This is a genomic window from Pseudomonas koreensis (assembly GCF_036668835.1).
Classification (GTDB): domain Bacteria; phylum Pseudomonadota; class Gammaproteobacteria; order Pseudomonadales; family Pseudomonadaceae; genus Aquipseudomonas; species Aquipseudomonas koreensis_I.
The window spans coordinates 114,116-171,786 of the sequence record NZ_JAZEVW010000002.1; the positions used below are offsets into that span (position 1 = coordinate 114,116).

Here is a 57,671-nt window from a genome sequence, read left to right on the forward strand (position 1 = left end):
ATCGGTGCAGATTTGCGTGGGGTGCTGGAAATACTGATCTCGGTGCTGCAATTGCGTGGTGCCACCGTCGTGGTCGAATCGCCATGCGACTGGGTGATCCTGCGTCTGTTGCAAGCGGCTCAGGTGCACGTCATCGAGTTACCGTTGCTGGGCGGAGGGCAGGTAGACCCGCAACAGCTCGAGTCGCTGTTAACGCACGAATCGGTGCGCTTGATGCTTGTGTCGTCTGCATTGAACATGCCGCGCGGCAGCCTGCGTCCGTTGAGTAACCAGCAGGCGATTGCGCATTTACTGGCATTGCACGGCACCTGGGTGCTGGAAAACGACTGCTACAGCGAACTGCATGACGGTGAGGGCGCACAGCCCTTGCGTGACTGGCTGGATCCTGAACGATTGCTGGTGTTTTCTACGTTCGAGAAGTTCATCGGCGCTGAAGCACCGTTCGGTTTTCTGTTGTCGCGACATTGGCGTCATGAGCTGCAGCGGCACTTTCTGTTGCGCGCGTTCCGCTTGTCACCGATTCGCCAGAAAGCTATTGCCAGACTGCTGGGTGGCGGGCGACTGGACCAGCATCTGTCGGTCTTGCGAAGAATGCTCAAGGAGCGTCGCACGCCGCTGATTGCGTTGTTGCGCGATCGCTTGGGCGATGCGCTGGATGTCGTCGAGCCCGAGGGCGGCGCAACCGTCTGGGTGCGGTCGTTGCGGCCAGTCAATATGGTTCAGGTTTTCCAGCGCCTGCTCAGGCAGCAGATTGTGGTGGCGCCGGGCGAGTTGTTCAGCTTGCAGGGGCTGCACGGGCAAAACCTGCGTCTGAGTGCGCTGGGTCATGGTGAACGTGATCTGGCCGGTGTGGTCGGGTTGCTCGGTGACGCCTTGCGTCTGGCCCCCGCTGACTGACGTTAAAAAACATCGGAAGAGTCCCGGATAGATCCCGTCGCACTACGGTCAAACTGCCAGTAAACTGCGCTCTATTCCTGAATCACTCCATTTCAGAGGTTTTGCATGACACTCAGTCCTTTTGCGGGCAAACCGGCACCGGCAGAACTGTTGGTCGATATCCCGCGACTGGTGACGGCTTACTACACCGGACAGCCCGACGCGTCGATTTCCACTCAGCGTGTGGCGTTCGGTACTTCCGGACACCGGGGCAGCTCGTTCGACTTGAGTTTCAACGAGTGGCACGTCCTGGCAATCAGCCAGGCGATCTGCCTGTACCGCGAAGCGCAAGGTATTACCGGGCCATTGTTCGTCGGCATCGACACACATGCGCTGTCGACCCCGGCCGGGGCCAGCGCGCTGGAAGTTCTGGCCGCCAACGGTGTCACGGTGATGATCGCCGAAGGTGACGAGTACACACCGACACCGGCCATTTCCCACGCCATTCTTTGCTACAACCGCGGCCGCACCTCGGGTCTGGCCGACGGCATCGTCATCACGCCGTCACATAACCCGCCACAAAGCGGTGGTTACAAATACAACCCAACCAACGGCGGGCCAGCCGACACCCATATCACCAAGTGGATCGAAGCCAAGGCCAATGAACTGTTGGCCAACAAGCTAGCCGGCGTGAAACGCATCAGCTACGAGCAGGCGCTCAAGGCCAGCACCACCCATCGCCATGACTACGTCAATACCTACGTTGCCGACCTGATCAATGTGATCGACTTCGATGCCATTCGTGACGCCAAATTGCGTCTGGGCGTTGATCCGCTGGGCGGAGCAGGGGTGCGCTACTGGTCGGCGATCGCCGAGCACTACCGTCTGGATCTGCAAGTGGTCAACAAGGAAGTCGACGCGACGTTCCGCTTCATGACCGTTGACTGGGATGGCCAGATTCGCATGGACCCGTCATCGAGCCACGCGATGCAAGGCCTGATTGGCCTGAAAGAGCGTTTCGACGTAGCGTTTGCCTGCGACCCGGATCACGACCGCCATGGCATCGTCACGCCGTCCGGTGGTTTGCTGGCACCGAACAACTATCTGGCGGTGTCCATCGATTACCTGTTCCAGAACCGTCCGCAATGGCGCGCCGATGCCGCGGTGGGTAAAACCGTGGTCAGCAGCGGCTTGATCGACCGCGTCGCCAAGCGTCTGGGCCGCCGGCTGTACGAAGTGCCGGTCGGTTTCAAATGGTTTGCCGAAGGGCTGTTCGATGGTTCGCTGGGTTTCGGCGGCGAAGAAAGTGCCGGTGCGTCGTTCCTGCGCAAGGACGGTAGCGTCTGGAGTACTGACAAGGATGGCCTGATTCCGGCGTTGCTCGCCGCGGAAATGACCGCGCGCACCGGGCGCGATCCGAGCCAGGCGTACAAGGCGCTGACCGATGAACTGGGCGAACCGTTTTCGGTGCGCGTCGATGCCAAGGCCAATCCCGAGCAGAAAGCGTTGCTGAGCAAGCTGTCGCCAGCGCAGGTCACCTCGACCGAACTGGCCGGTGAGAAAATCCAGAGCATTCTCAGTCACGCACCGGGCAACGATCAGGCGATCGGCGGTCTGAAGGTGATGACCGAGAACGGCTGGTTCGCCGCGCGGCCGTCGGGCACTGAAGACATTTACAAGATTTACGCCGAGAGCTTTATCGGTGACGACCACCTCAAGCAATTGGTGGTTGAAGCGCAGGCATTGGTGGATGGGGCGATTTCCAGCCGTTGATGCTTTGAGTGATGACAAAAAGCCCTCGCCATCTCACGATGGCGGGGGCTTTTTACATTCCTGCTGCAACCAGCATTCCTTGTGGGAGCGAGCCTGCTCGCGAATGCGGTGGATCAGCAAACGACTTCATCGACTGACGCTACACCATCGCGAGCAGGCTCGCTCCCACAAGGGATCGCGGTGTAGACCTCAAGCCAGATCCACCAGAACGATTTCACTGTCTTCAATCGCCGTGACGGTTAGCACTTGCTCCTGCGCAACCGCAACGCCGTCTCGAGCTTGTGCACGCAAGCCATTGACCTCAATCACACCAGTGGCCGGAACGAGATACGCGCGGCGCCCTTCATCCAGACGGTATTCCGCGGTTTCGCCGGCTTTGAGATTCGCTGCAACCAGACGCGCATCGGCGCGGATTCGCAGGCTCTGATCGTCACCGTCCTTACCGCTGGCCAATGTCACGAACCCTTCGCGCTGGCCTTTGGGAAACGGTTTGGCGCCCCAAGAGGGTGGCGCACCGGTTTCAGTCGGCAGAATCCAGATCTGGAAGATCCGCGTGTCTTTGGCCTCCAGGTTGTATTCACTGTGAGCAATGCCGGTGCCAGCGCTCATCACCTGCACGTCACCCGCTTCGGTGCGGCCCTTGTTACCAAGGTTGTCCTGGTGGGTGATCGCACCTTCACGCACATAGGTGATGATTTCCATGTCGCGGTGCGGATGCTGCGGAAAACCGCTGCCGGCGGCGATCACGTCATCATTCCATACGCGCAGGTTGCCCCAGTTCATGCGTTGCGGGTCGTAATACTCGGCGAAGGAGAAATGGTGGTGGGCATCGAGCCAGCCGTGATGGGCTGCGCCCAGCGAATCGAAAGGTCTGAGTTCAAGCATTATCGTCTCCGCAATAGGTTCGGCACAGGGCGAAACCGGTGGTTTATGACGGCGATCATCCACTCGTTAAGTATCGATAAAAAGCGTAAAAAAATGCGGCATTACTATCGAATAGGTTGATGTAAAGAGCGGCAAAAACATCTCATCCGACTTTCATTTCATCGCCTAAACCGATGACCCATAAGCATTTCGCTAGAAACGTGCGGAGAATCCAGACACCATAGCCGCCTCAGCCTCACACACTGGAGCCGTCTGCGTGGCGCAACACACCCCCGATCTGCCTCCCGAACTTCGTCCATTGGCCGAGATGCCCTGGTTCAAGCGTCTGGCGGCGCGTTTTTTCGGCCATGGTTTGACCCGTTTGCGCGCGCAGCACCGTGCGTCATGGTTGCACGGGCAGGCGGATGGCTTTCGTAGCGGGCACACCGCCGGCGTCGACTTTGGCTTTAAACAAGGCAAGATCGAAGGGCTGGAGGAAGGCCGGCAGGTGCTGCTGATACGCGACAGCCGCAACACCGAGCACCGCCCGCCCAGCGTCGACAACCATTTGTTCGATGATTGGCGCCTGCCACTGACGGCCGAACTGAAAAAGCGCATGAAAGCCGATGTTGCACACCTGTTGCCTGCCCACGCGCAGCCGAGCGCCGCGCAATGGAAGATGATCTTCAGCGAAACGCCGTCGACCTCGGTGGTCGCCGGGGCCGGGGCGGGTAAGTCAACCACGCTGGTGCTGCGTATCCTGCTGCTCAAGCACTATCTGGGTTTCGAGCTGGACTCAATGACCGTGGTGACCTTTACCCGCGAGTCACGCAAGGATTTCATCAACAAGCTGATCGAAGTGTTCGCACTCTGGGATTTGGCAGTGAATCTGCGCCAGGCTCGCGAACTGGTCCGTACCTTCCATTCGCGCATTTTGCCGATGGTGCGCAGCCTGCCGGGTTTCGAGCGCTTGCAGGCTTTTGAGAATCTCAGTGAAAGAGCGCAGGGCGCTGCCGAAGAAGTCGACAGCAACCCGTTTGACCTGCGCATTAATGACGCGCAGCGCCAGCAGCTCAATGCCTGCTATCACCGCTTGTTTAACGAAGACGAGCGTTTTCGTCAGTTGATTCAGCCGTTGTCCCGCGCCGGTTTGCAGTTGAAGGAGCTGGAGCGCGATCACCCGGACGTACAGAAGCGTGTGGCGGTAACGGAGCTGGCCTCGCGGCGTGATGAAGAACTCTGCGATGTGATCGAGGACCTGTGGTTTCGCGCCGGTGCGTGGCCGATCAAAGGCATCGAGCCGAATCGGCAGACGTTCGAGATCAATGGTGCGAAATTCCACAGTCACGGCTACATCCCGAGCCTGGACGCGTGGGTAGTGCTCGGTTTCGATCCGCGCGAGAACCCGCAGCTTTCCCGGCCAAACGCCAAGCTCAGCGTGCGCGCCGAATGGGCAGTAAAGCGCACGCTGTTTCAAGCTTTCTGTTGTAAGCAATTGATCTGGCTTGATAATTACGATTCGTCCAAGCGCATTCTGGCAACCTTGGCCGGGGACGCCAGCGCCGGGCCGGGTTTTGAATACAAGGTCAAGGGCGAGCTGGCTTCGGCGCCGTTGCTCGATTGTTTCGTCGGCGCTGCCGGGTTTATCGAGAACCTGGGGCTGGATGTGCCTGACGCAGTCGGTCGCATGAGTTTCGCCAAAGACGACCCTGACCGGTTTTTCTTCGAGGCGCTGAGCCTGTTCTGGCGCGCCTTCGAAGATCATCTGCTCGACCAGAAGCCGCCGGTCATGACCTATAACAGGATGTTCGCCTTGTTCAGCGAGCATTCGCCGGAAAACCTCAAGCTGTTGAGCGATGAGCTGCTTCGGCCGCTTTCGCACCTGATGATTGACGAATTTCAGGACGTTTCGCCGCAGATCGTATCGTGGATACGTGCAAGCCTCGCTGAAATCCGCAGCCGAGGCCCGGCCATGCACGTCGGGCGCGGGGCGCAACGTTCGTCCTTGCTATGTGTTGGCGATGACTGGCAGTCGATCTATGGCTGGCGTGGCAGTTCGCCGAGTTACTTCATGGCGTTCGACAAGGAATTCCCGTCACCGAGCACCACGCGTGTGATGCTCAGCGACAATTACCGCAGCCACCAGCACATCATCGATGCCGCCGAGCATATCGTTCGCGCGGCACCGGCCATTCCGGGCAAGAAGGCCAAGGCCAGCGGTGCGCCCAAGCCGTTGCAAGCGGTCAACGTTCTCGAGCGTGACGATCAGGCACTGGCTGAACGCTTGTCCGAGCACTATCGCCAAGGTCATTCGATCTTAATGCTTTATCGAAAAGGCAGCGATAAGTCATTGATAGCAGGACATATTCAGCCTGTAGTTAATGTAGATTCGAGCTTGCCGTACGAGGCTCGGCGACTGAAACAACTGACCTTCCACAGCGCCAAAGGCCTGCAGGCCGATGCGGTGTTCTTGCTGGGCGATTGCCAGCACCTGACCAGTTCGCCCTACAAGAATCAGGTTTACCGCATGGCCGGGCTGGGCAAGTCAGGAGACAGCGAGCCGTACGACAGCGCGCAAAAAGACGAAATCCTGCGCCTGGCCTACGTCGGTATTACCCGTGCCGTCAGCCATTGCTACTGGTATGTTGAGCCCCAGGAAGGGCAAGCGGCAAACATGCCACGGGCGTCAGACAGGGTACCGAGCAACAAACCGTTCTTCGTCGATCATCGCAAAACGAGACAAACCACCTGAGCACAAAAAAGCCCGCACACTGCGGGCTTTTTTCTTTGTAGTTCAACAGGCTAGGCGTAACTTCTGAGAGACTCTGGAGGAATGAAAGCTTCCAGCTCATCCTCCACAGCCTCGATGATTCGTTCCACGTCTGCCGCATTCATGACCGTCGCGCAGGGAATACCGGCGATGGCAATCATGGTTTCGCCACTGGCGCGATCGAACAGACGGGCGACCATGCTGCCTGGCGCGTCCATCGTTGCTTCGAAACCCATGGGATGAAAATGCCAGCGCATCAGCTGGCATGCATTGGGGAACGTGACTTTGCTAAACCCTTTATTCATGTGTTGCCCGCCTTCTTCATCGAGCGCTTCCGTTTGCTCATGTTAGGTGGGAAGAGCCTTCATTGGCTCAACCGGTGACAGTTATTAAAAGTAGCATCCAGTTGTGAAATTCTCGTGAGAATTTTCAGTCCATTTGGCGATTGCCGCTATTTTTTTGATGTAGATCACGCCAATCCGAGAAGTCGCCAAATGGCCATCACTGATTTTGGGTTGCCGCCCATGCCGATCTTGGGCAAGCTCGATTCTTTTTTTCGAGCTTTCCATGCACGCCGACGATGACGGCCCCGAACAGACACAGGCCACGGCTGGCACGGTCATGCGCTATCACTTGAGCTGGAAACATCGCGACCTGGATAGCGTGATGGCGCTGTATCACCCGGACATCCAGTACAACGATTTCTTTCAGAATCGCGTGCTCGGCCTTGATGAGTTGCGCGAATACGTGCGCGTCAGCATGCCGCGAGAATCCGACGAACTGCTTGAGCATTGCGACCGCATTCGCGTCGATGGCAATACTGCGTTCATTCAATACGAAGTCACGTTGCGCGGTGGCGACGGCTTGGTGTCATTCCGGTCCAGCGAAGCGATCACGGTCAAGGACGGGCTGATCTGGCGGGTCAACGAATACGCCTCGTTGGTGCGCACGCAAACGGATGGCACTGCCTCAACAAGTCAGCGCCCGGCAGTAAGCAGGTTGGGTCTGTCGCCGCGGCAGTTAAGCTTCATGGCTGACGACCTGCAGCAGTATTTCGAAAAACAGCAGCCGTATCTCGATCCCGAACTCGATTTGCAGCGAGTGGCGAAGGAGTGCGGCTACAGCCGTAACCAGATTTCCTACCTGCTCAATCAAGTGCTCGGGCAAAGCTTCTACCGCTACGTCAATCAGGCGCGCCTGCAACATTTGCTGCGGTCGCTCGACAGCGCGGCGCAGCCGGTGCGCATCGATGAGCTGGCGTTTGCCGCCGGTTTCAATTCGTTGTCGGCGTTTTACAGCTGTTTCCGCCAGCACACCGGCCAGTCGCCCAAAGCCTACGCCAAACAAATTTCTTTGCGGGCACGCGCGCAAGACATGGGTTGAGCAGTGCCACTAGGATCGATGCCATCGAAAGTTTTCAATGGCGGAGTCTGGCATGCCGGCGTGGCGCACGATCAGTTTGTGGATGGACCAGCTCGACGAGCCGCTGGCTGCGCGGCCTGAGCTGGAGCGGGACATGGATGTCGATGTGGCGATTATCGGCGCCGGCTACACCGGGCTGTGGACGGCCTATTACCTGAAAAAACACGCGCCGGGCCTCGACATTGCGATTATCGAAGCGCAAACCGCCGGTTTCGGCGCGTCGGGGCGCAATGGCGGCTGGCTGATGGGCAACTTGCTTGGCGAGGATCGCTTGCTCGCCGGACTGTCGCCGCAGCAGCGCCGCGCGTCATTCGATTTGTTGCACAGTATTCCCGATGAGGTGGAGATCGTCCTCGAACAGGAAGGCATCGATTGTGATTATCGCAAGGGCGGGGTGCTTTATTGCGCGGCTCGTTATCCGGAGCAGGAGGCGAACCTGCGCGCCTATCTGGCGAAACTGCACGCCCAAGGCCTGACCGACGACGACTACCGCTGGCTCAGCCCGGAACAACTGGCGCAACAGATCCGCATCGCCAAACCTTACGGCGCTATTTACGCACCTCATGTAGCGACCATTCACCCGGCGAAACTGGTGCGGGGGCTGGCGCGTACCGTGCAAAACATGGGCGTGAAAATCTACGAAAACAGCCCGGTTACGCAATGGCAGTCCGGGAGTTTGCGCACGGCCAAGGCCAGTGTGCGCAGCCGCTGGATCGTGCCGGCCGTCGAGGGCTATTCGGTCACATTGCCACCGCTGGGCCGCTATCAGTTGCCGGTGCAAAGCCTGATCGTTGCCACCGAGCCGCTGTCGCAAGCGACCTGGGACGAGATCGGCCTCAATCGCGGTCAGGCCTTCAGCGAATTCAGCCGCCAGGTCACCTACGGCCAGCGCAGCGCCGACAACCGTTTGATCTTCGGCGCACGCGGCGGCTACCAGTTCGCCGGCAAGTTGCGCCACAACTTTGATCTGAGCCGTGACGAAGTCGAACTGCGGCGTTATCTGTTCGGTGAACTGTTCCCGCAACTGAAAAACGTGCAGATCAGCCACGCCTGGGGCGGCAATCTCGGTATGTCGCGGCATTTCAAGCCGCACATGCTGTGTGACCGCGCCAACGGTATTGCGCTGTCCGGCGGTTATGGCGGGGAGGGCGTCGGTGCCAGCAATCTCGGCGGCCGCACCTTGGCCGATCTGATTCTCGAACGCGACAGCGAGCTGGTCCATCAGCCCTGGGTGCTGGCGGACGGCGGCATTCACGCCTTGCGCGCATGGGAGCCGGAGCCGTGCCGCTGGCTCGGTTACAACGCGATCATCAGAAGCTTCGTCCACGAGGACCAGACCCTGGCGAATCCGGCGACCGCACCGTGGCGGCGCAAACTCGCCAGCCGGGTCGCCGGTTTCATGGAAGGGTTTATGCATTAACCGCGTCGTTCATTTCCAACAACAGGTAAGCCCATGAGCATCACCCAGTTCAAGAATACCGCCACGTTGCAGCTCGACGAATCCAGCCCGGTGGCCGTGCCCCTCGGCGAGCCGGTCGCCATCGCCTCGACCACCAGCGTTGAGCGTGACGATGGCGTCGAAACCGGGGTCTGGGAATGCACGCCCGGGCGCTGGCGCCGGCAGATCACCGCGCAGGAGTTCTGCCATTTCATTTCAGGACGCTGCACCTTCACCCCCGATGACGGTGGCGAAACCCTGCACATACAAGGTGGCGACGCACTGATGTTGCCGGCCAACACGCTCGGTATCTGGGATATCCAGGAAACCGTGCGCAAGAGCTACGTGCTGATTTTCTGATTATTTGATCCTTTGATTGCCTGCCAACAAGAAAGACAACCCACACAGGAATCGATCCATGATCCGCAAGACCCTCGCTCTGGCACCGCTGATGCTCGCCGTTTCCCTTGCTCAGGCCGCGGAAACGGTCAAGGTTTACAACTGGTCCGACTACATCGCGCCGGACACCACCAAGAGCTTCGAAAAAGCCACGGGCATCGGCGTGACGTACGACGTCTACGACAGCAACGAAACCCTCGACGGCAAGTTGATGACTGGGAAATCCGGTTACGACGTGGTGTTTCCGTCCAACCACTTCATGGCCCGGCAGATTCAGGGCGGGGCGCTGAAGAAGCTCGACAAGAGCCAGTTGCCGAACTGGAAGAACCTCAATCCGGTGCTGCTCAAGGCATTGCAGACGAATGACCCGGGCAACGAGCACGGTTTTCCGTATCTGTGGGGCAGCACGGGCATTGGCTACAACATCGCCAAGGTCAAAGCGGTGCTGGGCGACAACGCGCCGGTGGACTCCTGGGACTTGATCTTCAAACCCGAGAACATGGAAAAACTGCAGAAGTGCGGCGTGGCGATTCTCGACAACGGCCCGGAATTGCTGCCGGCGGCGCTCAATTATCTGGGCCTGCCGCACCACAGCAAGAATCCCGAGGACTATAAAAAAGCCGAAGCGCTGCTGATGAAAGTACGGCCGTATGTGAGTTATTTCCATTCGTCGAAATACACCAGTGATCTGGCCAATGGCGATATTTGCGTGGCGGTGGGGTTCTCCGGGGATATTTTGCAGGCCGAGAATCGGGCGAAAGAGGCGAAAAACGGCGTCGAGATTGGTTATGCGATCCCCAAGGAGGGCGCGGCGATCTGGTTTGACATGGTCGCCATGCCGGCTGATGCGCCGGATGAGAAGGCCGGGTATGCGTTCATGAATTATCTGTTGCGGCCTGAGGTGATGGCCGGGATCAGCAATTATGTGCATTACGCCAATGGCAATGCGCAGGCGGATGGGTTGATTGATCCGGCGATCAGGAACGATACCAAGGTTTATCCGAGTCCGGAGATGATGGGCAAGCTGTTTGCGTTGGAGGCGATGCCGTTGAATATTGACCGGGTGCGGACGCGCGTTTGGAACAAGATTCGTACGGGGAGTTGATTGTTTTTGGGGACTTGGCGGCCTCTGGGCCGACCAGGTTCCTGGGGTTTTGGGTGTATATCCGTTTCTTTGGGTGTTGCGGCTGGCGGTTCCGCTCTTACAGCGGGTCACTTTTTCAAACGCCAAAAAGTAACCAAAACGCTGGGCCCCTGCGTTCGGCCCTCGCAGGCTCGGGTTCCTTCGCTCCGGGACCGATCCGGGCGCAGCGGCTACGGTTTGCTTCGCTGCACCTACTTCCGCTGTGTACGACTTCGTCGTACGGTCGCTGCGCTCCCACGCCCGGATCGGTCCCTCCACTCAGCCTGCCGATGGGGCCGGTTAGGCAAGATCAAGGGCACTCGAGCTGTGCTCATTGTAAGGAGTGGTTAGAAGCGGGGCGTTTGGCTTTGGATTTGTGGTGTGGCTGCCCCTCACCCCAGCCCTCTCCCCTTGGAGAGGGAGCCGATTTTGGTTGGTTTTAATATCTGCATTCGACTCGATATCGCATGTTGGCGCGCTTGGTCCAAACAACTCGATCGGTTCCCTCTCCCTCTGGGAGAGGGCTAGGGTGAGGGGGCTTTGGGGACGACGCCGCTTTGAAGGTATGCACCGCAAATATCACTTGATATCAATCCAATATCGCCGCACCACCAAAGTGCGACGCACCTAACAAAATACAACTTACCGATATTTAATATTTAAATAGAAAATCGTCAGACAATTTCGCACTTCCTGCGCGACTTCAAATAATCTTCAACCCTTGCGCGCAATGTTTTCGGCTGTTTTTCTGAAGCGTTCTAAACCCAACTAAAAAAATCCTTTACGCAACATTTCGAATTGTGTCAGGTTTCTTACGCCTTCATTGGGCGAGTGATAGGACGATCTCGCCGGGATCGTCGCTATCGGACAAAAACTGTTCCATTGCTTAACAAGGAAGTGTGTTTATGTCGAAAGTCAAAACCAATGCTATTGATTCCGCCGAGCAGGCTTTGTTGCTGTCTGCGGCGCCGCAGTCGCTGGCCGCTGCCAGTTCGGCGTATAACCAGATCAATAGCTTCAGCCATCAATATGACCGTGGCGGTAATCTCACGGTCAATGGCAAACCTTCGTACACCGTCGATCAGGCAGCGACCCAGTTGCTGCGCGATGGCGCTGCCTATCAGGACAAGGACGGTAGCGGCAAGATCGAGCTGACCTATACGTTCCTGACCTCGGCGTCGTTCAGTACGATGAACAAACACGGGATCAGCGGGTTCAGCCAGTTCAGTGCGCAACAGCAGGCTCAGGCCAAGCTGGCCATGCAGTCCTGGGCCGATGTCGCCAACGTTACCTTCACCGAGAAAGCCTCGGGCGGTGACGGGCACATGACCTTCGGTAACTACAGTGGTGGTCAGGATGGCGCTGCGGCGTTCGCCTATTTGCCGGGGACCGGTGCCGGTTATGACGGTACTTCGTGGTACTTGATCAACAGCGGTTATACGCAGAACAAGAACCCGGATCTGAACAACTATGGCCGTCAGACCCTGACCCACGAGATTGGTCACACCCTCGGTCTTGCGCACCCCGGTGACTACAACGCCGGCAATGGCAACCCGACCTACAACGATGCGACCTACGGGCAAGACACCCGCGGTTACAGCGTCATGAGTTACTGGAGCGAAAGCAACACCAACCAGAACTTCAGCAAGGGCGGGGTGGAAGCGTATGCCTCTGGGCCGCTGATGGACGATATCGCAGCTATCCAGAAGCTCTACGGCGCCAACATGAGCACCCGTACCGGTGACAGCACTTACGGTTTCAACTCCAACACCGGGCGCGATTTCCTCAGTGCTTCGTCGTCCAGCGACAAAGTGGTGTTCTCGGTCTGGGATGCGGGCGGCAGGGACACCCTGGATTTTTCCGGTTTCACCCAGAACCAGAAAATCAACCTCAATGACGCCTCGTTCTCCGACGTCGGTGGCATGGTCGGCAACGTGTCGATTGCCAAAGGCGCGATCATCGAAAACGCCATTGGTGGTTCCGGCAGTGATCTGCTGATCGGCAACAGCGTGGCCAACGAGCTGAAGGGCGGTGCCGGTAACGACATCCTCTTCGGCGCGGGCGGTGCCGACAAGCTGTGGGGCGGTTCCGGTTCGGACACGTTTGTGTTCGCGGCCAGCTCCGATTCCAAGCCGGGAACGATCGATCAGATCCTTGATTTCGTCAGCGGTCTGGACAAGATCGACCTGACCGGCATCACCAACGGTGCAGGCCTGCACTTCGTCAACAGCTTCACGGGGGCGGCCGGCGATGCGGTGCTGACCTCGTCGGGTGGCAGCAGCCTGTTGTCGGTGGACTTCTCCGGGCACGGCGTGGCTGACTTCATCGTCAGCACCGTTGGCCAGGCGGCCACCAGCGACATCGTGGCGTGATGTAAAAGGACAAAGCGGCGCTTGATGCGCCGCTTTCTCCGCTTGCATCGTGCTGAACTGTAAGCAAGGCTACACGCCGGAGCGATTATTCCCATGATCGGTAAAGCTTTTACCTACAAGGCAGGGGCGTGGCTCACGGCGGCGTTCATCATGGTTTCAGGAGAAACGAGCATGGCAAGTAGCCTTAGACTGGAAGATCCGGCGGTCTTCGCCGGGCACTGGCAAGCGACATTGTCTGCGACAAGCGACGACTCGAAGGCACAAAAGCTTCAGGACAAGCCTTCGAACACCTGTGCTGTCGAATTGCGCGCGAACCAGACTTTGGGTGACGGCGCCGACTGTCTCGGCGCGTGGCTTGAACAACTGCCGATCGGCTGGTTTGCCGACCCTGACGGCCTGTCGATCACGGGCAACGAAGGCTCAAGAATCCAGTTCTTCAGCCGACAACGTGATGGGCTTTATCTGAGTACTTTGAAGTCGGGCCTGATCATTACCCTTGAGCGCACAGTGCGTTGACCGGCAACGATCAAGTCAGAGACGTAGTTTGAATATAAAGCGCTGCCTCGGCGTTATAAACCACCTTCAATCGGCAACTGCACCGTAGTTCAAGGCGCTAGTTGTTATGAAAGTGTAAACGCCAGGTAAGAAGGCAAGTTCCGCCGCGTGCGGATTATCAACTCGAATTTCGCCAATGAATGGCGAGAGATAGTTTTCAGGAATATTCAATGAAGATGGCGAAGGCCCCAGCCACCGCTCCCTTGTTCAAGGCTTTGGCTGACTATAAGAGCATTCTGATCAGCGTCGGTTGCTTTACGGCGCTCATTAACGTGCTGATGCTGGTGCCGTCCATCTACATGCTGCAGGTCTATGACCGGGTGCTGTCGTCGCAGAACGAAACGACCCTGGCGATGCTGACGCTGATGGTGGTGGGTTTCTTCGCTTTTATCGGCCTGCTGGAAGTGGTGCGCAGCTTTATCGTCATCCGTATCGGCAGTCAGCTGGAACGCCGTTTCAACCTGCGGGTGTATCAAGCCGCGTTCGAACGCAACCTGTTCAAGGGCGAGGGCAATGCCGGGCAATCGCTGGGCGACTTGACCCATATTCGCCAATTCGTCACCGGCCCGGCGCTGTTCGCGTTTTTCGATGCGCCGTGGTTTCCGGTCTATCTGTTCGTGATTTACCTGTTCAATGTCTGGCTTGGCGTGCTCGCCACGGCCGGCGCGCTGTTGCTGATCGCGTTGGCGTGCCTCAACGAGTACATGACTAAAAAGCCGCTGGGCGAGGCCGCCGGTTTTTCGCAGAAATCCAGCCAGTTGGCCACCAGCCATTTGCACAACGCCGAAACCATTCAGGCGATGGGCATGCTCGGTTCGCTGCGCAAGCGCTGGTTCCAGGTGCACTCGCGCTTCCTCGGCTTGCAGAATCAGGCCAGTGACACCGGTGCAGTGATCAGTTCGCTGAGCAAAACCTTACGCCTGTGCCTGCAATCGCTGGTGCTGGGCCTCGGCGCCTTGCTAGTGATCAAGGGCGACATGACCGCCGGCATGATGATCGCAGGTTCCATTCTGATGGGCCGCGTGCTCAGCCCGATCGACCAGTTGATCGCGGTGTGGAAACAGTGGAGCGGGGCGAAGCTGGCTTACCGCCGTCTCGACGCGCTGCTGCAAGCGTTCCCGCCCAGTGACGACGCCATGGCATTGCCGGCGCCGAAAGGCCAGATCACCTTCGAACAGGTCAGCGCCGGCCCGCCGGGGCAGCGTGCCGCGACCTTGCACATGGTCAATTTCAATCTCGCCGCCGGCGAAGTGCTCGGCGTGCTCGGGGCGTCCGGCTCGGGTAAGTCGACCTTGGCGCGGGTACTGGTTGGCGTGTGGCCGACACTGGGCGGCACCGTGCGCCTGGATGGCGCGGATATTCATCGCTGGAACCGCGATCAGCTCGGCCCGTACATCGGCTATTTGCCGCAGGACATCGAACTGTTCAGCGGCAGCATCGCCGAGAACATCGCGCGTTTCAGCGTGGCCGATCCGCAGCAAGTGGTGGCGGCCGCGCAGCAGGCCGGCGTCCACGAGATGATCCTGCGGTTGCCGCAAGGCTACGACACGCAATTGGGCGAGGACGGCAGTGGCTTGTCCGGCGGCCAGAAACAGCGCGTTGCCCTGGCCCGTGCAATGTATGGCACGCCGACCCTGGTGGTGCTCGATGAACCCAATTCCAACCTCGATACCGTCGGCGAAGCGGCGCTGGCCAGCGCGATTGCCGCGCTCAAGGCGCAGGGCACCACGGTGGTGCTGGTGACGCATCGTTCTTCGGTGTTGGCTCAGGCTGACAAGCTGCTGGTGCTCAACGATGGCCGCCTGCAAGCCTTCGGCCCAAGCCAGGACGTGCTCAAGGCACTCTCCGGCAACCCTGAACAACAACGCGAAAAAGCCGCGCAGGCACCGGGCGGGCTCAGCATGAGCCGACAGTATCAGCCCTCGACGAGGAATTCGGGTGTATGAGCAGCGCAAGCATGAACACTGAAAACGAAGCGAATATGGAACACGCCTACCTGAGCGAACGCCCGGAACGCGACGCGAAATTCTTCGCGCGTATGGGCTGGATTCTGGCGATTGTCGGCGCTGGCAGTTTCTTCACCTGGGCGGCCCTGGCGCCGCTCGATCAAGGCATTCCGGTACAGGGCACCGTTGTGGTCTCGGGCAAGCGCAAAGCCGTGCAGTCGATGAGCAGCGGCGTGGTCAGCCGGATTCTGGTGCGCGAAGGCGAAATCGTGAAACAAGGCCAGCCGCTGTTCCGTCTCGACCAGACCCAGGTCGCCGCCGACGTGCAGTCGCTGCAAGCGCAATACCGCATGGCCTGGGCCAGCCTCGCGCGCTGGCAGGCCGAGCGTGACAACCTCAAGCAAGTGACTTTTCCTGCAGAACTGAGCAGCGACCCAGACCCGCGCCTGGCGTTGGTGCTGGAAGGACAGCGGCAATTGTTCAGCAGTCGCCGCGAGGCGTTTTACCGCGAGCAGGCCGGGCTGCGTGCAAGCATCGAAGGCGCCACCGCGCAACTGGCGGGCATGCGCCGCGCACGCACCGACCTGAACGCGCAGGCCAATTCGCTGCAACAGCAGTTGAGCAATTTGCAGCCACTGGCTGACAACGGCTACATCCCGCGCAACCGCTTGATGGAATATCAGCGGCAACTGTCGCAAGTGCAGCAGCAACTGGCCGAGAACACCGGCGAGAGCGGCCGGGTCGAGCAGGGCATCCTCGAAACGCGCCTGAAGCTGCAACAGCACAGCGAGGAATACCAGAAGGAAGTGCGCACGCAACTGGCCGACGCGCAATTGAAAAGCGTGACGCTGTCGGAGCAACTGACCTCGGCCGGTTTCGACCTGCAGCACAGCGAGATTGTCGCCACTGCCGACGGTGTGGCGGTCAACCTCGGCGTGCACACCGAAGGCGCCGTGGTGCGCCAGGGCGAAACCTTGCTGGAGATCGTGCCGCAGGGCACTTCGCTGGAAGTCGAAGGCCACTTGCCGATCAGCCTGATCGACAAGGTCGGCACGCATTTGCCCGTGGACATTCTGTTTACTGCGTTCAACCAGAGCAAAACTCCGCGCGTACCGGGCGAAGTCAGCCTGATTTCCGCCGACCAGATGGTCGACGAAAAAACCGGTGTGCCGTACTACGTGCTGCGCAGCAGCGTCAGCGATCAGGCCATGGAGAAGCTCAACGGTCTGGTGATCAAACCCGGCATGCCGGCAGAAATGTTCGTGCGTACCGGTGAACGTTCACTCCTCAATTACCTGTTCAAACCGCTGCTCGACCGGGCCGGTTCCGCGTTGACCGAGGAATAAGGATGTTCGGCTGTATGACCAAGTTTTCAATGCTGGCGGCGCTGACATTGCTCGCGAGCCAATCGGCAGGAGCGGCCATGGGGCCGTTCGAGATCTACGAACAGGCGTTGCGCAATGACCCGGTGTTCCTCGGGGCGATCAAGGAACGCGATGCGGGCCTGGAAAACCGCGCCATCGGCCGCGCCGGGCTGCTGCCGCGCATCGGTTACACCTATAACAAGGGCCGCAACTCGTCGAAAGCCACGTCTCTGGACGAGCGCGCCCGCAATAACACCGACGAGCGCAACTACAGCAGTTACGGCTCGGCACTGACCCTGCAACAGCCGCTGCTCGATTACGAGGCGTATGCGGCGTACCGCAAAGGTGTGGCGCAGTCGTTGTTTGCCGATGAAGCTTTCCGTGGCAAGAGCCAGGAACTGCTGGTGCGTGTACTCGACAACTACACCAAGGCGCTGTTTGCCCAGGACCAGATCGACATCGCACTGGCGAAGAAGAAGGCCTACGAACAGCAGTTCCAGCAGAACGAACACATGTTCAAGCAAGGTGAGGGCACCCGCACCGACATCCTCGAAGCCGAGTCGCGCTACGAACTGGCGACGGCCGAGGAAATCGAGGCGCGCAACGAGCAGGACGCCGCGCTGCGTGAACTGGGCGCACTGGTCGGCACGCCGGCGGTGGATATCGGTGATCTGGCGCCGCTCAACCAGAACTTTCAGACCTTCGCTCTGCAACCTGCCAACTACGACACCTGGCACGAACTGGCGGTGAGCAACAACCCCAACCTCGCGTCGCAGCGCCAGGCCGTGGAAGTCGCGCGTTACGAGGTGGAGCGCAACCGCGCCGGGCACCTGCCGAAAGTCAGCGCCTACGCCTCGATGCGCCAGAACGAATCGGAAAGCGGCAACACCTACAACCAGCGCTACGAAACCAACACGATCGGCTTTGAAGTCAGCGTGCCGCTGTATGCAGGTGGCGGCGTATCCGCCTCGACCCGCCAGGCCAGCCGCACGATGGAGCAGGCCGAATACGAACTCGACGGCAAGACCCGCGAGACGCTGATCGAACTGCGTCGTCAGTTCAGCGCTTGCCTGTCCGGGGTGAGCAAATTGCGCGCCTACCAGAAAGCCCTGAGTTCGGCGGAAGCGCTGGTGGTCTCGACCAAACAAAGCATCCTCGGCGGTGAGCGGACCAACCTCGACGCGTTGAACGCCGAGCAACAACTGTTCACCACCCGCCGCGATCTGGCGCAGGCGCGGTATGACTACTTGATGGCCTGGACCAAGTTGCATTTTTACGCCGGGACCTTGAGCGAGCAGGATCTGGCGCGGGTGGACGAGGCATTTGTGGTCGCTGGGCAGCCCTCACCCTAACCCTCTCCCAGAGGGAGAGGGGACTGAATGGGGGATGCTGAAGAAATCCGCCGACCTGACGGTTCGATAGTGAATTCACTAAAGAAGCTGAGTTGGACTCGGTTCGAAACTCAACACAAAACGGCTCCCTCTCCTGGGGGAGAGGGCTGGACGGGCGGCGTTCCGATGAGGGGAAGCAGGCAACACCGTAAAAAAGCCCTGCACAAAAACAATAAAAGCGAGAACAAAACATGGACGTACGCATCAAGCCGATTTCGGTCGGCACCCTGCTGTTTGCAATCTCGACAACAGCGGCCCACGCCGCCTACCTCGAAGCCGGCCAACCCGGCGATCCAGCCAGTTGGCGCAGCGCCGAATTCGTCCGCGATTGGGGCCTGAGTCGCATGCAAGCCGAGTACGCCTATGCCGCCGGCATCACCGGCCAAGGCGTTAAAATCGGCGCCCTCGATTCCGGCTTCGACGCCGTCCACCCTGAGTTCACCCGAGATCGCTACCATCCGCTGCTGGCCAGCGGTACTTACCTTGACGGCTCAGCGTTCAACGTCGACGGCACGCTCAACCCGAACAACGATTCCCATGGCACCCACGTGGTCGGCACCATGGGCGCCGCGCGCGATGGCAGCGGCATGCACGGCGTGGCGTACAACGCGCAGATCTACGTCGGCAACACCAACAAGAACGACAGTTTTCTGTTCGGCCCGAGCCCCGACCCGCGCTATTTCAAAGCGGTGTATGACGCGTTGGCCGATGCCGGCGTGCGCGCGATCAACAACAGTTGGGGCAGTCAGCCGCCGGATGTCAGCTATCGCACACTGGCCGACCTGCACGCCGCTTATGCCCAGCACTGGAATAAAGGCACTTGGCTCGATGCGGCGGCGGATGTGTCTCGCCGTGGTGTGATCAACGTGTTCAGCGCTGGCAACAGCGGCTACCCGAATGCCAGCGTGCGCTCGGCGCTGCCGTACTTTCAGCCGGAACTGGAAGGCCACTGGCTGGCGGTCTCGGGGCTGGATCAGGGCAATCAGCAAAAGTACAACCAGTGCGGCATCGCCAAATACTGGTGCATCACCACCCCCGGCGCGAAGATCGACAGCACCATTCCTGGCGGCGGATACGCAATCAAATCCGGCACTTCGATGGCCGCGCCGCATGCCACCGCCGCGCTGGCGCTGGTGATGGAACGCTATCCGTACATGAACAACCAGCAGGCGCTGCAAGTGCTGCTGACCACCGCGACGCAACTGGATGGTTCGGTCACCGATGCGCCAAGCGAACGCGTCGGCTGGGGTGTGGCCAATCTGAACCGGGCGATGCACGGGCCGGGGCAGTTGCTCGGCGAGTTCGACGCCAACCTCGGCGCAGGGCAGAGCGATGTCTGGAGCAATGACATCTCCGACAAAGCGCTGCTCCAGCGCCAGAGCGAAGACCTTGCCGAATACAGCGCCTGGCAACAGACCCTGCAAGACAAGGGCTGGCAGAATGGCGTTGCGCTCGGGGCCAGCCAGCAGGATCAAACCGATTACGCAGTCGGCACGGCGCGGGCTGCGGCGGCAGCGGGGCGGGTGTACGAGGGCAGCCTGATCAAATCGGGCGCCGGGCATCTGCTGCTCAGTGGCGACAACACCTATCGCGGGCCGACCACGGTCAACGGCGGGCTGCTGACGGTCAATGGTTCGCTGACATCAGCGGTCACGGTGAACGACAGCGGCACCCTCGGCGGCTCCGGACGCATCGCTGCGCTGTCGGTGAAAAACGGCGGAAGGGTGGCGCCGGGCAACTCCATCGGCACCCTGAACGTCGCCGGTGATGTGACGCTGGCCCCAGGCTCGACTTACGCCGTGGAGCTGTCGCCGACCGGCAGCGACCGCATCGTCGCCGGCGGCACGGCGACTGTCAGTGGTGCGACCGTCAGCCTTTCGTTGGAAAACAGCCCGACGCTGCTCAGCACTGCCGAGGCGCAAAGCCTGCTCGGTCGTCAGTACAACATTCTGCAAGCAGCCGGCGGCATTCAGGGCCAGTTCGGCGCAGTGCTGCCTAATTACCTGTTTATCGGCGGCAGCCTTGATTACGCGGCCAGTGGCATTCAATTGAACATCGAGCGCAACGCAACGTCGTTCGCCAGCGTCGGCCAGACCCCGAACCAACGTTCGGTGGCCGCTGCCGTGGAAGGTCTCGGCGCCGGCAACGCAGTGTTTGAAAGCCTGCTGCGTGCGCCAGACGCGCCAACCGCGCAACAAGCGTTCCAGCAGTTGAGCGGCGAAATCTACCCGGCGCTCGGCACGATGCTGATCAACGACAGCCGCCAGGTTCGTGACGCGGTGGGCGAGCGCCTGCGCGACAGCAACGCCGGGCAAAGCAACGGCTGGATCAAAGCCCTCGGCGCGTGGGGCAAAACCGATTCGAGCCACGACACGGCCGGCTACAACACCTCGATCGGTGGCCTGCTGGCCGGTGTCGATGGCGCACTGGATGAGCAGACTCGCATCGGTCTCGTTACCGGTTACAGCGACAGTTCGCTGAGCATGGGGTCGGGCACGCATTCTTCAGCCAAGGTCGACAGCTATCACCTCGGCGCCTATGCCGGGCACGAAATCGGCGCCTGGCGCTTGAGCACTGGCGCGGCTTACAGCTGGCATCGCGCCGATGTGCAGCGTGATCTGCACTACGGCGTAGTCAGCGGCAAGCAGAAAGCCAAGGTCGACGCGGCGACCACACAAGTGTTCGGCGAGGCGGCTTATCGAGTCGACCTGCAACCACTGGCGCTGGAGCCGTTCGCCAATGTGACCTACGTGCATCTGGACACTGAAGGTTTCACAGAGAAGGGCGATGCGGCAGCGTTGAAAAGCTCGGGCGATCAGCGCGACGCGGTGCTCAGTACCCTCGGCGTGCGGGCGCGCAAGACTTTCAATATTTCGGCAGGGCAAGCGCTGGACGTCAGCGGCAGCCTCGGCTGGCAGCACAGCCTCAGCGACATCGATTCAGAACAACACCTGCGCTTTGCCAGCGGCGGCACGCCGTACGCGGTGGAAGGTTCAGCGCTGGTGCGCGACGCCGCGCTGGTCGGCGTGCAAGCCAGCCTGGCGTTGAGCAAGGACGTACGGGTCAACCTCGATTACCACGGACAACTGGCCAGTCACGAAAAACTGCACGGCGTCGGCCTGAGCCTGAACTGGCAGTTCTAATCGCTACGCATCGCCACAGGCGTTGATCGTTCCCACGCTCCTGCGTGGGAAGGATCAGCGTGCGGATTGAGACGGATTTTTCGCAACAACACTAAGGAAGGTCGCTGGATGAACAACAACAATACCCCCGCGCAAACGGGTGGCCGCTTTGCCCTGAAAACCCTGACGCTCGCCGTGCTCTGCGCCCTCGGCACCGCCCACGCTGCGCCTTACGTGGAGAACGGCCGCACGGGCGATCCGTCGAGCTGGCGCAGTAGCGAATTCCAGGCCGATTGGGGCCTGGGCGCGATCGGTGCCGATTACGCTTATGCCGCCGGCTACACCGGCAAAGGCGTGAAGCTGGGGATCTTCGACCAGCCGGTGTACGCCGCACACCCGGAGTTTTCCGGCAGCAACAAAGTCGTCACCCTGGTCACCCGCGGCATTCGCGAATACACCGACCCTTACATCCCGGTCAAAGCCGGGGACGCGTTCCTTTATGACGGCTCGCCCACAGTCGGTTCCAACGGCAAACTCGGCGCTCACGGCACCCACGTCGGCGGTATCGCCGCCGGCAGCCGCGACGGTGGCGTCATGCATGGCGTGGCGTTCGGCGCACAGATCATCAGCGCCGACAACGGCGACCCGGGCCCGGAAGACGGCATCGTGCGCGGCAACGACGGCGCGGTGTACAAGGCCGGTTGGGATGCGCTGATCGCCAGCGGCGCCCGGATCATCAACAACAGCTGGGGCATCGGCATCACCGACCGCTTCGATCTGGGTGGCCGCGATCCGGCGTATCCGCACTTCACCGTCAACGACGCGCAGTTGCAGTTCAACGAGATCCGCACGCTGCTCGGCACCAAACCCGGCGGCGCCTATGACGGCGCCATCGCTGCCGCGCGCAGCGGCATCGTCACGATTTTTGCCGCAGGCAACGACTACAACCTCAACAACCCCGATGCGATCGCCGGCCTCGGCTATTTCGTCCCGGACATCGCGCCGAACTGGATCACCGTCGCCGCCCTGCAAAAGAACCCGGATCTGGCCAGCAGCACCCCGTACATCATGAGTACGTTTTCCTCGCGCTGCGGCTACACCGCAAGCTTCTGCGTGGCCGCGCCGGGCACGAAAATCTACAGCTCGATCATCGAAGGCACCAGCCTCGACAACCTGACCACCAGTTATGCCAACTACAACGGCACCTCGATGGCTGCACCGCATGTGGCCGGTTCGGTGGCGGTGCTGATGGAGCGCTTTCCATACATGACTGGCGATCAGGTCGCCACGGTCCTGCGCACCACCGCGACCGACCTTGGCGCACCGGGCATCGACGCCTTGTACGGCTGGGGCATGATCAACCTGCGCAAAGGCATCGACGGCCCATCGATGTTCGTTACCGAGCAGGACATCCCGGCCGAATTCCGCATCGACGGCGCCTACGGTTCCGGCCAGTTTGTCGCCGATCTGCCGGGTGTCGGCGCCATTATCGACAAAGGCAAGCCGACCGAGCGCGTGTGCACGGACATTACCTGCGGCCTCGATACCTGGCGTAACGATATTTCCGGTCACGGCGGTTTGACCAAGCAAGGCATCGGTACCCTGGTGCTGACCGGCAACAACACCTACAGCGGCCCGACACTGGTCAATCAGGGACGGCTGGCCATCAACGGTTCGCTGCAATCGGCCGTCACCGTGAATGACGGCGGCGTCCTCGGCGGCAATGGCCGTATCGGCGCGCTGGCGGTCAACAGCGGCGGCACGGTGGCGCCGGGCAACTCGATCGGCACGCTGAATGTTGCCGGCGACGTGACCTTCGCGCCGGGCTCGACCTACGCCGTCGAGCTGTCGCCGACCAGCAGCGACCAGATCGTTGCCGGCGGCAAAGCCGTCATCGAAGGCGCCACCGTGAGCATGTCGCTGGAAAACAGCCCGACCTTGCTGTCCACCAACGAAGTGCAAAGCCTGCTCGGTACGCGCTACAACATCCTGCAAGCGGCCGGTGGCATTGAAGGGCGCTTCGGCCAGGTGTTGCCGGATTACGCCTTTCTCGGCGGCACGCTGGCGTACTCGGCGGATGGCATTCAACTGGCGGTGGGGCGCAACGACGCCTCGTTTGCCAGTGTCGGCCTGACGCCGAATCAGCGTGCGGTCGGTGCAGCGGCTGAGCGCTTGGGCGCTGGCAACGCGCTGTTCGAAACTCTGCTGCTGTCGCCGAACGCGGCGTCGGCGCAGCAAGCGTTCCAGCAACTCTCCGGCGAGATCCATCCGGCCATCGGCACCTTGCTGATCAACGACAGCCGCTACCTGCGCGAAGCCGTGGGCGAGCGTCTGCGTGAGCGCGATCTGTTCAACGCTGATGCGCCGACTGACGATCGCAGCAATGCCTGGGTCAAGGTGCTGGGGTCGTGGGGCAAGAGCGATGGCGGCCACGAAAATGCCGATTCCACCAGCTCCATCGGTGGCTTGCTGGCCGGTGTCGACGGCTTGATCGCTGAAGATACGCGCCTGGGTTTCGTTACCGGTTATAGCGACAGCTCGTTGAGCATGGGCAGCGGCACGCATTCCTCGGCGTCGGTCGACAGCTACCACTTGGGTGCGTATTTGGGACATGAAATCGACGCGCTGCGCCTGACCGTCGGCGGAGCCTACAGCTGGCACCGCATCGACGCCAAACGTGATCTGCAGTTTGCCGGTGTCAGCGGCCAGCAGAAAACCAAGCGCGATGCGACCACGGCGCAGTTGTTCACCGAGGCTGCGTACGATCTGCGCCTGCAACCGATGAATCTGGAGCCGTTCGCCAATCTGTCCTACGTCCACCTCAACACCGACAGCTTCACCGAAAAGGGTGACGCGGCGGCGCTGAAGGGCGGTGAAGACAACCGCGACGTGGTGCTGTCGACCCTCGGCGTGCGCGCCAAGCGCAGCTTCGCCTTGTCGGATCAGCATCAGCTGGAGCTGGGCGCGAGCCTCGGCTGGCAGCACAACCTGAGCAGTGTCGACGCCGACAGCCACCTGGCGTTCGCCAACGGCAACAGCGCCTTCACCGTGCAGAGCGTGTCGATGGATCGCGACGCAGCGGTGGTCGGCGTGCGTGCCGGCCTGGCACTCAACCGTGACGTGCGGGTCAATCTGGATTACAACGGTCTGGTCGGCTCGAACGAAAAAGACCACGGTGTGGGGCTGACGCTGGATTGGCAGTTCTAACGACAGTTCCTGGTGTACCGGCAGTGCTCAAGGGCGCTGCCGTTTTGAAGGAAGAGAGGACACGACATGGGATTGTTCGATTACAGAAATGCCGATGGCAAAGCGTTGTACAGCGACGCCATCGCACTGACGCTGTATGCCTACTCGCCGACCGGCAAACCGTTACCGGCCACAGCTTGGAATCCTATCGCGGCGACCGCTCTGGGTTATCAAGGCAAGGTCGGTGCGCAGGGCACGTTCTTCGGTGAGCAGGACGGCTACACCAGCGCCGAGGCCGAAGTGCTCGGCAAGTACGATGCCGCCGGCAAGCTGATCGGTATCGGCATCGCCTTTCGTGGCACCGGCGGGCTCGGTTACAGCGACACCTACGGCGACATGAAAAACAACCTGCTGGCCGCCGTTGGCCCGTCGGATTATGCGAGCAACTACGCGAAAAATGCTTTCCACAATCTGCTCAAGGCTGTCGCCGCGTTTGCCATGGCCAACGGCATCGCCGCCCAGGACGTCTTGATCAGCGGTCACAGCCTCGGCGGGCTCGGGGTCAACAGCGTGGCCGAACTGAGCGCCAGCCATTGGGGCGGGTTCTTCAAGGATGCCAACTACATCGCCTTCGCCTCGCCGACCCAGAGCAGCACCGGCAGCAACGTGCTGAACATCGGTTACGAAAATGACCCGGTGTTCCGCGCACTTGACGGCACGACCTTCAGCAGCGGTTCGCTCGGCAAACACGACGGCGCGCACGATTCGACCACTGACAACATCGTCAGCTTCACCGACAACTACGCGTCCACCGCGCAGAACCTGGTGCCGTTCAGCATCGTCAATCCGCTGAACTGGTCGGCCCACAGTTCGCTGGGCTATGCCGACGGCTTGAACCGGGTGATCGACTCGCAGTTCTACCCGCTGACCCATAAGGACTCAACGATCATCGTTTCCAATCTGGAAGAGGCGTCGCGGGGCAAGACCTGGGTTGAAGACCTCGGCCGCAGCGGCGAGCCGCATGTGGGCAGCACGTTCATCATCGGCACGCACAGCAGCGACTGGCTCAAGGGCGGCAGCGGTAACGACTTTCTTGAAGGCCTGGGCGGTGACGACCGTTTCCGCGATGACGGCGGCTTCAATATTCTGCTCGGCGGTCAGGGGCACAACACCTTCGAGCTGCAAAAGCCGCTGCAGAACTTCAGCTTCGCCAACGACGGCGACGGCACTCTCTATGTGCGCGACGCCTACGGCGGCATCAGCCTGACCCGCGACATCGGCGCGCTGGTCAGTAAAGAGGCGGGTTCGTGGTGGGGCAGCAAGGAGATCACCTGGGGCGTCACGGCCAAGGGCCTGAGCAATGGCAGCGAGCTGACTCAGTACAACCACTCCCTCAGCGGCGATGGCTACGGCAATGCGCTGCACGCCAGCGCTGACGGTGACTGGCTGTTCGGCCTCGGTGGCAATGACAGCCTGATCAGCGACAAGGGCCATGTGACCTTCGTCGGCGGCGCCGGTAATGACGTGATGACAGCGCTGGGCGGTAACAACACTTTCCTGTTCAGCGGCGCCTTCGGCTTCGATGCCATCAATGGTTATCAAGGCAACGACAAACTGCTGTTCATGGGCGTCGAAGGCGCGGGGCAGGGCTACGACTACAAACAGCACGCCTCGCAGTCCGGTGACGATACCGTGCTGAAGATTGGCGACTATGCCGTGACCCTGATCGGGGTGGGAGTGGCTAACCTGTCGGACTCGGCGTTTGTCTTCGCCTGATTCCGAATCTGTAGAAGAACCAATGTGGGAGCGAGCTTGCTCGCGAAGGCGCAGTGCCAGTCAATATTTGTATACCTGACACACCGCTTTCGCGAGCAAGCTCGCTCCCACAATGAACATTACAAGCAGTAGTACTGAAATGCTCCGGTGCGCTCACCAAGGGGCGCTCTGGCTGTGAGCTATCTCTGGACAATTCCAACAACAAGAGAGGCAATGGCAATGGGTGTGTATGACTACAAAAACCTCGGTACGGCCGATTCCAAGGCTTTGTTCAGCGACGCCATGGCGATCACGCTGTATTCCTACCACAACCTCGATAACGGCTTCGCCAGTGGTTATCAGCACAACGGTTTCGGCCTCGGCCTGCCGGCCACGCTGGTCACCGCGCTGATTGGCGGGACCGATTCGCAAGGGGTTATTCCCGGCATCCCGTGGAACCCCGACTCGGAAAAACTCGCCCTTGAAGCGGTGCAAAAGGCCGGGTGGACACCGATCAGCGCCACGCAACTGGGCTACGACGGCAAGACCGATGCTCGCGGGACGTTCTTCGGCGAGAAACCCGGCTACACCAGCGCGCAAGTGGAAATCCTCGGCAAGTACGATGCTCAAGGGCATCTCACCGAGCTTGGCATTGCCTTTCGCGGCACCAGCGGCCCGCGGGAAATCCTCATCGGCGATTCGATTGGCGACGTGATCAACGATCTGCTCGCCGCGTTCGGCCCTGCCGATTATGCGAAAAACTACGTCGGCGAAGCGTTCGGCAACCTGCTCAACGATGTCATGGCGTTCGCCAGGGCCAACGGCCTCACCGGCAAGGACATTCTGGTCAGCGGCCACAGCCTCGGCGGGCTGGCGGTCAACAGCATGGCGGACTTGAGCGGCGGCAAGTGGGGCGGGTTCTTTGCCGACTCCAACTACATCGCCTACGCCTCGCCGACCCAGAGCAGCACCGACAAGGTGCTCAATATCGGCTATGAAAACGACCCGGTGTTCCGCGCTCTCGACGGCTCGACCTTCAGCGGCGCTTCGGTCGGCGTGCACGATGCGCCGCACACCTCGACCACCGACAACATCGTCAGCTTCAACGACCATTACGCCTCCAGCGCCTGGAACGTGCTGCCGTTCTCGATCCTCAACATCCCCACCTGGATTTCGCACTTGCCGACCGGTTACGGCGACGGCATGACGCGGGTGCTGGACTCGAAGTTCTACGACCTGACCAGCCGCGACTCGACGATCATCGTCGCCAACCTGTCGGACCCGGCACGGGCCAACACCTGGGTGCAAGACCTTAACCGCAACGCCGAAACCCACAAGGGCAGCACGTTCATCATCGGCAGCGATGGCAACGACCTGATCCAGGGCGGCAGCGGCAATGATTATCTGGAGGGCCGCGCCGGCAACGACAGTTTCCGCGACAGCGGCGGCTACAACATCATCCTCGGCGGGCAGGGCAGCAACAGCCTCGACCTGCAAGGCTCGGTGAAGAACTTCGATTTCGCCAGCGACGGCACCGGCAACCTGTACGTGCGCGATGCCAACGGCGGGATCAGCATCACCCGCGACATCGGCAGCATCGTCAGCAAAGAGCCGGGCTTTCTCTGGGGGCTGTTCAAAGACGACGTGGTGCACAGCGTCACGGCCAGCGGTTTGAAGGTGGGCAGCAACGTCACCACTTACGAATCCAGCGTGAAAGGCAGCAGCGGCGCCGACACGCTCAAGGCCCATGCCGGCGGCGACTGGTTGTTCGGGCTCGACGGCAACGACCACCTGATTGGCGGCAGCGGCAACGATGTGTTTGTCGGCGGTAGCGGCAATGATCTGCTGGAGTCGGGCGGCGGCGCCGATACCTTTCTGTTCAGCGGTGCATTCGGACACGATCGGGTGTCCGGTTACACGGCCAACGACAAACTGGTGTTTCTCGGCGTGCAGGGCGTTTCGCCGGCAGACGATTTTCGTGCGCATGCCAGCAGCGTCGGGCAGGACACGCTGCTGACGTTCGGCAATGATTCGGTGACGCTGGTCGGGGTGTCGCTCAATAGCCTGAGCGGCGAGGGGATTGTTATCGCCTGATGGGGTGGCGCTTATTGCGACGGATTGCCGGTGACCCGGCAATCCGCTGTCGCCAGCAGGCTGGCTCCTACATTAAAACTTTTGCAGTCACAAACCGAGATCGGACAGCCCCGGGTGATCATCCGGGCGCCGGCCCAGCGGCCAGTGAAACTTGCGCTCGCTTTCCTTGATCGGCATGTCGTTGATGCAGGCGTAACGCTGGAACATCAGGCCGTTGTCATCGAATTCCCAGTTTTCGTTGCCGTACGAACGGAACCAGTTGCCTGAATCGTCGTGCCATTCATAGGCATAACGCACTGCGATACGGGTATCCGAGTAGGCCCAGAGTTCCTTGATCAAACGGTAATCCAGCTCTTTCGCCCACTTGCGGGTGAGAAAGGCCTTGGCTTCTTCGCGGTTGGTGGCGAACTCGGCGCGGTTGCGCCATTTCGTATCGAGGGTATAGGCCAGCGAGACCCTTTCTGGATCGCGGCTATTCCAGCCGTCCTCGGCCAGACGCACTTTCTCGATAGCCGATTCGCGGTTGAACGGTGGCAATGGCGGACGTACCTGAGCTGCAGTCGACATATCAATCTCCCGAATAAATGAATGATTAAACAACGTGTCCGGCTTATTAAAACGTTACAGGTTCAATAACTTGCGCGCCATGCATTGCGCATTATCGGCAGCACTGTGATCACCCATCACCAGCGCTACGGTAATGGCACCGTCAATCAGGATCAGCAATTGCCTGGCCAGCAACAACGGGTCTTCGGCGCCATGTTCGGTACACAGCTCGCACAGGTAGCCGAGCAGCTTCTGTTTGTGTTCTCTGGCGACCAGCCGCACCGGATCCTGCGCATCGCCGGTCTCGCCGCTGGTATTGATGAATGCACAGCCGCGAAAGCCTTCGGAGGCGAACCAGCCTTTGAGCACGCTGAACAGGTTGAGCAGGCGATCGGCTGGGGTTTGGGCCTGATCGACAGCGTTTCTGTACCAGTCCATCCAGCGGATATCACGGCGTCGCAACGCGGCGACCACCAGCGCGTCCTTGTCGGCAAAGTAACGGTAAATACTCTTTCTGGAGACACCGGCAGTCTTCACCAGAAGATCCATGCTGGTGGCGGCGATGCCACTTTTATAGATCAGCTTTTCGGTGACATCGAGAATAATTTCGCGGGTTTCGTTGCTAGTGAGTTCGTTCATGTGGCGGACAGTAGAATGAATGTTCTTCTTGGTCAAGCGACTTTCTTGCTGGCCTTCAAATCGCTTTCGCGAGCAGGCTCGCTCCCACATTTGAAATGCATTCCCAGCTGGGAGCGAGCCTGCTCGCGAAGGGGCCATGACAGTCACCCACGAGACCCGAGGGGAACGATGGTGTAAGCTCTCAACCTCTTCGGATTCGACCCATTGCGAGCCCTATGCCGTTGCTTTTCAAACGTTCCCTGCTGCCTAAACTGCGCAGCTTTCCGCTGACTGCCGAGGCCCTGACCATTCTGTCCGGCGCCGCCGAGTTCCGTCGTTGCCTGCTGGAGAAAATCGCCAGCGCGACGCAGCGCATCTACATCGTCGCGCTGTATCTGCAGCAGGACGAAGCCGGTCAGGAGATTCTCGATGCCCTGCACGCCGCCAAGCTCAAGCGCCCCGAGCTGGAAATCGCGGTGGTGGTCGACTGGTTGCGTGCGCAGCGCGGGTTGATCGGCGCCGGCAAGCAGCCGGGCAATTCGGCGTGGTATCAGGAAATGACCCGCACCCACCAGAGCGAAGTGCCGGTCTATGGCGTGCCGGTGCAGACCCGCGAATTGTTTGGCGTGCTGCACCTGAAGGGCTTCGTCATCGACGACTGCGTGGTCTACAGCGGCGCGAGCCTGAACAACGTTTATCTGCACAAGTTCGACAAGTACCGCTTCGACCGTTATCACGTCCTGCACAGCCACGACCTGGCGGACTCGATGCATCACCTGGTCAAGCATGGCCTGATCGAATCGAAAGCGGTGCATCGCCTCGACCTGCCCAACCTGCCGACCACGCGCAGCCTGCGCAACGACATCGGCGATCTGCGCAGCCGTCTCAAATACGCGACGTACGACACGGCCAAAGGCAGCAGCGGCAGGGAAGGGCTGTCGGTCAGCCCGCTACTGGGTGTAGGCAAGAACAACCCATTAAACCGGGCGATTCTCGAGCTGATCGCCAGCGCGCAGACCCAACTGACCATCTGCACGCCGTACTTCAACCTGCCGCTGGGGGTGATCCGCGAGATCAATCGGGCGCTGGCGCGCGGGGTGAAGATCGATATCGTGGTCGGCGACAAGACCGCCAACGACTTTTACATCCCGCCGAGCGAGCCGTTCAAGGTGATCGCCGCGCTGCCGTATCTCTACGAGATCAGCCTGCGCCGCTTTGCCAAACGCCATCAGCGCAACATCGACAGCGGTCAGTTGAACCTGCACCTGTGGCGCGACGGCGACAACACCTACCACCTCAAAGGCATGTGGATCGATCAGCGTTACACGCTGCTGACCGGCAACAACCTCAATCCACGGGCGTTCCGGCTCGACCTGGAAAACGCACTGCTGATCGATGACCCGAAAGGCGAGTGGCTGGCACCGCGAGCGCAGGAGCTGGAAGAGATCTTCCGCCACACCACGCGCATCGACAGTTTTCAGAATCTGGAAACGCTGCCGGATTACCCGGCCGGGGTGGCCAAGTTTCTCAAGCGCGTGAGTCGGGTGCGGATTGAGCGGTTGCTCTACCGAATCCTCTAATCGTTCGGATTTTGTGTTGCGGCTACGACCGCCATCGCGAGCAGGCTCACTCCTACTTTGGAATGCGTTCCCCTGTAGGAGTGAGCCTGCTCGCGATAGGGCACTGACAGGCGCTACAAAACCTCAGTTAAGTCCCAATTTACCGCGCAACGTCGACAAATCCTCAGCCAGCGTATTCACCGGTCCGACCAGCGCCTTGCGGTCGTTGTCCTTGACCTTGTCATAGGTCTCGAACCCGCCATCGGCGGTTTTGTATTTGGCGAGGATCTTGTCCACGCTGGCGAAGTTCTTGTCGACCTTCGCGGCGAACGCCTTGTCCTGCTGCTCGATCTGCGGGCGGAACAGGTCGACGATTTTCTTCGCGCCGTCGATGTTGCCCTGGAAGTCATACAGGTCGGTGTGGCTGTAGCGATCCTCTTCACCGGAGATCTTCGTCGCGGCGACCTCTTCGAGCAACGCCGCCGCGCCACCGACGACTTTTTCCGGCGGGAAGGTCAGGCCGGCGACGCGGGTCTGCAGGTCCTGGACGTCCTTGTTCAAACCGTCCGCCAGGGCATCGAGCCCTTGGGTCGACTTCTCCGCAAACAGCGAATATTCGAGGCGGTGGAAACCGGTGAAATCCTCGGCCTTGACGCCTTTTTCGTGATCGTCGACGCGAGAATCGATGGACGCGTCGAGGTCGCTGAACAGTTCGGCAATCGGCTCGATCGACTCGTAGTACACGCGGGTCGGTGCGTAGAGTTTTTGTGCGGTAGCCAGGTCGCCTTTCTTCACGGCGTCAGTGAATTGCTGAGTGTGGCTGGCCAGTTCATCGAGCTTTTCGGTGACGTAGATCTTGTAGTCCGACACCGGCCCCACCAGGTCCAGCGGTGCTGTGACGGCGAAGGCCGACAGCGGGGTGTTGAGCAAACCAAGGGTCAGCAGTAACGCGAGTGGCGTCTTTTTCATCGGGGCGGCTCCAGTGTGGTTTCAGGCGGCGGTTTTTGGTTGTGTGGCGTTGAGCAGCGAGCGACCGATGAAGTCCTTGTCGCTGGTGACACCGGGCAGGGTGAAGAAGTAGCCGCCGCCGACCGGTTTGAGGTATTCCTCGAGCGGTTCGCCGTTGAGCCGGGTTTGCACGGTGATAAAGCCTTTTTCCAGATCGGCCTGGTAGCAGATGAACAGCAGGCCCATGTCGAGCTGGCCGTTCTTGTTCACGCCGTTGGAGTAGTTGAACGGCCGACGCAGGATCAGGTTGGCCTGGCTCGCGGCGGTGCGCGGGTTAGCCAGGCGAATGTGCGCGTCGAGTTTGGTCAGCTTGCCGGCCGGGTCCTTGCTGTAATCCGGGACCTGGTTTTCATGCTCGGCGCCCATCGGTGCGCCGGTGGTTTTGACCCGGCCGATAATGCTTTCCTGTTCCTGCAACGGTGTGCGGTCCCAGCGCTCGACGAAGTTGCGGATGATCCGCACCACCTGATAACTGCCTTGGGCCGCCCAGGCCGGTTCGTCGCTGCCGGGCTGCACCCAGACCAGCCGGTCCATGGCCTTGCCGTCGTTGGAATCGGGGTTGGCCGAGCCGTCGCGGAAACCCAGAAAATTGCGCGCCGACTGTGCTGGCACACCCGGTTTCGCAGGGGCCTGCGGCGGTACGCTGCCTTCCTGTTTCCAGCGCACCAGCAGCAGGTCCGGAAGGTTTTTGACGATATCGCGCAACGCATGAATGTTGGTGTCGGCGGTGTTCGAACAGAACTGCAGGCTCAGGTCGCCGTGGCAGCAATCGGCGTCCAGCGCGTCGTTGGGGAAGCCAACCATGCGTTGCAGCCGTTTAGGCTTGGCGGCGGCCAGACCAAAGCGCTCGTCGAACAGCGAATCACCGACAGACACGGTAATGGTCAGATTGTCTGGGGTGACATTGGGGCCAAGGATGCCCGAATCCACCGGCGGCAGTTTCGGATCGATCTGCGCCACCGGGCCGCCCTTCATCAGAAACGCGATGCGCTCGTTGAGGGTGCGAAACAGCCGCTCGAGATCGTCACGATCACTGGCCAGCACATCGAAAGCCACCAGCATGCCCGAGGCCGGGCGCGGTGTGACGATACCGCTCTGGTGTACACCGTGGAAATCGTGGCGATTTTCTGTCTTGTCGCTACTTGGCGCTTCGGTGACTTGCGCGGGCGTGGCGGCCATGGCCGGGCAGCTCAGCGCCGAGCCGGCGAGGGCGACACCGGCGGCGCCCATGCCCATGAGGACGCGGCGACGTTGCAGGTTGAGGGTTTCGAGTTCTTTCATCGGGTCAGGTCTTCTGCTTACAGGCCGGAAAGGCCAAGGGCGGGATCGATGCCATCCAGCGCGTCGGCCAGGGCCTGGGCTTTATGGGCGAGCTGCTGGCGTTGTTCGCCGCTGACGCTGTCGTAACTGGCGTAGCCTTGAGCAACTGTGTGGTTGCTTAGCGCGGTATCGAAGTCCGCCAGTGCGGCGTCGATTTTCGGCAACAGGTCAGCGGCGGATTTGCTCAGCATCGGCCGCAGCAGATCAACGACTTTATGCGCGGTCTGCGCATTGGCGGCGAAACCGTTGAGGTCAGTGTGGCTGTAGCGCTCTTCTTCGCCGTTGGCCGCGCGCACCTCGGCGAGGGTGTTGAGGTTGCGCACAACGATGCTCACCAGTTGTTCCGGCGGCAGTGATTGGGCGAGCAGTTGCTGTTTCAACTCAGTGACATCGCTGAGCAGTTGGTGCGCAACCGGCGCCAGTCCGTCGAGTTTGCGTTGCTGGAACAGCGCGTATTCGAGGCGATGGAAGCCGACGAAGCCCGGGTCCTCTTCGCGTTTTTCGAAATAATCGGCACGGGCATTGATGCGGTTATCCAGTTCGGCGAGGCGTTGCGCTGCCGGGGCCAGCCGTTGATACGCAGCACGCGCCGGCAGATACAGCGCCTGCGCCTGACTCAGATCACCGATGGCGATGGCTTGATTCAGTGCGCTCACGGCTTTGATCAGTGCGCTGCTCTGGCTGGCGAGGTATACGCGAAACTCCGATAGCGGCCCGACGAAAGCCACCATCGACGGCTTGGCTTTGGCCGCAGCCTCGGACGCCGCGGTCGGGGTCACGTGCAAGGTGCCGCGCGGGTTGCTCAGCAAGCCGCAGGTGATTGCATAATCGCCCGGCTGCAGGTTGGCGTTGATCACCTGGCTCAGGCCCGGCGCAATGTTTTCGCGTTCTTCGACCACCAGCACACCGTCGAGGATTTCCCATTCGACGGCGCGGTCCGAGCGGTTGACGATGCGGAAACTGGCGCGCCCGGCCGGCACGCTCAGCGCATTCGGCTCGCACTTGCCCGGATGAATGTTGACCACCACTTCATCGCGGTTGTGCTGACGCTTGGCGGCGGCCAGTTGCGCGGCGTAATAGAACAGCCCGCCGGCGGCGATCATCACCACCACCGAGCCGGCCACCGCCCAGCGCAAGGCGCGGGGAGGCGAGGCCTGAGGAGTTTTAGGCTTGGACATGAAGGTCCTTATTGGCTGGAAACGGAAGTCGATGACACCGATGGCGCGGGCGCGGGCAGGAAGAACAGCACCAGCGCCACCAGCAGGTAGATCACATAGGCACCGAGCGTGCTGATGGTCGGCGCGTCCTGATAACCGAACATGCCGGCCAGCACCGAGCCCAGCGGGCCATCCATCGGCAGGGTTGCGCTGAAGTCGAACAGCACGGTCTGCCAGTGATTCCACAGCCCGGCCTCATGCAGCGCCTGCACCGAGTTGGCGAGAATCCCGGCGGCCACCACCAGAATGAACAGCCCGGTCCACTTGAAGAACGCCGAGAGGTTGAGACGCATGCTGCCGCTGTAGATCAGAAAGCCGACGATGACTGCCAGTACCAGCCCCAACAGTGCGCCGATCGGCGCGCCCGGGCCTTCGCTCTGCTGGAACACCGCGAGCAGGAAGAACACCGTTTCCAGGCCTTCACGGGCGACAGCAAAAAACACCATGGCGATCAACGCGATCACCTGATGCCTGGACGCGGTCAGCGCCTGATCCAGCGAGGCTTGCAGCGAATGCTTGATCGAACGGGCGACCTTGCGCATCCAGAACACCATCGAACTGAGAATACCCACAGCGACCAGCCCGACGATGCCTTCGAACAGCTCTTGCTGCTTCTGCGGGAATTCAGCACTGACCAGTTCCAGGCCACCGCCCACCAGCAGGGCGAGAGCGGCGGCGAGGAAAACTCCGATCCAGACGGCGGGCATCCACTGGCCTCGGCCGGTTTGCTGGAGGTAACTGGCGATGATGCCAACGATCAGCGCGGCTTCGATGCCTTCGCGCAGCATGATCAGAAAGGGAACGAGCATTCGGCACAACCAACGGTGATTTAGATAGGTAGCTAAGTTGTAACATAATGACACTCATTCCCAAATGGCATTGATTGACATTTAGCTGAACCTAACCTGAACAAAACCGATCTTTGCCTCACCCATATCCTTTGTAGGAAGGGTGTCGTGGACAGCCCACGATTCTGAATACGCCACCAATCCTGTGGGAGCGAGCTTGCTCGCGAAGACGGCGGCACTTTCAACATCGCATTCGCCTGACCCAACGCCTTCGCGAGCAGGCTCGCTCCCACAGGGGTAAGATGCCGGGCATCGAAATAACAACAAGGCTCGCCGCGTTCCATGTCGGAAAAAGACACCATCGCCGTTCAACTGGTGCGCGAAGCGCTGTTGCAGAGTTGTGCGCCCGGCGCGGCCACGCAGGAGGTTCTGCACAAGGTCGGGATCGATCCGGCATTGCTTGAGGCCGATCACGCACGGGTGCCCGCGTCGCAATACGCGAAGCTCTGGCGCCTGCTGGCCCGGCGCGCCGACGATGAGTTTTTCGGCATGGACCCGCGCAAGCTCAAGTCCGGCAGCCTGGCGTTCATGTGTCGCGCTGCGATAGCGCAAACGACATTAGCGGCGGGGCTGAGCACAGGCTTGTGTTTTCTCTCGCTGATGCTCGAGCGGCTGCCGGCGCAATTGGTGCACCAGCAAAGCCTGGCGGAAATCGTCCTGCTCGAAGACGACCCCGAACCGCGCCGCGCTTTTACCTATTTCACCTACTGGATGATCGTCCACGGTGTCGCCTGCTGGCTTGCCGGACGGCGCATTCCGATTCTGGCCATCGAACTGCGCTGCGCCGCGCCGGACTTCACCGATGACTATCAAGTGATGTTTTCGCAAAACCTGCGCTTCGGACGCCCGCGCACGCGGATGATTTTTTCCGCCGACTGCCTCGACCTGCCGATCAAGCGCAGCCCCGAAGAGCTGCAGCGCTTCCTGGCTCATGCACCGGCGAACATTCTGGTGAAATACCGCGACCCGGAGAGTCTCGCCAGCCGGATCAAGCATGACCTGCGAAAATTGCCCGCCGAGCAATGGCCGGAAACCGAAGCGCTGGCCCAGCAATTGTGCATGTCCGCCTCGACGTTGCGCCGTCGCCTGGCGTTAGAAGGGCAGACCTGGCAGGGCCTCAAGGACAGCGTGCGCAAGGAGCTGGCGATTTCCTGGCTGGCGGAGCCTTCAATCAGCTTCGCCGAGATCGCCGCGCGCCTGGGGTTTGCCGATGTCAGCTCGTTCTACAAGGCGTTTCGCAAGTGGTCGGGGTCTAATCCGGGGCACTATCGCACGTTGATCTTGAATGAGGCTGGCTGAGCTGACGCCATCGATAGCAGGCTAGCTCCACAGTTTGAAATGCGTTCCAACCTGTGGGAGCTAGCGCTGCTATCGATACCGCCATGACAGGCGCCGCATGACTGATCGTTCCCATGCTCCGCGTGGGAATGCCACAAGGGACGCTCCGCGTCCCAACTCGGGAAAGGACGCAGAGCGTCCGGGCTGCATTCCCACGCAGAGCGGGGGAAAGAGCATCATGGCCGGGGTTTTGGCCAAACCAGTCAACCAGCTTGATGGCTTTGACCATTGCCCCAGGCCCCGCTCAGCGCGACTATCGCTCTGTTGTTTACGGTTCCCAGCCTAATAAAAACACCGAGGGATTCTGGCAATGCGCGATTACTTGTCTGCTACCGAACAGTTCAACTATCAGCACACCGTCGAGGCCGCGCTCAGCGGTTCGCTGCAAGCGCTCAACGCCTGTGTCGAATGCTGCGATCGCCACGCCTTGCCGGGGCGCATTGCGTTGTTCTGGGAGGGCCGCGACGGCAGCAGTGCGACGTACACCTTCACTGACCTGCACGACAAGGCCGCGCGTTTCGCCAATTTCCTTCTCGCACAAGGCGTGCAAAAGGGTGACAAGGTCGCCGGACTGCTGCCGCGCAATGTCGAGTTGCTGATCACCGTACTCGCCACCTGGCGCATTGGCGCGGTGTATCAGCCGCTGTTCACCGCCTTCGGCCCGAAAGCCCTTGAACATCGTCTGAACAGTTCCGGGGCCAAAGTCGTGGTGACCGATGCGGTCAACCGGCCGAAACTCGCTGAAGTCGCAGATTGCCCGACGCTGGTCACGGTGGGCGGCGCCAAAGGTCAGGGCATCGTGCGTGGCGATTACAGCTTCTGGGCCGAACTGGCTAACTATTCCAGCGTTTGCGAGCCGGTGCTGCTGACCGGTGAAGATCCGTTTCTGCTGATGTTCACCTCCGGCACCACCGGCCCGGCGAAAGCGCTGTCGGTGCCGCTCAAGGCCATCGTCGCCTTCAAGAGTTACACCCGCGATGCCGTGGATCTACGCCCGGAAGATGCGTTCTGGAACGTCGCCGATCCGGGCTGGGCCTACGGCATCTATTTTGGTGTCACCGGGCCGTTGGCGCTGGGCCATCCGATTACTTTCTATGACGGGCCGTTCACCCTCGAAAGCACTTGCCGGGTGATCAACAAATACGGCATCAGCAACCTCACCGGGTCGCCGACGGCCTATCGTCTGCTGATTGCCGGCGGTGATGAATTCGCCAAGTCGATCAAGGGCAAACTGCGCATCGTCAGCAGCGCCGGCGAGCCGTTGAACCCGGAAGTGATTCGCTGGTTTGCCGACCATCTCAACGTGGTCATCCATGATCATTACGGCCAGACCGAACTGGGCATGGTCCTGTGCAACCATCACGGCCTCGACCATCCGGTACACGTCGGCGCCGCCGGGTTTGCCTCGCCGGGCCATCGCATCGTGGTGCTCGACGAACAGTACAACGAGCTCGGCGTCGGCCAGCCCGGCATTCTCGCCATCGACCGCCCGCGATCGCCGATGTGCTGGTTTGGCGGCTACGAAGGTGCGCCGACCAAGGCGTTTGTCGGCAACTATTACCTCAGCGGCGACACCGTGGAGTGGAACCCGGACGGCAGCATCAGCTTCGTCGGCCGTAGCGACGATGTGATCACCACCTCCGGCTACCGCGTCGGCCCCTTCGATGTTGAAAGCGCTCTGATCGAGCACCCGGCGGTGGTCGAAGCGGCGGTGGTCGGCAAACCCGACCCGGAACGCACCGAACTGGTCAAAGCCTTCGTCGTGCTCAGTGCGCAATACCGCGCAGCCCCCGAGCTGGCTGAGGAACTGCGCCAACACGTGCGCAAGCGTCTGGCCGCGCATTCATACCCGCGAGAAATCGAATTTGTCAGCGAATTGCCCAAGACCCCGAGTGGCAAATTGCAGCGCTTTATCTTGCGCAACCAGGAAATCGCCAAGGCTCAAGAGGCGGCGGCGAACAACGTTTCAGCTTGAATCGAAGGAAACAGTCATGCAGATCGAGAACAAGGTTTTTATCGTCACCGGCGGCGCGTCCGGCCTCGGTGCGGCCAGCGCTGAGCTGCTGGTCAGCGCCGGCGCGAAAGTGATGCTGGTGGACATGAACGCCGAGGCCGTGGCCGCTCAGGCGCAGCGCCTCGGCGCGCAAAGCGTGGTCGCGGACATCAGCAACGAAGCCGCCGCCGAAGCCGCGGTACAGGCGACCCTCGATGCGTTTGGCAGCCTCAACGGCCTGGTCAACTGCGCCGGCATCGTCCGTGGCGAGAAAATCCTCGGCAAGACCGGCCCGCATGCACTGAGCAGTTTCGCCCGGGTGATCAACGTCAACCTGATCGGCAGCTTCAACATGCTGCGTCTGGCCGCTGCGGCGATTGCCGAGTCTGAAGCCAACGCCGATGGCGAGCGCGGGGTGATCATCAACACCGCCTCGGTGGCGGCGTTCGACGGCCAGATCGGCCAGGCCGCGTACTCGGCCTCCAAGGGCGCGATCGCCAGCCTGACCCTGCCGGCCGCCCGCGAACTGGCGCGCTTCGGCATCCGCGTGATGACCATCGCCCCGGGCATTTTCGAAACGCCGATGATGGCCGGCATGAGCCCGGAAGTGCGTGATTCGCTGGCCGCCGGCGTACCGTTCCCGCCACGTCTGGGCAAGCCGGCCGAATACGCCGCGCTGGTGCGCCACATCATCGTAAACAGCATGCTCAACGGCGAGGTGATCCGTCTCGACGGCGCCTTGCGCATGGCCGCCAAGTAAGGAGGATTTGTCATGACTATTTCCAATGATCCAATTGTCATCGTCAGCGCGGTGCGCACGCCGATGGGCGGTTTCCAGGGCGAATTGAAAAGCCTCACCGCGCCGCAACTGGGCGCCGCCGCGATCAAAGCCGCCGTCGAACGCGCCGGGGTTGCCAGCGATGCGGTGGATGAAGTGTTGTTCGGTTGCGTACTGCCCGCCGGCCTCGGTCAGGCGCCGGCACGTCAGGCTGCGCTGGGTGCCGGGCTGGATAAATCGACGCGCTGCACCACAGTCAACAAGATGTGCGGTTCGGGCATGGAAACCACGATTCTGGCCCACGACATGCTGATCGCCGGCAGCGCCGATGTGGTGATCGCCGGGGGCATGGAAAGCATGTCCAACTCACCGTATCTGCTGGATCGCGCCCGCGCCGGTTACCGTATGGGCCATGGCCGCGTGCTCGATTCGATGTTCCTCGACGGCCTCGAAGACGCCTACGACAAGGGACGTCTGATGGGCACCTTCGCCGAGGACTGCGCCGAAACCAACGGCTTCAGCCGCGAGGCCCAGGACGCTTTCGCCATCGCTTCGACCACTCGCGCGCAGCAGGCGATCAAGGACGGCAGCTTTCAGGACGAAATCGTCCCGCTGACCGTGACCGTGGGCAAAGAGCAGGTGGTCATCAGCCACGATGAGCAACCGCCGAAAGCCAAACTGGACAAGGTTGCCTCGCTGAAACCGGCGTTCCGCGAGGGCGGTACGGTGACGGCGGCAAACTCCAGCTCGATCTCCGATGGTGCCGCGGCGCTGGTGCTGATGCGTCAGTCGCAGGCGCAAACCCTGGGCTTGAAACCGCTGGCGGTGATCCACGGCCACGCGGCATTCGCCGACACGCCGGGGCTGTTCCCGACCGCGCCGATCGGGGCGATCAAGAAGCTGATCAAGAGAACGGGCTGGGCGCTGGATCAGGTTGACCTGTTCGAGGTCAACGAGGCCTTCGCCGTGGTTGGCATGGCGGCGATGACCCACCTGGAAATCCCCCACGACAAGCTCAATGTGCACGGCGGCGCCTGTGCGCTGGGCCATCCGATCGGTGCATCGGGCGCGCGGATTCTGGTGACGTTGTTGGCGGCGCTGCGGCAGAAGCAGCTCAAGCGCGGAATCGCGGCGATCTGCATTGGCGGCGGTGAAGCCACGGCGATGGCGGTGGAATGCATTTACTGACGCGCCGCGAAGCTCCATTGTGGGAGCGAGCCTGCTCGCGAAAGCGGTGTATCAGCTAAGTGAATGCTGAATATACCGACGCCTTCGCGAGCAGGCTCGCTCCCACAGGGTTCTGTGTTGTTACAAGGATTAAGGATTCACCATGATTCCCAACGAAGACCAAACCCAGATCCGCGACATGGCCCGGCAGTTCGCCGAGGAACGGCTCAAACCGTTCGCCGCCGAGTGGGATCGCGAGCACCGTTTCCCCAGAGAGGCCATCGCCGAGATGGCCGAGCTGGGCTTTTTCGGCATGCTGGTGCCGGAGCAGTGGGGCGGTTGCGAGACCGGTTACCTGGCCTACGCCATGGCGCTGGAGGAAATCGCCGCCGGTGATGGCGCCTGCTCGACGATCATGAGCGTGCACAACTCGGTGGGTTGCGTGCCGATCCTCAAGTTCGGCGATGACGACCAGCGCGAGCGCTTCCTCAAACCGCTGGCCAGCGGCGCGATGCTTGGCGCCTTCGCCCTGACCGAACCGCAGGCCGGCTCCGATGCCAGCAGCCTGAAGACCCGCGCCCGGCGCGAGGGCGATCATTACGTGCTCAATGGCTGCAAACAGTTCATCACTTCCGGGCAGAACGCCGGGGTGGTGATCGTGTTTGCGGTGACCGATCCGAGCGCCGGCAAGCGTGGCATCAGCGCCTTTATCGTCCCGACCGATTCGCCGGGCTACCGCGTGGCGCGGGTCGAAGACAAACTCGGGCAGCACGCGTCGGACACCTGTCAGATTCTTTTTGAAGACGTCAACGTGCCGCTGGCCAATCGCTTGGGCGAGGAGGGCGAAGGCTACAAAATCGCCCTCGCCAATCTTGAGGGCGGCCGCGTCGGCATCGCCGCGCAGTCGGTGGGCATGGCCCGCGCGGCCTTCGAAGCGGCGCGCGACTACGCCCGTGAGCGCGACACGTTCGGCAAGCCGATCATCGAACACCAGGCGGTCGCGTTCCGTCTGGCCGACATGGCCACGCAGATCGCCGTCGCCCGGCAAATGGTGCATTACGCCGCAGCCCTGCGTGACAGCGGCCAACCGGCACTGGTCGAGGCATCGATGGCCAAGCTGTTCGCCTCGGAGATGGCCGAGAAGGTCTGCTCGATGGCCTTGCAAACCCTAGGCGGTTACGGTTACCTCAACGACTTTCCGCTGGAACGCATCTACCGCGACGTGCGGGTCTGCCAGATCTACGAAGGCACCAGCGACATTCAGCGCATGGTCATTTCGCGCAATCTCTGACAAGGAATCTTCTTCATGACGTACGAAACCATTTTGCTCGAAACCCACGGCCGCGTTGGCCTGATCACCCTCAACCGGCCGCAGGCGCTGAACGCGCTGAATGCGCAGTTGGTCAGTGAAGTGAACCAGACGCTCGATGCGCTGGAAGCCGACGCGAACATTGGCTGCATCGTCCTCACCGGCTCGAAAAAGGCCTTTGCCGCCGGGGCGGACATCAAGGAAATGGCCGAGCTGACCTATCCGCAGATCTACATGGACGATCTGTTCAGCGACAGCGACCGCGTCGCCAACCGGCGCAAGCCGATCATTGCCGCCGTCAACGGTTTCGCCCTTGGCGGTGGCTGTGAACTGGCGTTGATGTGCGATTTCATCCTGGCCGGCGACAATGCCAGATTCGGCCAACCGGAAATCAACCTCGGCGTGCTGCCGGGCATGGGCGGCACCCAACGCCTGACCCGCGCCGTGGGCAAGGCCAAAGCCATGGAAATGTGCCTGAGCGGGCGCATGATCGATGCGGTGGAAGCCGAGCGCTGCGGCATCGTCGCGCGGATCGTGCCGAGCGATGAGTTGCTTGATGAAGCGCTGAAAGTGGCGGCGGTGATTGCCGACAAGTCACTGCCGATTGCGATGATGATCAAGGAAAGCGTGAACCGCGCCTTTGAAGTGAACCTGAGCGAAGGGGTGCGGTTTGAGCGTCGGGTGTTTCATGCCGCGTTTGCCACGCAGGATCAGAAGGAAGGCATGGCGGCGTTTATTGGCAAGCGGCCGGCAGAGTTTCAGGGTAAATAAGCGACAAAAAGCAAAAGCCCCCTCACCCTAACCCTCTCCCGGAGGGAGAGGGGACTGATCGTGGTGGATGGGAGAAAATCGCCGACCTGAAATACCGCGTCGTACGCGACTTCAAAACCAACACAGATAGGCTCCCTCTCCTAGGGGAGAGGGCTGGGGTGAGGGGAAGGGCCGCCACCATTACAACTGATAGTTCTTCAAATCCCGCGCAATCACCATCCGCTGAATCTCGCTCGAGCCTTCATAGATCTGGGTAATCCGCGCATCGCGGTAGTACTTCTCGACCGGGTAATCCTCCAGATAGCCATAGCCGCCGTGAATCTGAATCGCTGAGGAACAGACTTTCTCGGCCATTTCCGAAGCAAACAGCTTGGCCTGCGACGCTTCGGACAAACACGGTTTGCCCGCCGTACGCAGCCGCGCCGCGTGCAGGATCAGCAAGCGTGCCGCGTTGATCTGCATGTGCATGTCGGCCAGCAGGTTGGCGATGCTCTGGTGCTCGATGATCGGTTTATCGAACTGCACGCGGTCTTTGGAGTAAGCCAGCGCCGCCTCGAACGCCGCCCGCGCGATGCCCAGTGCTTGCGCGGCGATGCCGATGCGTCCGCCCTCGAGGTTGGACAGGGCGATCGCCAGGCCTTTGCCGCGTTCGCCGAGCAGGTTGGCTTCGGGAATGCTGCAATTGTTCAGCGTAACCGCGCAGGTGTCTGAGGCACGGATGCCCATCTTGTGCTCGGTTCGATCGACGATGAAGCCTGCCGTATCGGTCGGCACCAGAAACGCCGAAAGGCCTTTCTTGCCCAGCTCCGGATCAGTCACCGCAAACACGATCGCCAGTTTCGCCCGTTTGCCGTTGCTGACAAATTGCTTGGCGCCGTTGATTACCCACTGGCCGTCGCGCAGTTCGGCGCGGGTGCGCAGGTTGTGCGCTTCAGAGCCGGCCTGCGGCTCGGTCAGGCAAAAGCAGCCGATGGTCTGGCCGCTGGCCAGATCAGCCAGCCAGGTCTGCTTTTGCTCATCGCTGCCGTAATTGAGCACCGGTCCGCAGCCGACCGAGTTGTGAATGCTCATGAACGCGCCGGTCGCACCGTCGCCGGCGGAGATTTCCTCCACGGCCAGCGCATAGGCGACGTAGTCGACGTAAGTGCCGCCCCATTCTTCCGGCACCACCATGCCGAGCAGGCCGAGCTCGCCCATCTTTGCCACCAGCGCGTCGTCGATCCAGCCAGCCTTTTCCCACGCTTGTGCATGGGGCGCGATTTCGCCACGGGCAAAATCCCGGGCCATGTCGCGGATCATCACTTGTTCTTCAGTCAGTTCGAGATCGTGCATGACTCAGCTCCCGCTCTCATCAAAACCGTGGAAAAAACTCGCGACGTGCGCAGCGTCGAGCTCGGCGAGGGTTGGCGGATTCCAGCGCGGTGTCTTGTCTTTATCGATCAGCAGCGCACGCACGCCTTCGATCAGATCGCCACGGGCAAACCATTGGCGATCCAGATGCAGTTCCAGCGCAAAGCAATGTTCCAGACTCAGCTGACGGCCACGGCGGAGCATCTCCAGCGTCACGGCCATGGCCAGTGGCGAGCGGGTTTCCAGCAGATCAGCGGTGGTCAGCGCCCAATCATGGCTATTGGCGACAGTGACCTCACGCATTTGCTCGACCATGCTCGGTACATCCGGCAGGGCAAAAAAGTGATCGATGGCCGGGCGCAGGGCTTGCAGCGGCGCATCAGGCAAGGTTTGTACGGCGTGCTTGGCGAGCAGGTTCTGCAGCGCTTTTAGCGGCGTGTCCTGCCATTCCATCTGGTCGAGTCTTTCGTCAAGCAAGGCCAGTTTGCTGCTGTCCAGATACCAGTCGGCCAAGCCGCAATACAGCGCATCGGCCGCGCGAATCTGCACGCCGCTGACGCCCAGGTATATCCCCAGTTCGCCGGGGATGCGCGAGAGGAAATAACTGCCGCCGACGTCGGGGAAATAGCCGATCGCCACTTCCGGCATCGCCAGGCGGCTTTTCTCGGTGACCACACGTAAATCGGCGCCTTGCACCAGGCCCATGCCACCGCCGAGGACGAAACCGTCCATCAGCGCCAGGACCGGTTTGCGGTAGTGATGCAGGGTCAGGTCGAGGGCGTATTCCTCGACGAAGAAATCTTCATGCAGCGTGTCGCCGCTTTTGGAACTGTCGTACAGCGAACGGATGTCACCGCCGGCGCAGAAGGCTTTTTCGCCGGCACCGCGCAGAACAATCGCGTGCACGTTGGCATCGGTGGCCCAGGCATCGAGCTGCTGTTGCAGCTGACGGACCATGTCGAGGGTGATGGCGTTGAGGCCGGCGGGGCGGTTCAGGGTCAGGTGACCAATGTGGTTGCGCACTTCGGCCAGCACTTCGTTCTGCGTGGTATCCATGGACGGGGTCCGTTGGGATGAAGCCTGAGCTGTCATCTGTAACTCCCTGCTTTTATTGTCTTTATTCGAAATGCCCGCGCACGGGCAGTAGCCGATCGTAACAGTGCAAATTTGCCCTGTACAACCCGGATATGTGCAGGCGCTGTTTGCGTTTTTACCTTAGCCGAACCGCGAAAAATTACTTGGAAAAAACTTCCCCGATGCTGCGGCGCTTGGCGTACAGCTCACTGACATGCACCAGACGCTCAAGGTCTTCCGGGGTGACATCGATAAACGCCTCCATTTCCGCCAGCGCCAGTTTCAGGTCCTCGGCGGTGATGGCAAGGCTGTCGACCGGTGTTACCAGCGGCGCCGGTTCTGCCGGGCGTTTCGGGTAGCGGATGCGGGTCAGGTTGTTGTAGGCGAGGGCGCTGGCGAGCATGCACACCGCGCCGAGCATGACCGGTCCCATGGCGTTCCAGTCCATGGCAATGGTCGCAGGGTCGGCCAATACCAGTGTCAGCGCGAGGGCACCGGCCGGTGGATGCAGGCAACGCAGCCAGCACATCAGAATCAGCGCCATGCCCGCCGCCAGGCAGGCACTGCCAAGGGTGCGGCCGAGGACATGCGCGACCAGCAGCGCAACGACACCGGCACACAGGTAACCGCCGAGAATCGACCAAGGCTGGGCGAGGGCGCCCGAGGACACAGCGAACAGCAGCACTGCCGATGCGCCGAGCGGGCCGATCAGGTGATAGGCAACGTCATGGCCGAAAACCTGTGCGCACATCCAGACACTGAACAACGTCCCCAGCGCCATGCCGATGGCGGCACGGCTCCATTCGGTGGGACGGGTGTTGATAGCGGCGGGCAACCAGCGAGCGAGCATGTGAATCCGATCCTTTGCAGCAAATTCGGGACAAAAAAAAGGACTTGTCCGGCATACCCGGAAAGCCCTCGAAGCGTTCCAACATTGGGGGAGGAACGTGCACAGTGTGCCGGGCAAAGTCGATGCTGACAAATTCATATTAATGCAGATTTAGTGCATTAATTTTGAATTGAAGCGGCTCGGCGCCCCTGCGGTTGGGCGATCCTGTGTTTTTTAGCGCTGGTTTATTTTGGGTACATATCCGTTGCTGCGGTCACGGCCACTCAGGGTTCCGCCCTTACGGCGGGTCACCTTTTTCAAACGCCAAAAAGGTAACCCAAAACGCTTTGCTCCTACGTACGGCCCTCGCAGGCTCGGGTCCCTTCGCTGCGGGATCGATCCGGGCGCAGCGGCTACGGTTTGCTTCGCTGCACCTACTTCCGCTGTGTACGACTGCGTCGTACGGTCGCTGCGCTCCCACGCCCGGATCGATCCCTCCACTCAGCCTTCCGATGTCGCCGGTGGATCAAGATCAAAAGCACTCGAGCTAACGCTCATTGTTGAGTGGTTAGAAGCGGGTGGTTGGCTTGGGATTGGTGGTGGATTCGCCCCTCACCCCAGCCCTCTCCCCGAGGAGAGGGAGCCGATCTGCTTTGCTTTGAAATCGCGTACGACTCGGTATCGCACGTCGGCGTGCCTCTAACATCCACCACGATCAGTTCCCTCTCCCTCCGGGAGAGGGCTAGGGTGAGGGGCTTTTGATTTTTGAAAATCGCGTACGACTCGGTATCGCACGTCGGCGTACCTCTGGCATCCGCCTCGGTCAGTCCCCTCTCCCTCCGGGAGAGGGCTAGGGTGAGGGTTGGCTTTGTCTGTCTGGAATGAGCCTGAAAAGACTGCGCATAAACAGGACGGCTCACGCCACATCCGACGCACGCGGCCATTGTTGCAGCGGGATCGGCAGTTGCCGTGACGCTCCGCGGCCCATGGCGAAGTAATGGAAGCCGTTGCGGGCCAGGCGTTCGGGGTCGTAGAGGTTGCGGCCGTCGAAGATCACCGGGCTGTTGAGGCGTTGTTTGATCAGGTCGAAGTCCGGGGCTTTGAAGGGTTGCCATTCGGTGCAGATGATCAGGGCGTCGGCGCCGGGGAGGACTGATTCGGGGGTACCCATCAGTAGCAGTTTCGCTTCGTCGGGGTAGAGGTTCTGGGTTTGCTGCATGGCTTCGGGGTCGAAGGCGCGGACGCTGGCGCCGGCTGCCCACAACGCTTCGAGCAGGACCCGGCTCGGCGCGTCGCGCATGTCGTCGGTGTTGGGTTTGAACGCCAGGCCCCACAGAGCGAAGGTCTTGCCGCGCAAGTCGCCTTGGTAGAAGGCGTTGATGCGCTCGAACAGCTTGTGCTTCTGGCGCTGGTTGATCGCTTCGACCGCTTGCAGCAAGTCGCTGGAGCAGTGCGCTTGTTCGGCGCTGTGGATCAGCGCGCGCATGTCCTTGGGAAAGCACGAGCCGCCATAGCCGCAGCCCGGATAGATGAAGTGATAGCCGATGCGCGAGTCTGCGCCGATGCCCTGGCGCACCGCTTCGATGTCGGCGCCCAGATGTTCGGCGAGTTCGGCAATCTGGTTGATGAAGCTGATCTTGGTCGCGAGCATGCAGTTGGCGGCGTATTTGGTCAGTTCGGCGCTGCGCAGGTCCATGAACAGGATGCGGTCATGGTTGCGGTTGAACGGCGCATACAGATCGCGCATCACATCGCGCACTTCGTTGCCTTCGCAGCCGATGATGATTCGGTCCGGGCGGCGGCAATCGGCAACGGCCGAGCCTTCCTTGAGGAATTCCGGGTTGGAGACGATATCGAACTGCAGCAGCCGGCCCACCCTGATCAGGGCTTTCTCGATGTGCGCGCGCAAGGTGTCGCCGGTGCCCACTGGCACTGTGGACTTCTCCACCACGATCAACGGTTGCTCGCGGTGCAGGGCAATCGCATCGCCTACCGAGAGCACGTAACGCAAGTCCGCCGAGCCATCTTCACGCGAAGGTGTGCCCACCGCGATGAAAGCCACCCGACCGTGCTGCACGGCGAGTTTTTCATCAGTGGTGAAGTGCAGGCGTTTGGCGTCCAGGCCCTCGCGCACCAGGTTCGCCAGCCCCGGCTCAAAGATGCTGACGTGGCCTTGGCGCAACTGCTCGATTTTGTTCTGATCGACGTCCATGCATATGACCTCATGGCCCACCTCGGCCAATACCGCCGCTTGCACCAGACCCACGTAACCGCTGCCAAAGACCGTGATTTTCATAGGACACTCCTGAGCCGGACGGGTGTTCATGACGTAAGGTCAGGATAGGCAAGGGCATGTTTCAATTTGCCTACTGTTTGTGGAACGTGACTTCCCGGGCGCGGATAGGCCGGCGACGCTGATGGCCCTTCACTCGGCGCAGGCTCAATGCCAGCACCCGGTTGTCTGAAAAGCACCGAAATTCAAAAGGTTGGGCGGCCGGCAAGGGAATGCCTGATTGACTTTCACGCGGTCGGGCGGCAGGTTGTAGGCCTTTTTTTGGGGCAGCCCGGCACTTGCCCGTTTTTGTCATCGTGTCGTTTTGTTGAACTGTTTTTTTACCAAGGCCGTTTCGTTTGATTGACTTGTCGAGTACTGAATCCACCGCGTCCACCACTAATCCACTGACGCTTTACCTGACGCGCCTGGCGCCTTCCAGCCAGCTGACCATGCGCTACGTCTTGCAGGACGCGGCCGATCGCCTCGGCTTCGAGGACGTGGACATCGAAGACATTCCATGGCACGGCCTGCAACCGGAAGACGTCGTGGCGCTGGTCGCGGCGTTGCGCGAAGACGGCTACGCGCCGAACACTTCTTCGCTGTACGTGAACGCTGTGCGCGGGGTGATGAACGAAGCCTGGCGCATGAGCCTGATCAGTCAGGATCATCTGTTGAAGATGCGTTCGGTGAAGGCGATCGCCGGCACGCGCCTGTCCCAGGGGCGCAACCTCAAGCGCACGCTGATCCACGAATTGATGGAAGTCTGCGCCGCTGATCCACGTCCGCAAGGGCTGCGCGACGCCGCCGTCATCGCGCTGCTGTATGGCACCGGCATGCGCAAATCGGAGTCGGTGGATCTGGACCTGAACCAGGTCGACTTCAGCGAGCGCAGCCTGACCGTCACCGGCAAAGGCAATAAACAACTGATCAAGTACGCGCCGACCTGGGCGTTCGCCAAACTCAATGCCTGGCTGGAACTGCGCCGCTCGCAACTCAAGGAAGGCGAGAGCGATGATGCATTTCTGTTCAACCGGATCCGCCGCGGCAACCACATCACCCGCGAGCGCATCACCAAGCATGCGATCTACTACATCGCCCGTCAGCGTGGCACGCAGGTCGGGGTGAAGATCATGCCGCACGATTTCCGTCGTTCATTCATCACGCGGGTTATCGAAGAACACGACCTGTCGATCGCGCAGAAACTGGCGCATCACAGCAACATCCAGACCACCGCCAACTACGACGTGCGCGATGACAACGAGCGGCGGCGGGCGGTGGATCGTTTCGATCTGTGAGCCGAGTCAGTTCGAGGCCGGGCAACCGCGCGAATTGCTGGCGGCCTGAGTGATCTGCGCGGCCAGACGTTTGACGTTATTCTGCTGCGCGGTCACCAGTTCCTCGATGCTCGGCCCCGACGGCGTTTGCAGTATCGAGCGACAGGTCAGCAGTTCGGCATCCGGATCGCCCATCGCACGTAGCCGCCATTTCACGTCCATCAACGCGTATTGGCCGGGAATCGAGTCGAAGCGCTGCACTTCGACGCGCACAGACGCGCGTTGCTGGCCCGCGCCACTACTCAACTGATCGAGCAAGGCGCTGCGTAGCTCATCGATCAGGCTGGCGCCCCACCAATCGGTTTCGAGAATCGCCAGGCCGCTGTTGCCTTCGCGGATGACGATTTGCGGCCGATCGACCTGTGGCGGCACGCTGATGCTCTCGATGGCAATTTCCGCACCACTGCGCCCGGCGCCTTGATGCACCGGGGTCAGCGTATGAAAGCTGATCGGGTCGCTGCGGCAGGCGCCCAGCAACATGAAAGCAGCGAGCACGGTGATCTTCAGCGGTAAAGCCATGAGTTAGCTCCTGTGCTCAATTGCGTGGCGGTCCTTTGAGGTCCAGCGGAGCGGCATTGTCGGGCCGCCCGCGGATCAGCGATTCCGGATGCCGGCCAAGGTAATCCGACAGCTCACGCAGGGAGCGCGACATGCGTCCGAGTTCGTCGAGGGTCTGCCCCAGTTGTTCGCGTTGCGGCGAATCTTCGGCAAGGGTCGAATTGGCCGACTGCAAGGTCTTGCTCACGTCGGCAAGGGTGCTTTGCACGCTCGGCAAGGTCTTGGCGTTGAACTGGCTCAGGCCTTTGCGCAGCTCGACCAGATTGCTGTCGAGGTTGCTGGCGATGCGTTCCACCGGCAATGCGTTGATCTTGTTGACCATCGCTTCGAGTTTTTCCTGCAACTGCTCGAGACTGCCAGGGACGCTCGGGATGCTGATCGGCCGGGCCGTCGGATCGAAGGCGACTTTCGGCGCTTTCGGGTAGAAATCCAGCGAGATGTACAGCTGCCCGGTGAGCAGGTTGCCGTTGCGCGCCTGCGCGCGCAGGCCGTTTTCGATGAACGTGCCGATCAGCCGCGCACCGGTGGCTTCGTCGTTTTCGTCGCCCTTGTAGGTCTTGAGGATTTTCGCGTGGGCCCGACCCAGTCGTTGCGGATAAATAACGATGCCAACGTTCACCGGAAAGGTTCGCTTGACCTCGTCAAAGTCCAGATTGACGCCGACTACGCGGCCGATTTCAACGCCCAGGAATTCCACCGGTGCGTCGACCTTGAGCCCGCGCAGGGCCTGATCGAAACGCAGGGTCAGGTATTGCGCCTTGCCATTGGGTGGGGCGAGGGCAGTGGTCTGATCGGCGAACAGCTCGAAATCCTTGTCTTCAGCGGCGGTGGTGTCATTGGGGCTGTAATCCGGCGCGCGGAAGGCGATGCCACCGACCAGCAGGGTCGACAGCGATTCGGTTTTCACCGCAAAGCCGTTTGCTCCGACATTCACGTCAATGCCGCTGGCGTTCCAGAACCGCGTGTTCTCGGTGACGTAGGCGTCGTTGGGTGAGTTGATGAACACTTCGATGTTGACGCCTTTGCCATCGGCATCCAGCGCATACGACACCACTTGGCCGACGGGAATCTTGCGGTAGTAGACCGGCGAGCCAATGTCCAGTGATCCGAGGTCCGGCGCGTGCAGGGTGAAGCGTTTGCCCGGCTCGCCGTAGGTGATCGGCGGCGGGTTTTCCAGACCGGTGAAGTGCTTGGCGCGGTTGTTCGCCTGACCGATGTCGGCGCCAATGTAGTCACCGGAGAGCAGGGTGTCGATCCCGGACACACCGCCGGCGCCGATGCGCGGGCGCACCACCCAGAATTGCGAGTCTTCGCGGGTAAAGCTTTCGGCCTGTTTGGCGAGTTTGATCGTGGCGTTGACGTTTTTGTGATCGTCAGCCAGTTCAACATCCGAGACATGCCCGATGACCACGTTGCGGTAGCGCACTTCGGTCTTGTTGGCGGTAAGGCCGTCACCGGTCTTGAAGGTGACAGTGATGGTCGGGCCTTCCTGGAGGATGTTGTGCACCACCAGCGAGATGCCCACAAGGACGGCCACAATGGGCACGATCCATACCAGGGAAACGCCGAAACGGCGGGTCTTGATCGGGGCCTGACCGGGTGCTCGTGGTTCGTCGCTGGCTGACGACTTCATCCATGTCCTCCTCAATTCAATGGGCACTGAGCGTCAGGAACGCAAAGCACTTCATCAATATAGAAGTGCCTTGCGATAGAGCAAACCGAAATAGCCAATTCCCCCCAGCCCCTGTGATGAACACATAACCCAGGCAACCCCCGATTCCCTGTGGGAGCGCGCCTGCTCGCGATAGCGGTCTGTCAGCCACAAACCTCTCAACAGATCCACCGCCATCGCCAGCAGGGTTTCAGCCCACCATTTCCCGCAGCCGATACCAGAACATCCCCAATGCCAGCAGCGGCGAGCGCAGCGCCGGGCCGCCGGGGAAGGTCATGTGCGGCACGCGGCTGAACACGTCGAGGCCTTGGCTGTGTCCGGCGTGGATCGCCTCGCCGAGCAGTTTCGCGCACCAGTGAGTGACGTTGAGGCCGTGCCCGGAATAACCCTGCGCATAAAACACGTTCGGCTGTTGCTGGAGGCGGCCGACCTGCGGGAAGCGATTGGCAGTGATGCCGATCTTGCCGCCCCATTGATAATCGATGCGCACATCAGCCAATTGCGGGAAAACCTTGAGCAGCTTCGGTCGCATATACGCGGCGATATCCACCGGATCGCGCCCGGAATAGTGACAGGCGCCGCCAAACAGCAAACGCCGGTCGGCGGAGAGCCGGTAGTAATCGAGGCCGACTTTCTGGTCGCACAGCGCCAGGTTCTGCGGGATCAGCTGTGCAGCACGTGCGGCGGACAACGGCTCGGTGGCGATGATGTAACTGCCTGCCGGCAGCACCTTGCCGCTGAGCTGCTGTTCCAGCTCATCGAGATGCGCATTGCAGCCGAGCACCAGACTGCCGGCGCGCACCGTGCCGCCCGCGCAGCGCACCTGCACGGTTGGGCCATGGACGATTTCCAGCACAGGGCTCTGCTCGAAAACCCGCACACCTAGCGCTGCCGCCAGACGAGCCTCGCCTTGCACCAGATCAAGCGGATGCAGATGCCCGGAACCCATATCGACCAAGCCACCGGCATAACCTTCGGCGTTGACCACTTGCTGACGAATCTGCACAGGGCCGACCAGACGGGTTTCATGGGCATAGCCGAGTTTGTCGAGTTCAGCCTGTTCCGCCTCAAACGCAGCAAACTGCGCGCGGGTATTGGCCAGTTCACAGAAGCCCCAGCGCAAATCGCAGTCGATCTGATGATCAACGATACGCTGGCGCACCAGATCCACCGAATCGACGCCCGCGCGTTGCAAATACGTCACGCCTTCCTCACCGACGTGTTTAGCGAAACCCGAAACGTCATGGCCGATTCCGCGAATCAACTGACCGCCATTACGCCCGCTGGCGCCCCAGCCGATTCGCCGCGCCTCGAGCAGAATCACCGAAAGCCCGCGCTGTGCCAGTTCGATCGCGGTGTTGACCCCGGTGAAGCCGCCGCCGATTACGCAGACATCAGCGCTCAGATCTTCTTCGAGAATCGGGTAATCGATACCCGCTCGCGCCGATGCGGCGTAATAGGAGCGCGCGTGTTCCTGGCTGTACTGATTCATTTGTTCGACTTCACTTTGCTCCACGAACGTGTCATCAGCCGCATGATCGCCTGCGGTGGCGTCGAGGAAATGTAGAGCTTGTCGAGCACCGCTTGCGGCGGATAAACCTCGGGGTTGTTGACCAGTTCCTGGTCCATGAACGGCTTGGCGGCCGGGTTCGGGTTGGCGTAACCGACCGCGGCGCTGACCTTGGCGATCACCTGCGGATCGAGCAGGTAATTGATGAACGCGTGGGCTTGCTTGGCGTTACTGGCGTCGGCCGGGATCGCGAGCAGGTCAAACCACAGGTTTGAGCCTTCCTTGGGAATGGCATAAGCGATGTTCACGCCGTTGTTGGCTTCCTTGGCGCGGTTGGCCGCCTGGAACACATCGCCGGAATAACCGAACGCCACGCAGATATCGCCGTTGGCCAGATCGGAAACGTACTTCGAGGAATGGAAATAGGTGATGTACGGGCGAATGCTCAGCAGCTTGGCTTCAGCCTTTTTGTAGTCTTCGGGGTTTTCGCTGCGCGGGTCCATGCCCATGTAGTTGAGCACGGCGGGGAACACCTCGTCGGCGGAATCCATCATTGACACCCCGCAGGCGCTGAGTTTCTTCAGGTTTTCCGGCTCGAACAGCACGGCCCACGAGTCGATGTGGTCGATACCCAGCACTTGCTTGACCTTGTCGACGTTGTAGCCGATGCCATTGGTGCCCCACAGGTATGGCACTGAATGCGCGTTGCCCGGATCGTTTTTCTCCAGCAGTTCGAGCAGTTTCGGATCGAGATTTTTCCAGTTTGGCAGTTGCGAGCGATCGAGCTTGAGGAAAGCGCCGGCCTTCACCTGGCGTGCGAGGAAGTGGTTGGACGGCACCACCACGTCGTAGCCGGTGCGTCCGGCGAGCAGCTTGCCTTCGAGGGTTTCGTTGGAATCGAACACGTCGTAGATGACTTTGATCCCGGTTTGGCTCTGGAAGTCGGCGAGGGTGGTTTCGCCGATGTAGTCGGTCCAGTTGTAGACGCTGACCTGCGGTTGGGCTTGCGCCACGGCGCTGAACACAACGCTCAGTGCAACCGGGAGTACGGATTTCAACAGACGCATATCGACACCTCTTCAAATTGTTGGATTTCTTGGGCGTTACACGATTCATGTGGGAGCGAGGCTGCTGGCGATAGCGGTAGGGCAGGCGACATTGATGTTGGATGTGCCGACGCCATCGCGAGCAAGCTCGCTCCCACAGGGTTTTGGGGAGTAGCGGGTTGTGCCGACGCCATCGCGAGCAGGCTCGCTCCTACAAGGGTTGTGCAGGTGTGAGTCAGACGCTCAGCAGGAGGAACTCGCGCTCCCACGAGCTGATCACGCGCTTGAAGTTTTCGTGTTCGGCGCGTTTCACCGCGACGTAGCCGCGCACGAACTTGATGCCCAGGTACTCGGCGACGGTGGTGCATTCTTCCATCTGGGTCAGCGCTTCTTCGATAGTGATCGGCAGGCGCAGGTTGCGTCGCTCGTAAGCCCGGCCTTCAACTGCCGCGCTCGGTTGAATCTTCTCGACCATGCCCAGGTATCCACAGAGCAGGCTCGCGGCAATCGCCAGATACGGGTTGGCATCGGCGCCGGGCAGGCGGTTTTCCACGCGCATCGATTCCGGGCCCGAGGTCGGCACGCGCAGGCCTACGGTGCGGTTCTCTTCACCCCATTCAACGTTGACCGGCGCCGACGTGTCGGGCAGGAAGCGGCGGAACGAGTTCACGTTGGGCGCGAACATTGGCAGCACTTTAGGGATGTACTTCTGCAAACCACCGATGTGCTGGCGGAACAGCTCGCTCATGCTGCCGTCGGCGTTGGCGAAAATCGGCTGGCCGGTGGCGATATCGACCACGCTCTGGTGCAGGTGCATGGCGCTGCCGGGCTCATCGCCGATCGGTTTGGCCATGAACGTCGCGGTGACGTTGTGCTTGAGCGCCGCTTCGCGCAGGGTGCGTTTGAACACGGTGATCTGGTCGGCGAGGTCCAGCGCGTCGCCGTGGCGGAAGTTGATTTCCATCTGCGCCGGGCCGTCTTCGTGGATCAGCGTGTCGAGGTCCAGACCTTGCAGTTCGCACCAGTCGTAGACGTCTTCGAACAGCGGGTCGAATTCGTTGGCGGCATCGATGGAAAACGACTGCCGGCCGCTTTCTGCCCGACCGGAGCGGCCCAGCGGTGCCTTCAGTGGCAAGTCCGGGTCTTCGCAGCGCTGAGTCAGGTAGAACTCCATTTCCGGCGCGACAATCGGCTTCCAGCCTTTGTCGGTGTACAGCTGCAGGACTTTCTTCAGCACGTTGCGCGGCGACAGTTCGATCGGATTGCCGAACTTGTCGAAGGTGTCATGTATGACGATAGCGGTCGGCTCGATTGCCCACGGGATCACATACACAGCGTCGGACACCGGCTTGCAGACCATGTCGATGTCGGCAGGGTCGAGCAGATCGTAATAGATGTCGTCGTCGACAAAATCCCCGGTTACCGTTTGCAGCAGCACACTTTCCGGCAGGCGCATGCCGCGCTCATGCAGGAACTTGTTGGTCGGTGCGATCTTGCCGCGGGCGATGCCGGTCAGGTCGCTGACCACGCATTCGACTTCGGTAATCTTGTGATCTTTCAGCCACGTGAACAGCTGATCGAAGGGGGCATTCATAGAGACCTCGTTATTGGTTTTGTAGACGCCGGGGAGGGCGGGTTTCATCTTCCGCCCCTTCCCCTGTGGCGCGTTGGCGTCTATCTTGGGCGCGGCTGGTGAATCCATCTATCCACTTTAAGCAGCACCCAAGCGCACCAAAAGAGTGCGCAAGGTCACCTCATGACAACGTGCAATCCGCTTCAGGTTCAAGCCTTCAACACCGCCGATGTGGCCGAGCAAGTGCGCGCCACACCGGGCTGGGTCCAGCATTACCAACAGATGTCGCCGGGGCATTTCGCCGGGCAGATCCGCTATCTCGATCTGCAGGGTGTCGAGGTTTACGAAGAGCAGATGAATACCCGGGTCGAGCAGAATTTCAGCGCGCCGTCCGGTGCTCTGGCCTTTTGTTTTGATCGCAGCGACAACGCGCTCTACCTGCTCAACGAAGAGAGCCGCAACATCTGGATCACCCCGGAGAATTACCAGGAAATTGCCGTGGTGTTCGGCCCGGCATTCGTTCGTGAGCATGGGCTGGACGTGGCGAAATTCGACGGGCTGTTCATGGCGCCGCTCACCTGCGGGCAGAACGCCTTGTTCAGCCGCTGGTTAAGCTCGACTCTCACGAAGTTGTCGCAAGCCGTTGATATGCAAAGCAAAGAGGCGCTGACTCAACAGCTTCTGGAAGACTGTCTGTTCATTCTCGACAACGCACAGGCGCGCCTCGATCGCAGCGGCCTGCAACGGCGCGGCGAAGAACGGATGATCATGAAACGCGTGGGGGAGTGGGCGGCGGATTCGCCGGAAGATGCGCTCAATCTGCTCGAGCTGGCGCAGGTGGCGGGGGTGTCGCTGCGGCAATTGCAACAGGCCTTCAAGGCCTACACGGGGATGACGCCAAGCCACTGGTTGCGCTTGCGTCGGTTGAACAGCGCGCACCGCGAACTGCTCAGGCGCCGGCCGACGGAAACCACCGTGGCCGAGGTGGCGATGCACTGGTCGTTCTGGCATCTGGGGCGGTTTTCCAGCAGCTATCGGGCGCTGTTCAAAGAGCTGCCGAGCGAGACGCTCAAGCGCGGCTGACGCTGGGTGGGCTAGTCAGCCCTGACCAGTTTGAAGGAAATCGACAGAGACTTTTTTATCGATTGCGCCATGGGTTTCTCGATCTGATCGTGAATCAGCCACGACACACCGATCATGAACGCCACCGTGCCCCAGAGCAGCAGGTGCGGATCAATCGCCGGATAGGCGATGTTGAAGATCATGAAACCGATCATCTGATGCAGCAGGTACAGCGGATAAGTCAGCACGCCCAGCGCTGTCCAGTTCCAGCGTTGCAGAGCGGACATGCGGTTGGTCGCGATCAACAGGAAAATCACGAAGAACAGCACCACCACGGCGCAAATGATCAACGGGTCGTAGTCGGTGGCATATTTGCTCTCGATCGATGCAGCCCACACCACCGCCGTGAAAATCGCCAGCGCCAGTGCTCCCGCCAGCAGCACAATCCGCAGCGGTGTGAAGCCCT

Annotated in this window: 43 protein-coding genes (2 of these 43 running past the window's edge); 25 read left to right on the forward strand and 18 right to left on the reverse strand. The window is 60.8% G+C overall.

Annotation, left to right across the window (positions count from 1 at the left end):
- Together V6F91_RS05660 and pgm are read left to right on the forward strand one after the other, a co-directional pair.
- Positions 1–897: the 3' portion of a PLP-dependent aminotransferase family protein gene (locus tag V6F91_RS05660; protein WP_332763586.1), read on the forward strand. Its footprint begins 504 nt before the window's first position; the window shows 897 of its 1,401 coding nt (coding positions 505–1,401); its start codon lies off the left edge, out of view; its stop codon occupies positions 895–897.
- 105 nt (positions 898–1,002) lie between these two features.
- The gene (gene pgm / locus V6F91_RS05665) at positions 1,003–2,649 is read left to right on the forward strand and encodes a phosphoglucomutase (alpha-D-glucose-1,6-bisphosphate-dependent) (RefSeq protein ID WP_332762959.1); all 1,647 of its coding nucleotides are present in this window, start codon (positions 1,003–1,005) and stop codon (positions 2,647–2,649) included.
- 189 nt (positions 2,650–2,838) lie between these two features.
- On the opposite strand, the gene V6F91_RS05670 is transcribed toward pgm, so the two are convergent.
- Positions 2,839–3,534 (reverse strand): pirin family protein, encoded by a 696-nt coding sequence (locus V6F91_RS05670; RefSeq protein ID WP_332762960.1) that lies wholly within the window; start codon positions 3,532–3,534, stop codon positions 2,839–2,841.
- A 256-nt stretch (positions 3,535–3,790) separates the two neighbouring features.
- On the opposite strand from V6F91_RS05670, the gene V6F91_RS05675 reads away from it, so the two are divergent.
- Positions 3,791–6,265 (forward strand): UvrD-helicase domain-containing protein, encoded by a 2,475-nt coding sequence (locus V6F91_RS05675; protein ID WP_332762961.1) that lies wholly within the window; start codon positions 3,791–3,793, stop codon positions 6,263–6,265.
- Between the two features lie 50 nt (positions 6,266–6,315).
- Here V6F91_RS05675 and V6F91_RS05680 read toward each other — a convergent pair whose 3' ends face one another.
- Entirely contained in the window at positions 6,316–6,588 is a 273-nt protein-coding gene (locus V6F91_RS05680; RefSeq protein ID WP_203418104.1) for a DUF1652 domain-containing protein, read from the reverse strand.
- Between the two features lie 262 nt (positions 6,589–6,850).
- Between V6F91_RS05680 and V6F91_RS05685 the strand changes: the two genes are divergently transcribed.
- The 13 genes from V6F91_RS05685 (at position 6,851) to V6F91_RS05745 (ending at position 28,450) form a co-directional block, all read left to right on the forward strand.
- Positions 6,851–7,666: a helix-turn-helix domain-containing protein gene (locus tag V6F91_RS05685; RefSeq protein WP_332762962.1), complete on the forward strand. Its 816-nt coding sequence runs from the start codon at positions 6,851–6,853 to the stop codon at positions 7,664–7,666.
- Between the two features lie 52 nt (positions 7,667–7,718).
- Positions 7,719–9,125 carry an FAD-dependent oxidoreductase gene (locus tag V6F91_RS05690; protein ID WP_332762963.1) on the forward strand — a complete coding sequence of 469 codons (1,407 nt, stop codon included), beginning with the start codon at positions 7,719–7,721 and terminating at the stop codon, positions 9,123–9,125.
- Positions 9,126–9,158: 33 nt separating this feature from the next.
- Positions 9,159–9,503, forward strand: coding sequence for a cupin domain-containing protein (locus tag V6F91_RS05695; RefSeq protein ID WP_206416259.1), 345 nt, complete (start codon positions 9,159–9,161; stop codon positions 9,501–9,503).
- 58 nt (positions 9,504–9,561) lie between these two features.
- Entirely contained in the window at positions 9,562–10,647 is a 1,086-nt protein-coding gene (locus tag V6F91_RS05700; RefSeq protein ID WP_332762964.1) for a polyamine ABC transporter substrate-binding protein, read from the forward strand.
- A 923-nt stretch (positions 10,648–11,570) separates the two neighbouring features.
- Positions 11,571–13,037, forward strand: a complete 1,467-nt coding sequence (locus V6F91_RS05705) for a serralysin family metalloprotease (protein ID WP_332762965.1) — start codon at positions 11,571–11,573, stop codon at positions 13,035–13,037.
- A 93-nt stretch (positions 13,038–13,130) separates the two neighbouring features.
- A complete protein-coding gene (locus tag V6F91_RS05710) occupies positions 13,131–13,553 on the forward strand; it encodes an AprI/Inh family metalloprotease inhibitor (RefSeq protein WP_332762966.1) in 423 nt (140 codons plus the stop codon).
- A 209-nt stretch (positions 13,554–13,762) separates the two neighbouring features.
- Entirely contained in the window at positions 13,763–15,538 is a 1,776-nt protein-coding gene (locus tag V6F91_RS05715; RefSeq protein WP_332762967.1) for a type I secretion system permease/ATPase, read from the forward strand.
- Positions 15,535–16,884: an HlyD family type I secretion periplasmic adaptor subunit gene (locus V6F91_RS05720; protein ID WP_332762968.1), complete on the forward strand. Its 1,350-nt coding sequence runs from the start codon at positions 15,535–15,537 to the stop codon at positions 16,882–16,884. The genes V6F91_RS05715 and V6F91_RS05720 overlap by 4 nt, the downstream gene beginning before the upstream one ends.
- A 2-nt stretch (positions 16,885–16,886) precedes the next feature.
- A complete protein-coding gene (locus V6F91_RS05725) occupies positions 16,887–18,254 on the forward strand; it encodes a TolC family outer membrane protein (RefSeq protein WP_332762969.1) in 1,368 nt (455 codons plus the stop codon).
- 230 nt (positions 18,255–18,484) lie between these two features.
- Positions 18,485–21,436, forward strand: a complete 2,952-nt coding sequence (locus V6F91_RS05730) for an autotransporter domain-containing protein (RefSeq protein WP_332762970.1) — start codon at positions 18,485–18,487, stop codon at positions 21,434–21,436.
- A gap of 108 nt (positions 21,437–21,544) precedes the next feature.
- Positions 21,545–24,622 carry an autotransporter domain-containing protein gene (locus V6F91_RS05735; protein ID WP_332762971.1) on the forward strand — a complete coding sequence of 1,026 codons (3,078 nt, stop codon included), beginning with the start codon at positions 21,545–21,547 and terminating at the stop codon, positions 24,620–24,622.
- Positions 24,623–24,688: 66 nt separating this feature from the next.
- On the forward strand, positions 24,689–26,377 hold the full coding sequence (locus V6F91_RS05740; protein WP_332762972.1) for a polyurethane esterase: 1,689 nt from the start codon (positions 24,689–24,691) through the stop codon (positions 26,375–26,377).
- A 219-nt stretch (positions 26,378–26,596) separates the two neighbouring features.
- Positions 26,597–28,450: a polyurethane esterase gene (locus V6F91_RS05745; RefSeq protein ID WP_332763588.1), complete on the forward strand. Its 1,854-nt coding sequence runs from the start codon at positions 26,597–26,599 to the stop codon at positions 28,448–28,450.
- An 87-nt stretch (positions 28,451–28,537) separates the two neighbouring features.
- Here the strand turns inward: V6F91_RS05745 and V6F91_RS05750 are convergent, their stop codons facing one another.
- On the reverse strand, positions 28,538–29,017 hold the full coding sequence (locus V6F91_RS05750) for a nuclear transport factor 2 family protein (RefSeq protein WP_332762973.1): 480 nt from the start codon (positions 29,015–29,017) through the stop codon (positions 28,538–28,540).
- A gap of 54 nt (positions 29,018–29,071) precedes the next feature.
- Positions 29,072–29,635 (reverse strand): TetR/AcrR family transcriptional regulator, encoded by a 564-nt coding sequence (locus V6F91_RS05755; RefSeq protein WP_332762974.1) that lies wholly within the window; start codon positions 29,633–29,635, stop codon positions 29,072–29,074.
- A gap of 215 nt (positions 29,636–29,850) precedes the next feature.
- On the opposite strand from V6F91_RS05755, the gene pssA reads away from it, so the two are divergent.
- Positions 29,851–31,194: a CDP-diacylglycerol--serine O-phosphatidyltransferase gene (pssA, locus tag V6F91_RS05760; RefSeq protein ID WP_332762975.1), complete on the forward strand. Its 1,344-nt coding sequence runs from the start codon at positions 29,851–29,853 to the stop codon at positions 31,192–31,194.
- A 123-nt stretch (positions 31,195–31,317) separates the two neighbouring features.
- Here the strand turns inward: pssA and efeO (V6F91_RS05765) are convergent, their stop codons facing one another.
- From efeO (V6F91_RS05765) to efeU, 4 genes are read right to left on the reverse strand one after another with little or no spacing between them, the layout of a single operon-like run.
- Positions 31,318–32,142, reverse strand: coding sequence for an iron uptake system protein EfeO (gene efeO / locus V6F91_RS05765; protein ID WP_332762976.1), 825 nt, complete (start codon positions 32,140–32,142; stop codon positions 31,318–31,320).
- 21 nt (positions 32,143–32,163) lie between these two features.
- On the reverse strand, positions 32,164–33,462 hold the full coding sequence (gene efeB, locus V6F91_RS05770) for an iron uptake transporter deferrochelatase/peroxidase subunit (protein WP_332762977.1): 1,299 nt from the start codon (positions 33,460–33,462) through the stop codon (positions 32,164–32,166).
- Between the two features lie 17 nt (positions 33,463–33,479).
- Complete coding sequence (efeO, locus tag V6F91_RS05775) at positions 33,480–34,679, reverse strand: iron uptake system protein EfeO (protein WP_332762978.1); 1,200 nt, start codon at positions 34,677–34,679, stop codon at positions 33,480–33,482.
- Between the two features lie 8 nt (positions 34,680–34,687).
- Positions 34,688–35,527, reverse strand: coding sequence for an iron uptake transporter permease EfeU (gene efeU / locus V6F91_RS05780; RefSeq protein ID WP_332762979.1), 840 nt, complete (start codon positions 35,525–35,527; stop codon positions 34,688–34,690).
- Positions 35,528–35,848: 321 nt separating this feature from the next.
- Here efeU and V6F91_RS05785 point away from each other — a divergent pair, with 321 nt between their 5' ends.
- The 6 genes from V6F91_RS05785 to V6F91_RS05810 all read left to right on the forward strand — a co-directional run bounded on the left by V6F91_RS05785 (position 35,849) and on the right by V6F91_RS05810 (position 42,922).
- Entirely contained in the window at positions 35,849–36,865 is a 1,017-nt protein-coding gene (locus tag V6F91_RS05785) for an AraC family transcriptional regulator (protein ID WP_332762980.1), read from the forward strand.
- Positions 36,866–37,214: 349 nt separating this feature from the next.
- Positions 37,215–38,879 carry an AMP-binding protein gene (locus V6F91_RS05790; protein WP_332762981.1) on the forward strand — a complete coding sequence of 555 codons (1,665 nt, stop codon included), beginning with the start codon at positions 37,215–37,217 and terminating at the stop codon, positions 38,877–38,879.
- A gap of 16 nt (positions 38,880–38,895) precedes the next feature.
- Positions 38,896–39,657, forward strand: a complete 762-nt coding sequence (locus V6F91_RS05795; RefSeq protein WP_332762982.1) for an SDR family NAD(P)-dependent oxidoreductase — start codon at positions 38,896–38,898, stop codon at positions 39,655–39,657.
- Between the two features lie 12 nt (positions 39,658–39,669).
- Entirely contained in the window at positions 39,670–40,863 is a 1,194-nt protein-coding gene (locus V6F91_RS05800; RefSeq protein WP_332762983.1) for an acetyl-CoA C-acyltransferase, read from the forward strand.
- 142 nt (positions 40,864–41,005) lie between these two features.
- Positions 41,006–42,133 (forward strand): acyl-CoA dehydrogenase, encoded by a 1,128-nt coding sequence (locus V6F91_RS05805; RefSeq protein ID WP_332762984.1) that lies wholly within the window; start codon positions 41,006–41,008, stop codon positions 42,131–42,133.
- A 15-nt stretch (positions 42,134–42,148) separates the two neighbouring features.
- Entirely contained in the window at positions 42,149–42,922 is a 774-nt protein-coding gene (locus V6F91_RS05810) for an enoyl-CoA hydratase (RefSeq protein ID WP_332762985.1), read from the forward strand.
- A gap of 180 nt (positions 42,923–43,102) precedes the next feature.
- Here the strand turns inward: V6F91_RS05810 and V6F91_RS05815 are convergent, their stop codons facing one another.
- From V6F91_RS05815 to V6F91_RS05830, 4 genes are all read right to left on the reverse strand, one after another.
- Positions 43,103–44,254 (reverse strand): acyl-CoA dehydrogenase family protein, encoded by a 1,152-nt coding sequence (locus V6F91_RS05815; RefSeq protein WP_332762986.1) that lies wholly within the window; start codon positions 44,252–44,254, stop codon positions 43,103–43,105.
- A gap of 3 nt (positions 44,255–44,257) precedes the next feature.
- On the reverse strand, positions 44,258–45,364 hold the full coding sequence (locus tag V6F91_RS05820; RefSeq protein ID WP_332762987.1) for an enoyl-CoA hydratase/isomerase family protein: 1,107 nt from the start codon (positions 45,362–45,364) through the stop codon (positions 44,258–44,260).
- 142 nt (positions 45,365–45,506) lie between these two features.
- On the reverse strand, positions 45,507–46,196 hold the full coding sequence (locus V6F91_RS05825; protein ID WP_332762988.1) for an HPP family protein: 690 nt from the start codon (positions 46,194–46,196) through the stop codon (positions 45,507–45,509).
- A gap of 895 nt (positions 46,197–47,091) precedes the next feature.
- On the reverse strand, positions 47,092–48,471 hold the full coding sequence (locus tag V6F91_RS05830; RefSeq protein ID WP_332762989.1) for a UDP-glucose/GDP-mannose dehydrogenase family protein: 1,380 nt from the start codon (positions 48,469–48,471) through the stop codon (positions 47,092–47,094).
- Positions 48,472–48,899: 428 nt separating this feature from the next.
- Here V6F91_RS05830 and V6F91_RS05835 point away from each other — a divergent pair, with 428 nt between their 5' ends.
- Positions 48,900–49,745 carry a site-specific integrase gene (locus V6F91_RS05835; protein WP_231990226.1) on the forward strand — a complete coding sequence of 282 codons (846 nt, stop codon included), beginning with the start codon at positions 48,900–48,902 and terminating at the stop codon, positions 49,743–49,745.
- Positions 49,746–49,751: 6 nt separating this feature from the next.
- On the opposite strand, the gene V6F91_RS05840 is transcribed toward V6F91_RS05835, so the two are convergent.
- From V6F91_RS05840 to V6F91_RS05860, 5 genes are all read right to left on the reverse strand, one after another.
- Positions 49,752–50,303, reverse strand: coding sequence for a PqiC family protein (locus V6F91_RS05840; RefSeq protein WP_332762990.1), 552 nt, complete (start codon positions 50,301–50,303; stop codon positions 49,752–49,754).
- Between the two features lie 16 nt (positions 50,304–50,319).
- Positions 50,320–51,975, reverse strand: coding sequence for an intermembrane transport protein PqiB (locus tag V6F91_RS05845; RefSeq protein WP_332762991.1), 1,656 nt, complete (start codon positions 51,973–51,975; stop codon positions 50,320–50,322).
- A gap of 229 nt (positions 51,976–52,204) precedes the next feature.
- A complete protein-coding gene (locus V6F91_RS05850; protein WP_332762992.1) occupies positions 52,205–53,506 on the reverse strand; it encodes an FAD-binding oxidoreductase in 1,302 nt (433 codons plus the stop codon).
- Entirely contained in the window at positions 53,503–54,591 is a 1,089-nt protein-coding gene (locus tag V6F91_RS05855; RefSeq protein WP_332762993.1) for a polyamine ABC transporter substrate-binding protein, read from the reverse strand. Before V6F91_RS05855 ends, V6F91_RS05850 begins: the two co-directional genes overlap by 4 nt.
- Before the next feature lie 214 nt (positions 54,592–54,805).
- Positions 54,806–56,164, reverse strand: coding sequence for a glutamine synthetase family protein (locus V6F91_RS05860; protein WP_332762994.1), 1,359 nt, complete (start codon positions 56,162–56,164; stop codon positions 54,806–54,808).
- A 162-nt stretch (positions 56,165–56,326) separates the two neighbouring features.
- On the opposite strand from V6F91_RS05860, the gene V6F91_RS05865 reads away from it, so the two are divergent.
- On the forward strand, positions 56,327–57,226 hold the full coding sequence (locus V6F91_RS05865) for a helix-turn-helix domain-containing protein (protein ID WP_332762995.1): 900 nt from the start codon (positions 56,327–56,329) through the stop codon (positions 57,224–57,226).
- Between the two features lie 11 nt (positions 57,227–57,237).
- On the opposite strand, the gene V6F91_RS05870 is transcribed toward V6F91_RS05865, so the two are convergent.
- Positions 57,238–57,671 carry the final stretch of an acyltransferase gene (locus V6F91_RS05870; RefSeq protein WP_332762996.1) on the reverse strand. 616 nt of this gene lie beyond the right edge of the window, so only the last 434 of its 1,050 coding nucleotides appear in the window; the start codon falls outside the window, past its right edge; it ends in the stop codon at positions 57,238–57,240.

Coding starts and splice junctions, on each gene's coding strand:
- pgm (WP_332762959.1), top strand. CDS start 1,003: ATGACACTCAGTCCTTTTGCGGGCAAACCGGCACCGGCAGAACTGTTG.
- V6F91_RS05670 (WP_332762960.1), bottom strand. CDS start 3,534: ATGCTTGAACTCAGACCTTTCGATTCGCTGGGCGCAGCCCATCACGGC.
- V6F91_RS05680 (WP_203418104.1), bottom strand. CDS start 6,588: ATGAATAAAGGGTTTAGCAAAGTCACGTTCCCCAATGCATGCCAGCTG.
- V6F91_RS05685 (WP_332762962.1), top strand. CDS start 6,851: ATGCACGCCGACGATGACGGCCCCGAACAGACACAGGCCACGGCTGGC.
- V6F91_RS05690 (WP_332762963.1), top strand. CDS start 7,719: ATGCCGGCGTGGCGCACGATCAGTTTGTGGATGGACCAGCTCGACGAG.
- V6F91_RS05695 (WP_206416259.1), top strand. CDS start 9,159: ATGAGCATCACCCAGTTCAAGAATACCGCCACGTTGCAGCTCGACGAA.
- V6F91_RS05700 (WP_332762964.1), top strand. CDS start 9,562: ATGATCCGCAAGACCCTCGCTCTGGCACCGCTGATGCTCGCCGTTTCC.
- V6F91_RS05705 (WP_332762965.1), top strand. CDS start 11,571: ATGTCGAAAGTCAAAACCAATGCTATTGATTCCGCCGAGCAGGCTTTG.
- V6F91_RS05710 (WP_332762966.1), top strand. CDS start 13,131: ATGATCGGTAAAGCTTTTACCTACAAGGCAGGGGCGTGGCTCACGGCG.
- V6F91_RS05715 (WP_332762967.1), top strand. CDS start 13,763: ATGAAGATGGCGAAGGCCCCAGCCACCGCTCCCTTGTTCAAGGCTTTG.
- V6F91_RS05720 (WP_332762968.1), top strand. CDS start 15,535: ATGAGCAGCGCAAGCATGAACACTGAAAACGAAGCGAATATGGAACAC.
- V6F91_RS05725 (WP_332762969.1), top strand. CDS start 16,887: ATGTTCGGCTGTATGACCAAGTTTTCAATGCTGGCGGCGCTGACATTG.
- V6F91_RS05730 (WP_332762970.1), top strand. CDS start 18,485: ATGGACGTACGCATCAAGCCGATTTCGGTCGGCACCCTGCTGTTTGCA.
- V6F91_RS05735 (WP_332762971.1), top strand. CDS start 21,545: ATGAACAACAACAATACCCCCGCGCAAACGGGTGGCCGCTTTGCCCTG.
- V6F91_RS05740 (WP_332762972.1), top strand. CDS start 24,689: ATGGGATTGTTCGATTACAGAAATGCCGATGGCAAAGCGTTGTACAGC.
- V6F91_RS05745 (WP_332763588.1), top strand. CDS start 26,597: ATGGGTGTGTATGACTACAAAAACCTCGGTACGGCCGATTCCAAGGCT.
- V6F91_RS05750 (WP_332762973.1), bottom strand. CDS start 29,017: ATGTCGACTGCAGCTCAGGTACGTCCGCCATTGCCACCGTTCAACCGC.
- V6F91_RS05755 (WP_332762974.1), bottom strand. CDS start 29,635: ATGAACGAACTCACTAGCAACGAAACCCGCGAAATTATTCTCGATGTC.
- pssA (WP_332762975.1), top strand. CDS start 29,851: ATGCCGTTGCTTTTCAAACGTTCCCTGCTGCCTAAACTGCGCAGCTTT.
- efeO (WP_332762976.1), bottom strand. CDS start 32,142: ATGAAAAAGACGCCACTCGCGTTACTGCTGACCCTTGGTTTGCTCAAC.
- efeB (WP_332762977.1), bottom strand. CDS start 33,462: ATGAAAGAACTCGAAACCCTCAACCTGCAACGTCGCCGCGTCCTCATG.
- efeO (WP_332762978.1), bottom strand. CDS start 34,679: ATGTCCAAGCCTAAAACTCCTCAGGCCTCGCCTCCCCGCGCCTTGCGC.
- efeU (WP_332762979.1), bottom strand. CDS start 35,527: ATGCTCGTTCCCTTTCTGATCATGCTGCGCGAAGGCATCGAAGCCGCG.
- V6F91_RS05785 (WP_332762980.1), top strand. CDS start 35,849: ATGTCGGAAAAAGACACCATCGCCGTTCAACTGGTGCGCGAAGCGCTG.
- V6F91_RS05790 (WP_332762981.1), top strand. CDS start 37,215: ATGCGCGATTACTTGTCTGCTACCGAACAGTTCAACTATCAGCACACC.
- V6F91_RS05795 (WP_332762982.1), top strand. CDS start 38,896: ATGCAGATCGAGAACAAGGTTTTTATCGTCACCGGCGGCGCGTCCGGC.
- V6F91_RS05800 (WP_332762983.1), top strand. CDS start 39,670: ATGACTATTTCCAATGATCCAATTGTCATCGTCAGCGCGGTGCGCACG.
- V6F91_RS05805 (WP_332762984.1), top strand. CDS start 41,006: ATGATTCCCAACGAAGACCAAACCCAGATCCGCGACATGGCCCGGCAG.
- V6F91_RS05810 (WP_332762985.1), top strand. CDS start 42,149: ATGACGTACGAAACCATTTTGCTCGAAACCCACGGCCGCGTTGGCCTG.
- V6F91_RS05815 (WP_332762986.1), bottom strand. CDS start 44,254: ATGCACGATCTCGAACTGACTGAAGAACAAGTGATGATCCGCGACATG.
- V6F91_RS05820 (WP_332762987.1), bottom strand. CDS start 45,364: ATGACAGCTCAGGCTTCATCCCAACGGACCCCGTCCATGGATACCACG.
- V6F91_RS05825 (WP_332762988.1), bottom strand. CDS start 46,196: ATGCTCGCTCGCTGGTTGCCCGCCGCTATCAACACCCGTCCCACCGAA.
- V6F91_RS05830 (WP_332762989.1), bottom strand. CDS start 48,471: ATGAAAATCACGGTCTTTGGCAGCGGTTACGTGGGTCTGGTGCAAGCG.
- V6F91_RS05835 (WP_231990226.1), top strand. CDS start 48,900: ATGCGCTACGTCTTGCAGGACGCGGCCGATCGCCTCGGCTTCGAGGAC.
- V6F91_RS05840 (WP_332762990.1), bottom strand. CDS start 50,303: ATGGCTTTACCGCTGAAGATCACCGTGCTCGCTGCTTTCATGTTGCTG.
- V6F91_RS05845 (WP_332762991.1), bottom strand. CDS start 51,975: ATGAAGTCGTCAGCCAGCGACGAACCACGAGCACCCGGTCAGGCCCCG.
- V6F91_RS05850 (WP_332762992.1), bottom strand. CDS start 53,506: ATGAATCAGTACAGCCAGGAACACGCGCGCTCCTATTACGCCGCATCG.
- V6F91_RS05855 (WP_332762993.1), bottom strand. CDS start 54,591: ATGCGTCTGTTGAAATCCGTACTCCCGGTTGCACTGAGCGTTGTGTTC.
- V6F91_RS05860 (WP_332762994.1), bottom strand. CDS start 56,164: ATGAATGCCCCCTTCGATCAGCTGTTCACGTGGCTGAAAGATCACAAG.
- V6F91_RS05865 (WP_332762995.1), top strand. CDS start 56,327: ATGACAACGTGCAATCCGCTTCAGGTTCAAGCCTTCAACACCGCCGAT.